Source organism: Streptomyces sp. NPDC001852 (genome assembly GCF_042891825.1).
Lineage (GTDB): Bacteria > Actinomycetota > Actinomycetes > Streptomycetales > Streptomycetaceae > Streptomyces.
The window spans coordinates 1-57671 of the sequence record NZ_JBIATN010000008.1; the positions used below are offsets into that span (position 1 = coordinate 1).

The 57671-nt window shown below is 71.8% G+C and carries 41 protein-coding genes (1 of these 41 running past the window's edge); 16 read left to right on the top strand and 25 right to left on the bottom strand.

The window, feature by feature from the left end; translation table 11 throughout:
* Positions 1–162 precede the first annotated feature (162 nt).
* From ACFYZB_RS15565 to ACFYZB_RS15585, 5 genes are read right to left on the bottom strand one after another with little or no spacing between them, the layout of a single operon-like run.
* On the bottom strand, positions 163–1473 hold the full coding sequence (locus ACFYZB_RS15565; RefSeq protein ID WP_388758612.1) for a DUF58 domain-containing protein: 1311 nt from the start codon (positions 1471–1473) through the stop codon (positions 163–165).
* The gene (locus tag ACFYZB_RS15570) at positions 1473–2462 is read right to left on the bottom strand and encodes an AAA family ATPase (protein ID WP_388758614.1); all 990 of its coding nucleotides are present in this window, start codon (positions 2460–2462) and stop codon (positions 1473–1475) included. The genes ACFYZB_RS15565 and ACFYZB_RS15570 overlap by 1 nt, the downstream gene beginning before the upstream one ends.
* A complete protein-coding gene (locus tag ACFYZB_RS15575) occupies positions 2462–3658 on the bottom strand; it encodes a DUF4350 domain-containing protein (RefSeq protein ID WP_388758616.1) in 1197 nt (398 codons plus the stop codon). The genes ACFYZB_RS15570 and ACFYZB_RS15575 overlap by 1 nt, the downstream gene beginning before the upstream one ends.
* Positions 3655–4308 (bottom strand): hypothetical protein, encoded by a 654-nt coding sequence (locus ACFYZB_RS15580; RefSeq protein WP_388758618.1) that lies wholly within the window; start codon positions 4306–4308, stop codon positions 3655–3657. The genes ACFYZB_RS15575 and ACFYZB_RS15580 overlap by 4 nt, the downstream gene beginning before the upstream one ends.
* Before the next feature lies 1 nt (position 4309).
* Entirely contained in the window at positions 4310–5668 is a 1359-nt protein-coding gene (locus tag ACFYZB_RS15585; protein ID WP_388758620.1) for a glycerophosphoryl diester phosphodiesterase membrane domain-containing protein, read from the bottom strand.
* A gap of 140 nt (positions 5669–5808) precedes the next feature.
* Here ACFYZB_RS15585 and mtnA point away from each other — a divergent pair, with 140 nt between their 5' ends.
* The 7 genes from mtnA (at position 5809) to ACFYZB_RS15620 (ending at position 14756) form a co-directional block, all read left to right on the top strand.
* Positions 5809–6939, top strand: a complete 1131-nt coding sequence (gene mtnA / locus ACFYZB_RS15590) for an S-methyl-5-thioribose-1-phosphate isomerase (protein WP_351206977.1) — start codon at positions 5809–5811, stop codon at positions 6937–6939.
* 184 nt (positions 6940–7123) lie between these two features.
* Positions 7124–7813, top strand: a complete 690-nt coding sequence (gene mtrA / locus ACFYZB_RS15595) for a two-component system response regulator MtrA (RefSeq protein ID WP_351206979.1) — start codon at positions 7124–7126, stop codon at positions 7811–7813.
* Between the two features lies 1 nt (position 7814).
* Positions 7815–9929, top strand: coding sequence for an MtrAB system histidine kinase MtrB (mtrB, locus tag ACFYZB_RS15600; protein ID WP_388758624.1), 2115 nt, complete (start codon positions 7815–7817; stop codon positions 9927–9929).
* Positions 9919–11757 carry an LpqB family beta-propeller domain-containing protein gene (locus tag ACFYZB_RS15605; RefSeq protein WP_388758626.1) on the top strand — a complete coding sequence of 613 codons (1839 nt, stop codon included), beginning with the start codon at positions 9919–9921 and terminating at the stop codon, positions 11755–11757. Before mtrB ends, ACFYZB_RS15605 begins: the two co-directional genes overlap by 11 nt.
* Before the next feature lie 140 nt (positions 11758–11897).
* Entirely contained in the window at positions 11898–12794 is an 897-nt protein-coding gene (locus tag ACFYZB_RS15610) for a ComF family protein (RefSeq protein ID WP_388758628.1), read from the top strand.
* 312 nt (positions 12795–13106) lie between these two features.
* Positions 13107–13799, top strand: a complete 693-nt coding sequence (hpf, locus tag ACFYZB_RS15615) for a ribosome hibernation-promoting factor, HPF/YfiA family (protein WP_388759058.1) — start codon at positions 13107–13109, stop codon at positions 13797–13799.
* A gap of 204 nt (positions 13800–14003) precedes the next feature.
* On the top strand, positions 14004–14756 hold the full coding sequence (locus ACFYZB_RS15620) for a response regulator transcription factor (protein ID WP_351206988.1): 753 nt from the start codon (positions 14004–14006) through the stop codon (positions 14754–14756).
* A gap of 3 nt (positions 14757–14759) precedes the next feature.
* Here the strand turns inward: ACFYZB_RS15620 and ACFYZB_RS15625 are convergent, their stop codons facing one another.
* Positions 14760–15935 carry a winged helix-turn-helix domain-containing protein gene (locus ACFYZB_RS15625; protein WP_388758630.1) on the bottom strand — a complete coding sequence of 392 codons (1176 nt, stop codon included), beginning with the start codon at positions 15933–15935 and terminating at the stop codon, positions 14760–14762.
* A gap of 49 nt (positions 15936–15984) precedes the next feature.
* Positions 15985–16557 carry a GNAT family N-acetyltransferase gene (locus tag ACFYZB_RS15630; protein ID WP_388758632.1) on the bottom strand — a complete coding sequence of 191 codons (573 nt, stop codon included), beginning with the start codon at positions 16555–16557 and terminating at the stop codon, positions 15985–15987.
* Between the two features lie 263 nt (positions 16558–16820).
* Here ACFYZB_RS15630 and secA point away from each other — a divergent pair, with 263 nt between their 5' ends.
* A complete protein-coding gene (gene secA, locus ACFYZB_RS15635) occupies positions 16821–19631 on the top strand; it encodes a preprotein translocase subunit SecA (RefSeq protein WP_388758634.1) in 2811 nt (936 codons plus the stop codon).
* A gap of 100 nt (positions 19632–19731) precedes the next feature.
* Here the strand turns inward: secA and ACFYZB_RS15640 are convergent, their stop codons facing one another.
* Positions 19732–20256: an Rv3235 family protein gene (locus tag ACFYZB_RS15640; protein ID WP_388758636.1), complete on the bottom strand. Its 525-nt coding sequence runs from the start codon at positions 20254–20256 to the stop codon at positions 19732–19734.
* A 330-nt stretch (positions 20257–20586) separates the two neighbouring features.
* On the opposite strand from ACFYZB_RS15640, the gene ACFYZB_RS15645 reads away from it, so the two are divergent.
* Positions 20587–21099: a DUF6912 family protein gene (locus ACFYZB_RS15645; RefSeq protein WP_388758638.1), complete on the top strand. Its 513-nt coding sequence runs from the start codon at positions 20587–20589 to the stop codon at positions 21097–21099.
* 67 nt (positions 21100–21166) lie between these two features.
* Positions 21167–21835, top strand: a complete 669-nt coding sequence (locus tag ACFYZB_RS15650) for an HAD family hydrolase (protein WP_388758640.1) — start codon at positions 21167–21169, stop codon at positions 21833–21835.
* A 158-nt stretch (positions 21836–21993) separates the two neighbouring features.
* On the opposite strand, the gene ACFYZB_RS15655 is transcribed toward ACFYZB_RS15650, so the two are convergent.
* Positions 21994–22560 (bottom strand): DJ-1/PfpI family protein, encoded by a 567-nt coding sequence (locus ACFYZB_RS15655; RefSeq protein ID WP_351207001.1) that lies wholly within the window; start codon positions 22558–22560, stop codon positions 21994–21996.
* A gap of 667 nt (positions 22561–23227) precedes the next feature.
* Here ACFYZB_RS15655 and ACFYZB_RS15660 point away from each other — a divergent pair.
* From ACFYZB_RS15660 to ACFYZB_RS15670, 3 genes are all read left to right on the top strand, one after another.
* Positions 23228–28165 (top strand): NAD-glutamate dehydrogenase, encoded by a 4938-nt coding sequence (locus ACFYZB_RS15660; RefSeq protein WP_388758643.1) that lies wholly within the window; start codon positions 23228–23230, stop codon positions 28163–28165.
* Positions 28166–28302: 137 nt separating this feature from the next.
* Positions 28303–28788: a GtrA family protein gene (locus tag ACFYZB_RS15665; RefSeq protein ID WP_388758645.1), complete on the top strand. Its 486-nt coding sequence runs from the start codon at positions 28303–28305 to the stop codon at positions 28786–28788.
* Positions 28769–30289: a hypothetical protein gene (locus tag ACFYZB_RS15670; RefSeq protein ID WP_388758646.1), complete on the top strand. Its 1521-nt coding sequence runs from the start codon at positions 28769–28771 to the stop codon at positions 30287–30289. Before ACFYZB_RS15665 ends, ACFYZB_RS15670 begins: the two co-directional genes overlap by 20 nt.
* A gap of 146 nt (positions 30290–30435) precedes the next feature.
* On the opposite strand, the gene ACFYZB_RS15675 is transcribed toward ACFYZB_RS15670, so the two are convergent.
* From ACFYZB_RS15675 to ACFYZB_RS15690, 4 genes are all read right to left on the bottom strand, one after another.
* Positions 30436–32115 carry a glycosyltransferase family 2 protein gene (locus ACFYZB_RS15675; RefSeq protein WP_388758648.1) on the bottom strand — a complete coding sequence of 560 codons (1680 nt, stop codon included), beginning with the start codon at positions 32113–32115 and terminating at the stop codon, positions 30436–30438.
* Positions 32112–34319 carry a CDP-glycerol glycerophosphotransferase family protein gene (locus ACFYZB_RS15680; RefSeq protein WP_388758650.1) on the bottom strand — a complete coding sequence of 736 codons (2208 nt, stop codon included), beginning with the start codon at positions 34317–34319 and terminating at the stop codon, positions 32112–32114. Before ACFYZB_RS15680 ends, ACFYZB_RS15675 begins: the two co-directional genes overlap by 4 nt.
* Positions 34320–34468: 149 nt before the next feature.
* Positions 34469–35305, bottom strand: coding sequence for an ABC transporter ATP-binding protein (locus ACFYZB_RS15685; RefSeq protein WP_388759060.1), 837 nt, complete (start codon positions 35303–35305; stop codon positions 34469–34471).
* Between the two features lie 64 nt (positions 35306–35369).
* Positions 35370–36284 (bottom strand): ABC transporter permease, encoded by a 915-nt coding sequence (locus ACFYZB_RS15690; RefSeq protein ID WP_388758652.1) that lies wholly within the window; start codon positions 36282–36284, stop codon positions 35370–35372.
* 199 nt (positions 36285–36483) lie between these two features.
* Here ACFYZB_RS15690 and ACFYZB_RS15695 point away from each other — a divergent pair, with 199 nt between their 5' ends.
* The gene (locus ACFYZB_RS15695; protein ID WP_388758654.1) at positions 36484–37110 is read left to right on the top strand and encodes a TetR/AcrR family transcriptional regulator; all 627 of its coding nucleotides are present in this window, start codon (positions 36484–36486) and stop codon (positions 37108–37110) included.
* 16 nt (positions 37111–37126) lie between these two features.
* Here the strand turns inward: ACFYZB_RS15695 and ACFYZB_RS15700 are convergent, their stop codons facing one another.
* The 4 genes from ACFYZB_RS15700 to ACFYZB_RS15715 form a co-directional block, all read right to left on the bottom strand.
* Complete coding sequence (locus tag ACFYZB_RS15700; protein WP_388759062.1) at positions 37127–38086, bottom strand: ADP-ribosylglycohydrolase family protein; 960 nt, start codon at positions 38084–38086, stop codon at positions 37127–37129.
* A gap of 15 nt (positions 38087–38101) precedes the next feature.
* Complete coding sequence (gene galE / locus ACFYZB_RS15705) at positions 38102–39082, bottom strand: UDP-glucose 4-epimerase GalE (protein WP_351207019.1); 981 nt, start codon at positions 39080–39082, stop codon at positions 38102–38104.
* Positions 39083–39224: 142 nt separating this feature from the next.
* Positions 39225–40901 carry a glycosyltransferase family 2 protein gene (locus tag ACFYZB_RS15710; RefSeq protein WP_388758656.1) on the bottom strand — a complete coding sequence of 559 codons (1677 nt, stop codon included), beginning with the start codon at positions 40899–40901 and terminating at the stop codon, positions 39225–39227.
* 44 nt (positions 40902–40945) lie between these two features.
* Positions 40946–42214, bottom strand: coding sequence for a glycosyltransferase 87 family protein (locus ACFYZB_RS15715; RefSeq protein ID WP_388758658.1), 1269 nt, complete (start codon positions 42212–42214; stop codon positions 40946–40948).
* 116 nt (positions 42215–42330) lie between these two features.
* Between ACFYZB_RS15715 and ACFYZB_RS15720 the strand changes: the two genes are divergently transcribed.
* On the top strand, positions 42331–43947 hold the full coding sequence (locus tag ACFYZB_RS15720; RefSeq protein WP_388758660.1) for a glycosyltransferase family 39 protein: 1617 nt from the start codon (positions 42331–42333) through the stop codon (positions 43945–43947).
* Here the strand turns inward: ACFYZB_RS15720 and ACFYZB_RS15725 are convergent.
* Positions 43944–44435 carry a MarR family winged helix-turn-helix transcriptional regulator gene (locus tag ACFYZB_RS15725; protein WP_388758662.1) on the bottom strand — a complete coding sequence of 164 codons (492 nt, stop codon included), beginning with the start codon at positions 44433–44435 and terminating at the stop codon, positions 43944–43946. The genes ACFYZB_RS15720 and ACFYZB_RS15725 overlap by 4 nt on opposite strands.
* A gap of 74 nt (positions 44436–44509) precedes the next feature.
* Between ACFYZB_RS15725 and ACFYZB_RS15730 the strand changes: the two genes are divergently transcribed.
* Positions 44510–44923, top strand: a complete 414-nt coding sequence (locus ACFYZB_RS15730; RefSeq protein WP_351207029.1) for an organic hydroperoxide resistance protein — start codon at positions 44510–44512, stop codon at positions 44921–44923.
* A 78-nt stretch (positions 44924–45001) separates the two neighbouring features.
* On the opposite strand, the gene ACFYZB_RS15735 is transcribed toward ACFYZB_RS15730, so the two are convergent.
* The 7 genes from ACFYZB_RS15735 to ACFYZB_RS15765 all read right to left on the bottom strand — a co-directional run.
* Positions 45002–47236 (bottom strand): CDP-glycerol glycerophosphotransferase family protein, encoded by a 2235-nt coding sequence (locus ACFYZB_RS15735; RefSeq protein WP_388758664.1) that lies wholly within the window; start codon positions 47234–47236, stop codon positions 45002–45004.
* A gap of 7 nt (positions 47237–47243) precedes the next feature.
* On the bottom strand, positions 47244–49445 hold the full coding sequence (locus tag ACFYZB_RS15740) for a CDP-glycerol glycerophosphotransferase family protein (protein WP_388758666.1): 2202 nt from the start codon (positions 49443–49445) through the stop codon (positions 47244–47246).
* A gap of 170 nt (positions 49446–49615) precedes the next feature.
* The gene (locus ACFYZB_RS15745; protein ID WP_388758668.1) at positions 49616–51859 is read right to left on the bottom strand and encodes a CDP-glycerol glycerophosphotransferase family protein; all 2244 of its coding nucleotides are present in this window, start codon (positions 51857–51859) and stop codon (positions 49616–49618) included.
* A 159-nt stretch (positions 51860–52018) separates the two neighbouring features.
* Positions 52019–52858 carry a carbohydrate ABC transporter permease gene (locus ACFYZB_RS15750; RefSeq protein WP_388758670.1) on the bottom strand — a complete coding sequence of 280 codons (840 nt, stop codon included), beginning with the start codon at positions 52856–52858 and terminating at the stop codon, positions 52019–52021.
* A complete protein-coding gene (locus ACFYZB_RS15755; RefSeq protein WP_388758672.1) occupies positions 52855–54135 on the bottom strand; it encodes a carbohydrate ABC transporter permease in 1281 nt (426 codons plus the stop codon). The genes ACFYZB_RS15750 and ACFYZB_RS15755 overlap by 4 nt, the downstream gene beginning before the upstream one ends.
* Before the next feature lie 73 nt (positions 54136–54208).
* Complete coding sequence (locus tag ACFYZB_RS15760; protein WP_388758674.1) at positions 54209–55594, bottom strand: ABC transporter substrate-binding protein; 1386 nt, start codon at positions 55592–55594, stop codon at positions 54209–54211.
* Between the two features lie 164 nt (positions 55595–55758).
* A protein-coding gene (locus ACFYZB_RS15765) for an FHA domain-containing protein (RefSeq protein ID WP_388758676.1) crosses the window boundary here: on the bottom strand, positions 55759–57671 show its 3' portion. Its footprint extends 2029 nt past the window's final position; the window shows 1913 of its 3942 coding nt (coding positions 2030–3942); its start codon lies beyond the right edge, outside the window; the stop codon is at positions 55759–55761.

Below are 57671 nucleotides of genomic sequence, written 5' to 3' on the forward strand. Positions count from 1 at the left end.
CGGAAGCTAAGCCTCACAGCGCCGATGGTACTGCAGGGGGGACCCTGTGGGAGAGTAGGACGCCGCCGAACAATTCTTGAGAAAGGCCCACGCCGTCCGGCGTGGGCCTTTCTGCATTTCAGAACCCGCAGTACCCCGAAGGGCGGCGGAGCCACTGCAGAGTCAGAGTCGGCCCGCCGCCTTAAGAGCCAGGTACGCATCCGCGAGCGCCGGCGCCAAGTCCTCCGGCGTCGCGTCCACCACCGTCACGCCATGCCGTCGTAGCTGCTCAGCGGTGCGCCGACGCTCACTCTGCGCCTGCGCCGCCGCCGCTGCCTCGTACACGGCGTCAGCGCTGCCCCGGGACTCTGCCATTCGTGCGACGTGCGGATCGGCCACCGAGGCGACAAGGAGGGTGTGTCGTTGAGTGAGCTGCGCAAGCGCGGGGAGCAGACCCTGCTCCACGGGCGCCGCGTCGAGCGTCGTGAGCAGCACGATCAGGGATCGGCGAGGTGCCGTGCGCAGAGCGACCGCGGTCAGACCCCGGGCGTCGGTCTCGACGAGCTCCGGTTCCAGCGGGGCCATCGCGTTCACCAGGCCCGGCAGTACGTCTCCTGCCGAGCGGCCCTGGACGAGGGCCCGTACCCGGCGGTCGTACGCCAGGAGCGCCACGCGGTCGCCGGCTCGGGAGGCCAGCGCCGCGAGGAGGAGTGCGGCGTCCATGGAGGCGTCGAGGCGTGGCGCGTCGCCCACGCGGCCGGCCGAGGTACGGCCGGTGTCCAGGACCAGCAGGATGTGACGGTCGCGTTCGGGGCGCCAGGTGCGGACGGCGACAGCGGACTGGCGGGCCGTGGCTCTCCAGTCGATCGAGCGGGTGTCGTCTCCGGGGACGTACTCGCGCAGGCTGTCGAACTCCGTCCCCTCGCCGCGGGTCAGCACGCTGGTGCGGCCGTCGAGTTCACGCAATCGGGCGAGTTTCGACGGCAGATGCTTTCGGCTGGTGAACGGGGGCAGAACCCGTACGGACCAGGGCAGCTTGTGGGTGCCTTGGCGGGAGAACAGGCCGAGGGGGCCGTAGGAGCGGATCGTCACGCGGTCGGCTTGCCGGTCACCGCGACGGGTGGGGCGCAGCCGGGTCGTCACGCGTCGGCGCTCGCCCGGGGGCACGGTCAGACGGTGGCGGGAGGCCTCGATCTCGGTGCCCGGCTGCCAGCTGCTGGGTGGCCAGGCGTCCCGCAGCTGTGCGCGCAGGGGGCGGCGGGACGGGTTGGTGATCGTGAGCGTGACGTCGGCGGTTTCCCCGAGACGGGTGGAGGTGTCGCCGGACCGGGACAGGACGAGCCGTCGTACGGGGGCGGCGAGCGCGTAGTCGCAGGCGCAGGCGAGGGCCAGGGGGCCGTTGACCGCCAGGATGCCCGTCCAGGAGGGTTCCAGGATGCCGACGGGGATCGAGCCCAGGGCGGCGAGGAGGGCGGCGCGTCCGGTGAGTGCCATCAGCGCGGGACCGGGACGTGGGCGAGGATCGCGTTGATGACGGAGTCGGCCGTCACGCCTTCCATTTCGGCCTCGGGACGCAGCTGGACCCGGTGGCGCAGGGTGGGCAGGGCGAGTGCCTTGACGTCGTCGGGGGTGACGTAGTCGCGGCCCGTCAGCCAGGCCCAGGCGCGTGAGGTGGCCAGGAGGGCGGTGGCGCCGCGCGGGGAGACGCCGAGGGTGAGGGAGGGCGACTCGCGCGTGGCGCGGCAGATGTCCACGACGTACGCGGTGATCTCGGGGGACACGGTCGTCTTGGCGACGGCGGCGCGGGCCGCTTCCAGGTCGGCGGGTCCGGCGACGGGGCGGAGGCCGGCGGCACGCAGGTCTCGTGGGTTGAAGCCCGAGGCGTGGCGGGTCAGGACGTCGATCTCGTCCTGACGGGACGGGAGAGGGATCGTCAGTTTGAGGAGGAACCGGTCAAGTTGGGCCTCGGGCAGGGGGTAGGTGCCCTCGTACTCGACCGGGTTCTGTGTCGCTGCGACGAGGAACGGTTCGGGGAGCGGGCGCGGGGTGCCGTCGACCGTGACCTGGCGTTCCTCCATGGCTTCGAGAAGGGACGACTGAGTCTTGGGCGGGGTGCGGTTGATCTCGTCCGCGAGCAGGAGGTTGGTGAAGACCGGGCCCTCCTGGAAGGAGAACTCGGCGGTGCGCGTGTCGTAGACGAGGGAGCCGGTGACGTCGCTCGGCATCAGGTCGGGGGTGAACTGGACGCGCTTGGTGTCGAGTTCGAGTGTGGATGCCAGGGCGCGGACGAGCAACGTTTTGGCGACTCCGGGGACTCCTTCAAGCAGAACGTGTCCGCGGCAGAGGAGGGCGACGACGAGGCCGGTCACGGCGGGGTCCTGGCCGACCACGGCTTTGGCGATCTCGGCGCGCAGGGCTTCCAGGGAGGCTCGGGCGGTGCCCGCGTCCCCGGGGTTCCCGGCGTTGTCAGTGGTCGGGTCCATCATGAACGGCGTACCTCTCTTTCGAGGGCGTCGAGTCGGTCGGTGAGTGCGATGAGGGCCGCGTCGTCGCCGGGCGGCGGTCCGAAGAGGAGTGAGTGCAGGGCCTGTTGATCGCCGGTGAGGTGGGCGGACAGGGCGGGGAGCAGGGCCTCGGGCGCGTGTGCCTGGGTGACGGGGATGCCGACGAGGGGGGCGAGGCGTGTGCGGGTCGTGGAGCGAAGAGCGGTGGCCGCGCGGTCGCGGGCGTCGGCCCTGCGGTAGAGGCGGGCGCGGCCTTCGGTGGTCTCGGAGGCGCGGATCGCGACGGGGAGTTCTTCGGGCACGAGGGGACCGAAGCGGCGTGCTCGCCAGAAGGCGGCGAGGGCTGCTGCGACGAAGAGCTGCAGGGTGCCCCAGAGCCAGCCCGAGGGGAGCAGGTCGAGGAAGTTCTTTTGGTTGCCGTCGGCGGTGGCCGAGGTGTCGGAGAGTGAGGGGAGGTACCAGGTCAGATGGGGGCGGGAGCCGAGGAGTTGGAGGGCGAGCGAGGCGTTGCCCTGCTTGTCGAGGCGGTCGTTGTAGAGGATGTCGGGCGCGCCGAGTACGACGGTGTCGCCGCCCCCGGATGCCTCCGGGATGCGCAGCAGGGTGGCGAGACGCGCGCTGGGGTAGCAGCGGGCGGCGTCGAGTCGGGTGGTGGTGTAGCGGATGCCGCCGGTGTCGGCGCTGCCCGCGCGCCGGGCCTCGGGCAGGGTGCAGCCGGGGGTGAGCGTGGTGGCGCTGCTGGTGGCGGGGTCTGCGGTGACTCCGGGTGCGAGTCGTTCGACGGAGGGGCTGCCGGCCGCGACCAGGACGGTGCGCCCGCCGGAGGCTGCGAGGGCCCTGCGCAACTGGGTCTGTTGACGGGTCGTCAGCAGGTCGGGCACGGCGACCAGGAGAGTGGTGTCGGCACCCGCGGCGTCCCGTGCGGCCCCGAGCGTGGTGACCACGCGCGTGGAGACGCCCCGGTCGGCGAGGAGTTGGGCGACGGCACGGCTGCCGTAGGGGTCGGCGGAGCGCGGGTCCAGTTCGCCGTGCCGGTCGGTGGACCGTACGGCCGCCATGGCGACGGCCGCCACCAGGATGAGCACGGCGGCGAGCGCGATGCCTCGCGTGCGGGTCCACACCTGGCGGACGGTGGGCGCGGTGGAGGTCGTCGGCAGCGTGGCCTCAGCGGTCACTCGGTGGCCCCCTGGTGGGTGGTGTGGGCCGTGCTGGTGGTGCTGTGGGCGAGGGCGGGCCTGGCGCGTTCCAGGTCGCGGTCGAGTTCGGCGATGCGGTGGTACGCCTGCTCGGTCGCTCTGCGCCCGCCGTATGTCACGTCGTCGAACTCGCGGGCCGCGGCCCGTAGTCGCTCGGTGTGTGCGGGCAGGGTCCGGCCGGCCTCGGCGGCCGCGCGGTGTTCGGCGGCGCTGCGGGGTCGGTCGTCGAACAGGGCGGTGGTGGTGGGGGAGGGCTGCCTGTGCGGGGTGCCGAGGCGCCACCACAGGGCGCCCAGGACGGCGACGACGAACAGGATGACGACGACCAGGCCCGTCGTGCCGCCGGGTGTCGCCGAGGCGGCCGAGTTGAACAGCCGGTCGAGCCAGTCCCAGAACGCGTTCAGTGCGCGCTGGAACAGCCCGGGGTCGTTCTCGTGGTACAGCCGCTTGGACAGTTCTCGGCGAGCCGCCTCCCGCGCGGGATCGCGCGGGGTGGTCACAGGCGGCCCGTCTCCCGAGCCGCCCGCTACGCGGACGGCCGTGTCCGCGGTGCGCAGCAGGCCTCGTACGACGGTGCCGCCGACGCCGTCCGGGGCCGCCGCCGTGAGCACTCCCCCCGTGAGACCCACGTCAGCTCCCTGGGACGGGACCGGGGCCGCCGGTGCTCTGGACGCCGGCAGCGCGGGCCAGTTCGAGGTCGAGGGCCTCGCGGCGGATGCGCTGGTCGATGTAGAGGAGCACGGTGACGCCCGCGCTGATCGGCAGGGTGAGCGTGGTGCCGATCAGTGCGCCGATGCCCCGGATGATCAGGGCGGTCCAGCCGATGGGTCCGCCGGTGGTGCCGAGTACGTCGCCGGTGCTGTCGCCGCTGACGGCGGCCCCGATGAGGGTGAAGGGGATGGAGATGACCGACGCGACGATGACGGTGATCAGCAGGGTGAGCAGCACGATGCCGAAGGTGCGCCACCAGGAGCCGCGGACGAGCTTCGCGGAGCGCTTCAGGGACTTCACGATGCCCTGTCGTTCCAGCATCAGGGCGGGCGCGGCCAGGTAGAAGCGGATCCCCAGCCATACGCCGACGACGGTGGCCGCGAGGAGGCCCAGGACGAGCAGGGCGGCGCCGCCGTCGCTGTTGCCGGCGAGCGCGACGAGGAGGCCGGGCAGTCCACCGACGACTACGACACCGGCGAAGATCAGGCCCAGCAGGATCAGCAGTCCGAAGAGTTTCAGGATCTGCGGGCGGGATTCGCGCCAGGCCTCGCCGGCGGTGATCGACCTGCCGAGGACGGCCCGGCTGGTGATGGTCGTGAGCAGGGCGGTCAGGAGGATGATGGCGACCGTGCGGATCACCGAGACGATGCCGGTGCCGATCATGGTCTCGCGCAGGGCGTGGAGCGCTTCGCCCGGGCTGGCGTTGTTCGGGTCGTTGACGGCCGACCGGACGGCGGTGTCGTTCAGGACGAAGCCCTGCAGCAGAACCATGCTGGTGTTCAGGAGCAGAGAGACCGCCAGCGAGATGCCGAGGACCGTACGCCAGTGGGTGCGCATGGTGGAGACGGCGCCGTCGAGGATCTCGCCGACGCCGAGCGGGCGCAGCGGGATGACACCGGGCTTGGCCGCGGGCGGGGGACCGCCCCAGCCGCCGCCCCAGGCTCCGTAACCGCCGGGGGAGCCGTAACCGCCGGGAGGGCCGCCGTACCCGCCGCCGTGGCCGCCGGGGCCACCCGGCGGCTGGGTCCAGCCCGGGCCGGGCGGCGGGGGTGGCGGCTGGTGGGGGCTGGGGGCACCGGTGGGCGCGGACCACTGGCCGGGTGGCGGCTGCTCCTTGGACCACTTCACGCCTGGGCCCTGGGTGTCGGCACCCGGCTGCGGCGCGGGTGCGGTGTCGCCGGGGCGGTCGGCAGGCTCGGTGGGACCGGACGCGCCGGGTTCCCGCCCCTCGTTCGACGGGGCGGTTCCGGGCGAGGCCCAGCCCGGAGTGTCTGTCATCGAAGCTCCTTCTCGGTGCCCGTCCGCGGTCGCGGCGGCAGGTTGGCAGCCATCGTGCCATGGGGTGGTCATCGAGGGACCGGCCGCGGTGGGCGCTGGATGCCTTCAATTGTCCGCCGGATCCGGGGCAGACTGACCGCATGGCTGATCAGCAGGCGCGAACCGACGAGGACAAGCGGCCGACCGAGATACCCGCGATCCGATGGGAGGAGCCACCCGAAGGCCCTGTGCTGGTCCTTCTCGATCAGACGCGGCTGCCGACCGAGGAGGTCGAGCTGGTGTGCACGGATGCGTCGGCGCTGGTGGACGCGATCCGTTCGCTCTCCGTGCGCGGGGCGCCGCTCCTCGGGATCGCGGGGGCGTACGGCGTCGCGCTCGCCGCCGCGCGTGGCTTCGACGTGGCCGAGGCGGCGCGGGGCCTCGAGGGTGCCCGGCCCACCGCGGTGAATCTGTCCGTCGGCGTGCGCCGGGCGCAGGCCGCGTATCAGGCCGCGCTGGCGAACGGCGGTGATCCCACCGACGCGGCGACGGCGGCACTGGCCGCGGCGCGGGCGCTGCACCGGGAGGACGCCGAGGCCAGTGCACGGATGGCGGCTCACGGACTGGCGCTGCTGGACGAGTTGCTGCCCGGCGGCGGGCACCGGATCCTCACCCACTGCAACAGCGGTTCGCTGGTGTCGGGCGGAGAGGGCACGGCTTTCGCAGTGGCCCTCGCGGCGCATCGTGAGGGGCGGCTGCGGCGGCTGTGGGTGGACGAAACGCGCCCGTTGCTGCAAGGTGCGCGCCTCACGGCGTACGAAGCGGCCCGCACCGGCATGGCGTACACCCTGCTCACCGACAACGCGGCGGGTTCGCTGCTCGCGGCCGGTGAGGTGGACGCGGTGCTGATCGGGGCGGACCGGATCGCGGCCGACGGTTCGGTGGCGAACAAGGTGGGGAGCTATCCGCTCGCCGTACTGGCGCGGTACCACCATGTGCCGTTCATCGTGGTGGCGCCGGTGACGACGGTCGATCCGGACACTCCCGACGGCGGGGCCATCGAGGTCGAGCAGCGACCCGGCTTCGAGGTGACCGAGATCGCCGCGCCCCAGGTGCCGGTGACGGGAGCGGGAGGCGGTGTTCCGGTGGCGCCCCTGGGGACCCAGGCGTACAACCCGGCGTTCGACGTGACGCCGCCCGAGCTGGTGACGGCCATCGTCACCGAGGAGGGGGTGGTCTCACCCGTGACGGCCGAGGGGCTTGCGGAGCTGTGCGCCAGGGCAGCCGGGTGACGCCCGGCCGATCGGCCGGCGCCGGCTCGACCACATCCCGCGAAGAAGCGTGCCGTCCCCTCCGCTTCCCCCGCTCCATGGCGGGGGTCGGCGGACAGGGGCAGACAGTGACGGCCTCGTACGACTATCGTCACCGGCCAGTGACCTCGCTCACCAGCGCCTCTGTCACTGTTACGAGAATGGGATGATGTCGTTTATGAAGGGACGAGTCCTTGTCGTCGACGACGACACCGCACTGGCCGAGATGCTCGGCATCGTGCTGCGTGGTGAAGGTTTTGAGCCGTCTTTCGTAGCCGACGGTGACAAGGCGCTGGCCGCTTTCCGGGAGACCAAGCCCGATCTGGTCCTGCTCGACCTGATGCTGCCCGGTCGGGACGGCATCGAGGTGTGCCGGCAGATCCGGGCCGAGTCCGGGGTGCCGATCGTGATGCTGACGGCCAAGAGCGACACCGTCGACGTGGTCGTGGGCCTGGAGTCAGGCGCCGACGACTACATCGTCAAGCCGTTCAAGCCGAAGGAGCTGGTCGCCCGGATCCGGGCGCGGCTGCGGAGGTCGGAGGAGCCGGCTCCGGAGCAGCTGACCATCGGTGACCTGGTGATCGATGTGGCCGGGCACTCGGTGAAGCGGGACGGGCAGTCGATCGCGCTGACCCCGCTGGAGTTCGACCTGCTGGTCGCGCTCGCCCGCAAGCCGTGGCAGGTGTTCACCCGTGAGGTGCTGCTCGAGCAGGTGTGGGGCTACCGCCACGCCGCCGACACGCGGCTTGTCAATGTGCACGTCCAGCGGCTGCGTTCCAAGGTCGAGAAGGACCCGGAGCGGCCCGAGATCGTGGTGACCGTCCGTGGTGTCGGTTACAAGGCCGGGCCGAGCTGACGTGTCCGGGGACAGCGCCGCTTCGGCTCCCGGTCGGTCCGGGGCCCGTCCGGGGCGGCCTGTCGGCCGGACGGCGGGTGCCCGGTTCAGGAATGTCTTCGAGGGCGGCCTGCTCGAGGGCGGGGTCCAGGGCAGCCCGGTCATCAGGCTGTTCCTGCGCTGGGTGCGCCGACCGCTGCTGCCGGTGATGCGGCTGTGGCGGCGCAACATCCAGTTGCGGGTCGTCGCCACGACGTTGGTGATGTCCCTGGGCGTCGTCCTGCTGCTGGGCTTCGTCGTGATCGGGCAGGTGCGCAACGGCCTGCTGGACGCGAAGGTGAAGGCCTCGCAGAGCCAGGCCACGGGTGGCTTCGCGGTGGCCAAGCAGAAGGCCGACGAGGCGGCCAGCGGCGCCGGTGCCGGTGCGGCCGCCGGGAGCGGCACCGCGGACGGCACCGCGACCGCCGACGGCCGGCAGTCGCAGAACGTCATCCAGTGGATGAGCGACCTGGTGGAGTCGCTGTCCAGCGGCGGCGCGGGTGCCTTCGACGTCGTCACGCTGCCCGTCGGCGACGACAGCGGCGGCGGCCGCAGTCCGCGCGGATCGGGGAACGTCAACCCGACCTCCAGCGTGCCCGCCGACCTGCGCGAGAAGGTCAACGGCGGCACGATGGCCGCCCAGAGCTACACGCGGATCGTGTACTCCAACGGCAAGGAGTCGCAGCCGGCGCTGGTCATCGGCAAGCAGGTCAACGACCCCAACGGGCGGCCGTACGAGCTGTACTACCTCTTCCCGCTCACGCAGGAGGAGAAGTCCCTGAGCCTGGTCAAGGGCACGCTCGCGACCGCTGGGCTGTTCGTCGTCGTCCTGCTCGGCGCGATCGCCTGGCTGGTGGTGCGCCAGGTCGTCACGCCGGTGCGGATGGCGGCCGGGATCGCGGAGCGGCTGTCCGCCGGGCGGCTGCAGGAGCGGATGAAGGTCACCGGCGAGGACGACATCGCGCGCCTGGGCGAGGCTTTCAACAAGATGGCGCAGAACCTCCAGGTGAAGATCCAGCAGCTGGAGGACCTGTCGCGGATGCAGCGCCGGTTCGTGTCGGACGTCTCGCACGAGCTGCGCACCCCGCTGACCACCGTCCGCATGGCCGCGGACGTGATCCATGAGGCGCGCGAGGACTTCGATCCCGTGACCGCGCGCTCGGCCGAGCTGCTCGCCGATCAGCTGGACCGGTTCGAGTCACTGCTCGCGGACCTGCTGGAGATCAGCCGCTTCGACGCGGGTGCGGCGGCGCTGGAGGCCGAGCCGATAGATCTCAGGGAGGTCGTCCGGCGCGTGGTCAGCGGCGCCGAGCCGCTCGCCGAGCGCAAGGGCACGCACATACGCGTGCTCGGCGACCAGCAGCCCGTCGTCGCCGAGGCCGACGCCCGCCGTGTGGAGCGCGTGCTGCGCAACCTCGTCGTCAACGCCGTGGAACACGGCGAGGGCAAGGACGTCATCGTCAAGCTCGCCTCCGCGGGTGGCGCGGTCGCCGTCGCGGTGCGCGACTACGGCGTGGGACTCAAGCCGGGCGAGGCGACGCGGGTCTTCAGCCGCTTCTGGCGGGCGGACCCGGCACGCGCGCGTACCACCGGTGGTACGGGTCTCGGGCTGTCCATCGCCCTGGAGGACGCGCGGTTGCACGGCGGCTGGCTGCAGGCCTGGGGCGAGCCGGGTGGCGGCTCCCAGTTCCGGCTGACGCTGCCCAGGACCGCTGACGAGCCGCTGCGGGGCTCGCCGATACCGCTGGAGCCCAAGGACTCGCGGCGCAACCGCGGCCTCGACGAGGCCGGTCTGCCCGGCGGAGGCGGCGAGAAGCGGGCGACCGTTCCCGTGCAGCCGAGCGGCGCCCAGGCGTCCGCGCTGCCGCCGCGCGCCTCGATCGCATCAAGGGTGGCCCCCGCCGCCCCGGCTGCCGACCCGGCCGCCCTGCCCGGCAACGGCAACGGCGCGCGCGTGGTGCCCCGGCCCACCGGTGGCGCGCCGCGCGCGGACGACAGGCCCACCACGCGTCCGGCACCCGGTGCGGGCGCGACGCGGCCGGACACGGCCGATGCGCAGGACTCGACCGAGCCAGGGGAGGCATTTCGTGGGCGCTGACCGCAGGGGGGGCGCCCGGCCCCGGCCGGGACGCGCGGTGGCGTACGCCGCCCTGGGGGCCGTACTGCTGGCCGGGTGCGCTTCGATGCCGGACAGTGGGGATCTGCGAAACGTGGAGTCCACGCCGCGGCAGGACACCGGGGTCAGGGTGTTCGCCATGCCGCCGGCCGAGGGTGCCGGTCCCGCCGAGATCATGCAGGGCTTCCTGGAGGCGCTGACCAGCGACGACCCGGCGTACGACACGGCTCGCAAGTACCTGACGTCCGACGCGGCGCGCACCTGGCGGCCGGAGCAGTCGACCACGGTCCTCGCCAACGGGCCGAGCATCGAGCCGGACTGCCGGCCGGGCGCCGGCCCGGAGCGGGCCAACAGCGTCACCTGTGTCCTGGCGGGCAGCAGGGTCGCGACCGTGGACGCGCAGCAGGCGTACGAGCCGGTCGGCGACCCCTACCGCAAGAAGCTGCACCTCACCCGGGATCCCAAGAACGGGCAGTGGCGCATCGACTCACTGCCCGACGGTGTGGTCATGGGCAAGTCGGACTTCCAGCGCAACTACACCTCCGTCGACAAGTACTACTTCGCCTCCAACACGACGGTCCGGTCCACGGGGGAGCCGGTGGCGGTCGCCGATCCGGTGTTCGTGCGCAGCAAGGTGGACCCGATGACACAGATGGTCCGCTCGCTGCTGACCGGTCCCACCCGCTGGCTCGGGCCGGTCGTCAGGTCCAGCTTCCCGACCGGAACGGCCCTGCAGAAGGACGTGTCGGGGCTGGCGCCGGACGACCAGAACAGGCTGACCGTGCCGCTGAACCTGAAGGTGTCGCAGATCGCGGCGACCAAGTGCACCGAGATGGCGACGCAAGTGCTGTTCACGCTGCGGAACCTGGCGCCGACGCTGGAGTCCGTCGAACTGCAGGGCGTCGGTGGCCACCGGCTGTGCGACCTGAGCGAGGAACGTGCCGAGGCCACCGCCTGGCGCGGGTCGGCCAAGAGCCCCGAGAACCTGTACTACCTCGACGGCAGGCACCGGCTGGTGCGGATGCCGACAGGGAGCACCACCACCAGCGCCGTACCCGTGCCGGGTCCGCTGGGCGAGGGCGGCAGGACGTTCGAGTCGGTAGCGGTGTCGCGGGACGAGCACAGCGGGGCCGGCGTCGGCGACCAGGGCAGGTCGTTGTACGTGACGTCGCTGGCGTCGGGCGGTTCGCTGGGTCAGGCGCTGGTGACCAGCCAGGGGGCGGCCCTGGGCGAGCGGCTGACGACACCGAGCTGGGACGCCCGCGGCGACCTGTGGGTGGGCGACCGGGATCCGCGCCGTCCGCGGCTGTACGTCCTGGAACAGGGCGCCACCAAACCGCAGGCGGTCGCGGTCCCGGACCTGTCCGGCCGGATCAGGGATGCGCGGGTCGCCGCCGACGGGGTGCGGATCGCTCTGGTGGTGGAGGGGACGGACGGCCGGCAGTCCCTGCTCATCGGCCGGATCCAGCGCGACGACGGCACCGGACAGGGCACGTCGGTGGTCGAACTGCGGTCGGCGGCGCCCGACTTGGAAGAGGTCAGCGCCCTGTCGTGGGCCGGGGACAGCAGGCTGCTCGTCGTCGGCCGGGAGCAGGGCGGCGTGCTGCAGATGCGCTACGTCGAGGTCGACGGCTCCACGCTCGACGGGCCGGCGCCGGGCGCGCTCACCGGCGTGAAGTCGATCGCCGCGTCCGAGGACGAGCGGGTGCCGCTGGTGGCCTGCTCGGAGGACGGGATCGTACGGCTGCCGTCCGGTTCGCAGTGGCAGAAGGTGGACAAGGACGGGACGGCGCCGGTCTATCCGGGCTGAGCGTCGCGCGCTCCCTGCCTGGGCGGCCGCATCGCCCTTCACCCGCGTGAGTGACGGGCGGTGTGCGCTTCTCCGGGTTGTCCACAGGGCGTTTTCCACAGGGGTGGCCGGGCTGCTTCCGGCTTGGCACAGTGGTGGACATGCGGGGGTGGTGGCAGGACCTCACCGACCTGGTGCTGCCGACCGACTGCGCGGGCTGCGGAGCACCTCGTACGGTGCTCTGCCCGCGGTGCCGGGCCGCGCTGTACGGCCGTGCGCCGCGGCGGGTGCGGCCGGTGCCGGAGCCGGCCGGGCTGCCGGTGGTGCATGCGGTGGCTCCCTATGCGGAGGAGGTGCGCATGCTGCTTCTCGCCCACAAGGAGCGCGGTGTGCTGGCCCTCGCGGGGGCCCTGGGCAGGGCTCTGGCGGGAGCCGTGCGGGCGGGGCTCGGCGGGAGCGGCGCCGGTGCCGCTGCCGGTGCCGGCCCCGGCGGGGGTCCCGGTGCCGTTGCCGGGGTTTCCGGGCCCGTGCTGCTCGTCCCTGTGCCCTCCGCCCGGTGGGCCGTGCGGACGCGTGGGCACGACCCGGTGCGGCGGATGGCGCTCGCGGCGGCCGGAGAGCTGCGGCGTACCGGCACGCCGGCCAGGGTGGCGGCCGTGCTGCGCCAGCGGCGGCCGGTGGCTGACCAGGCCGGGCTGGACGCGCGGCGGCGCCTGGCGAACCTCGCGGGCGCGCTGGAGGTGACGGCGGGCGGTGGTCGGCTGCTCGGCACGGGGCACGTCGTGCTCGTCGACGACCTGATCACGACGGGCGCCAGCCTCGCGGAGGCGGCGCGGGCTGTCCGGGAGGTGGCAGAGGAGGGAACTGGAGTGAGAACAGTCGTGTACGGGGACGTAACTCGGGAAAGAAGGGATGAACGACGGATCGGAGCGCGGTGGGAGAGCGGGAAGTGGGTGCATGGTGCACCGGAAAAGACTGCCGTGAACACCCACCGGCGTGCGCTCCGTGCGGCCGTGGTCGCCGCTCCGCCGGATTCTTTCGAAATAAACAGGAACTGACCGCCGACCTGCATCGTTGCAGGTAGTGAGAGGGGTAATTCACTTGAACGGAGGTACGCCGGAGTAGAGGGTGACGACATCCGTCCGGGCGAGATATGTTCGGTTGTGAGGAAAGGCGCAGGCCACACCTCTCATATCGGAATGCCGTGTCACGGGTTTTGGGCAATCACCCGTGCCGGTGGGGTGGAGATCTCGCCCTTGGGGGAGGAGGAGGTGGAAGTCACCGAGTCCGAGGCCCGGTGATCACCGGGCCTGGTGCAAAAGGGAGATGCTCCGCCGATGGAGCGGAGCGATCCGGGAACGGAGTTCTGCGTGGACATCGTCGTCAAAGGCCGCAAGACCGAGGTGCCCGAGCGGTTCCGCAAGCACGTGGCCGAGAAGCTGAAGCTGGAGAAGATCCAGAGGCTCGATGCCAAGGTGATCAGCCTCGACGTCGAGGTGTCCAAGGAGCCCAACCCCCGACAGGCCGACCGCTGTGACCGAGTGGAGATCACCCTCCGCTCCCGCGGTCCGGTGATCCGGGCGGAAGCAGCGGCCAGTGACCCGTACGCGGCACTCGACCTGGCGGCGGAGAAGCTGGACGCCCGGCTGCGCAAGCAGCACGACAAGCGGTTCTCGCGCCGTGGCGCACGTCGGATCTCGGCGGCCGAGGTTCCCGACCACGTCCCGGGCGCAGCGACGCTGAACGGCAACGGCCTCCCCGTCCACGAGGAAGAGACGGACGGAGTGCCGACGAAGAAGATCGGCTCGCTGGAGGTCAAGGGCGAAGGCCCCCTCATCGTCCGCGAGAAGACCCACGTCGCCGCCCCGATGAGCCTGGACCAGGCCCTCTACGAGATGGAACTGGTCGGCCACGACTTCTACTTGTTCGTCGACGCAGAGACGAAGGAACCGAGCGTCGTCTACCGGCGGCACGCTTACGACTACGGTGTGATCCACCTCAGCACGGACCCGATGGTCGCTGAGGCGCAGCCCCCCGCGGCAGGTGGCACGCTCGGCGGCTGACCCGTCCGGCCCATGTCGAGCCGGTGCCCCTGGAAGCGCGTGTGCGCCCCCAGGGGCACCGGTGTGCGACCAGTTCACGCCTCGCCCGTCACCTCGGCGTCACCGGGGCATGAAATCATGGCCGGACCGGCCCAACCGGTGGGCCGCTGCCTTGGGTTGGCGATGGCACAGGACCACAGGCCACAGCCTTCAGGGGGAGGAACGATGGCGGACACCTTCGGACCGATGCGGGACGAGGATGGCGACGACGGTGTCATCGGCATGGGCCCGGGCCCGGACGCGGGCTCCGTGCGCGCGGAGCCGATCAGAGTCCTGGTCGTGGACGACCATGCCCTCTTCCGGCGCGGCCTGGAGATCGTGCTCGCGGCCGAGGAGGACATCCAGGTCGTCGGCGAGGCCGGTGACGGGGCCGAGGCCGTGGACAAGGCCGCCGATCTGCTGCCCGACATCGTGCTGATGGACGTTCGCATGCCCCGGCGCGGCGGGATCGAGGCCTGCACCTCCATCAAGGAGGTCGCCCCCAGCGCCAAGATCATCATGCTGACGATCAGCGACGAGGAGGCCGACCTCTACGAGGCGATCAAGGCGGGCGCGACCGGATACCTTCTCAAAGAGATCTCCACGGACGAGGTGGCGACCGCCATTCGCGCGGTGGCCGACGGACAGTCGCAGATCAGCCCGTCCATGGCGTCCAAGCTCCTCACCGAGTTCAAGTCGATGATCCAGCGCACCGACGAGCGCCGGCTGGTGCCCGCGCCGCGGCTGACCGACCGGGAGCTGGAGGTCCTCAAGCTCGTCGCCACCGGGATGAACAACCGGGACATCGCCAAGGAACTGTTCATCTCCGAGAACACCGTGAAGAACCACGTCCGCAACATCCTGGAGAAGCTCCAGCTGCACTCCCGCATGGAAGCCGTGGTCTACGCGATGCGGGAGAAGATCCTCGAGATCCGCTGACGGCTATCCGAGCAGGCCGGCGAGCCCCCTCGTCAGGGGCTCGCGCAGCTCAGGGGCGTCCACCCGCTCCACTCGGATGTCCGTGCAGTCCACCCAGGTCGCCGCCTCGACCAGGGCCTGGGCAACCGCCGGGACCGCCTTCTGGCCGTCCAGGGTGACCTGCCTGGCCACCAGCGTGCGGCCCTCGCGCGCGGGGTCCACCCGCCCGACCAGTCGGCCGCCGGCGAGCACCGGCATCGCGAAGTAGCCGTGGACCCGCTTCGGCCTGGGCACATACGCCTCCAGGCGGTGGGTGAAGCCGAAGATCCGTTCCGTGCGCGCCCGCTCCCAGATCAGCGAGTCGAACGGTGACAGCAGCGTGGTGCGGTGCCGGCCGCGCGGCGGCGTCGCCAGGGCCGCCGGATCGGCCCAGGCCGGCTTCCCCCAGCCCTCCACCTCGACCGGCACCAGGCCCGAGTCGGCGATCACCGCGTCGACCTGCTCACCCTTGAGCCGGTGGTAGTCGGCGATGTCCGCGCGCGTGCCGACGCCGAGGGACTCCCCGGCCAGCCGGACCAGGCGGCGCAGGCACTCGGTGTCGTCCAGCTCGTCGTGCAGCAGCGCGTCCGGGACGGCGCGCTCGGCGAGGTCGTACACCCGCTTCCAGCCGCGCCGCTCGACGCACACGACCTCGCCGTACATCAGCGCGCGCTCCACCGCGACCTTGGTGCCCGACCAGTCCCACCAGTCGCTGGTCTTCTTCGCGCCGCCCAGCTCCGTGGAGGTCAGCGGGCCCTCCGCGTGCAACTGCTTGATGACCTGGTCGTAGACGCCCTCGGGCAGCTCGTGGTTCCAGTGCGGGCGGTCGCGGTAGGCGCGGCGGCGGAAGGCGAAGTGCGGCCACTCCTCGATGGGCAGGATGCATGCCGCGTGCGACCAGTACTCGAAGGCGTGGGCGCCCTTCCAGTAGGCGGCCTCGACCGTCTTGCGGCCGATCGCGCCGAGCCGGGCGTACGGCACCAGTTCATGGGAGCGGGCGAGGACCGAGATCGTGTCGAGCTGGACCGCGCCGAGGTGGCGCAGCACGCCACGGGCTCCGGCCCGCCGGTCGGGCGCGCCGAGGAAGCCCTGGGCCCGCAGGGCCATACGGCGGGCGTCGTCCGCGGTGAGGGTGGTGGTCGGGCGCGGAAGGGTCGTCATGCTCCGGACGATAGGGGGTGCCACTGACAGCGCGGGGCGACCTGCGGTTTCAGTGCAGGCGTGCGGGCAGGTACGGCGCCGTGGACGGCAGGCCCAGGTCCGAGGGGAGCAGGGAGCCGACCCAGCAGTCGCGGCGCACGCCCTTGTTGTTGAGCGCGGAACGCAGGGTGCCCTCGATGGTGAAACCGGCCCTCTCGGCCACGGCGCGGGAAGCACGGTTGCCGACCTCGGCGCGCCATTCGACCCGGTCGACGCCGACCTCGGTGAAGATCCAGCGGCAGGCGGTGAGCGTGGCCTCGGTGACGTAACCGTGGCCGCGGTGCTCCTTGGCCGACCAGAAGCCGACCTCCGCCACGCCGAGCGAACGCATGGTGAGACTGAGCATGCCGGCGAGTTCCCCGCCGGTGAGGAACACACCGAAGGTGAACATCGAACCCTGTGCCCAGCCGTCGGGGACCAGCTCCTCGGTGAAGCCGCTCGCGTGCTCGGGCAGGTACGGCGAGGGCACCGTGGTCCAGCGCTGGATGTCGGGGTCCTGCGCGGCGTCGTACACCGCCTGGGTGTCGTGCGGGCCGACCGTGCGCAGAACCAGGCGGCCGGTGGTGAGTGTGACGGGTTCCATCGGCTGATTGTGCTCGGCGTTCCGCGGCCGGGCCATCGATTTTCGCTATATGTGAGCGCGTGATCACAGTTCGCGCAATTCCTCGCGCGGATGCGGCACTATCCGTGTGCCCCGTCCGTTGTCCGGGATGAGACAGCGACGAAGCAGCCGTCGGGCCGCCAGGCCTCCCGGCCCAGCCGGGTCCTCGCATACGATGGCCGTTGCTCAGTACGTCAAATGGAAACCGACCGTCCCAGGCCCGACCGGCAAGGAGACAAACCCCCGTGTCCGTCCTCTCGAAGATCATGCGTGCAGGCGAAGGCAAGATCCTGCGCAAGCTGCACCGCATCGCGGACCAGGTCAACTCCATCGAAGAGGACTTCGTGAACCTCTCCGACGCCGAGCTGCGGGCCCTCACCGATGAGTACAAGCAGCGGTACGCAGACGGTGAGAGCCTGGACGACCTGCTCCCCGAGGCGTTCGCCACCGTTCGCGAGGCCGCCAAGCGCGTCCTCGGCCAGCGGCACTACGACGTGCAGCTGATGGGTGGCGCGGCCCTCCACCTCGGCTATGTGGCCGAGATGAAGACCGGTGAGGGCAAGACCCTCGTCGGTACCCTGCCCGCGTATCTGAACGCCCTGTCCGGCGAGGGCGTCCACATCGTCACGGTCAACGACTATCTGGCCGAGCGCGACTCCGAGATGATGGGCCGCGTCCACAAGTTCCTGGGCCTGAACGTCGGCTGCATCCTCGCCAGCATGACCCCGGCCCAGCGCCGCGAGCAGTACGCCTGCGACATCACGTACGGCACGAACAACGAGTTCGGCTTCGACTACCTGCGCGACAACATGGCGTGGTCCCAGGACGAGCTCGTCCAGCGCGGACACAACTTCGCCATCGTCGACGAGGTCGACTCCATCCTCGTCGACGAGGCCCGTACGCCGCTGATCATCTCGGGCCCGGCCGACCAGGCCACGAAGTGGTACGGCGACTTCGCCAAGCTGGTCACGCGCCTGAAGCGCGGCGAGGCGGGCAACCCGCTCAAGGGCGTCGAGGAGACCGGCGACTACGACGTCGACGAGAAGAAGCGCACGGTCGCCATCCACGAGGCCGGCGTCACCAAGGTCGAGGACTGGCTGGGCATCGACAACCTCTACGAGTCGGTGAACACCCCGCTCGTGGGCTACCTGAACAACGCCATCAAGGCCAAGGAGCTCTTCAAGCGCGACAAGGACTACGTCGTCCTCGACGGCGAGGTCATGATCGTCGACGAGCACACCGGCCGTATCCTCGCCGGCCGCCGCTACAACGAAGGCATGCACCAGGCGATCGAGGCGAAGGAAGGGGTGGACATCAAGGACGAGAACCAGACGCTCGCCACGATCACCCTGCAGAACTTCTTCCGCCTCTACAACAAGCTCTCCGGCATGACCGGTACGGCGATGACCGAGGCCGCCGAGTTCCACCAGATCTACAAGCTCGGCGTGGTCCCGATCCCGACCAACAGGCCGATGATCCGCAAGGACCAGTCGGACCTGATCTACCGCACCGAGGTCGCCAAGTTCGAGGCGGTCGTCGACGACATCGCCGAGAAGCACGAGAAGGGCCAGCCGATCCTCGTCGGCACGACCTCCGTCGAGAAGTCGGAGTACCTCTCGCAGCAGCTCAGCAAGCGCGGCATCCAGCACGAGGTGCTGAACGCCAAGCACCACGAGCGCGAGGCGTCGATCGTCGCGCAGGCCGGCCGCAAGGGCGCGGTGACGGTGGCCACCAACATGGCCGGTCGTGGTACGGACATCAAGCTCGGCGGCAACCCCGACGACCTTGCCGAGGCCGAGCTGCGCCAGCGCGGTCTCGACCCCGAGGAGCACATCGAGGAGTGGGCCGCGGCCCTGCCCGCCGCCCTGGAGAAGGCCGAGCAGGCCGTCAAGGCCGAGTTCGAAGAGGTCAAGGAACTGGGCGGCCTCTACGTCCTCGGCACCGAGCGGCACGAGTCGCGGCGCATCGACAACCAGCTGCGCGGTCGTTCCGGCCGACAGGGCGACCCGGGCGAGTCGCGCTTCTACCTCTCCCTCGGCGACGACCTGATGCGCCTGTTCAAGGCCCAGATGGTCGAGCGCGTGATGTCCATGGCCAACGTGCCGGACGACGTGCCGATCGAGAACAAGATGGTCACGCGCGCAATCGCGTCCGCGCAGTCGCAGGTCGAGCAGCAGAACTTCGAGACTCGTAAGAACGTTCTGAAGTACGACGAGGTCCTCAACCGGCAGCGCGAGGTCATCTACGGCGAGCGCCGGCGCGTGCTGGAGGGCGAGGATCTGCACGAGCAGATCCAGCACTTCATGGACGACACGATCGACGCCTACATCCAGGCGGAGACCGCCGAGGGCTTCCCCGAGGACTGGGACCTGGACCGGCTGTGGGGCGCCTTCAAGCAGCTCTACCCGGTGAAGGTCACCATCGAGGAGCTGGAGGACGCCGCCGGTGACCGGGCCGGTCTGACCGCGGAGTTCATCTCCGAATCCATCAAGGAGGACATCCACGAGCAGTACGAGGCCCGGGAGGCGCAGCTCGGCTCCGAGATCATGCGTGAGCTGGAGCGCCGGGTCGTGCTGTCCGTCCTCGACCGCAAGTGGCGTGAGCACCTCTACGAGATGGACTACCTCCAGGAGGGCATCGGCCTGCGCGCGATGGCGCAGAAGGACCCGCTGGTCGAGTACCAGCGTGAGGGCTTCGACATGTTCACCGCGATGATGGACGGCATCAAGGAGGAGTCCGTCGGCTACCTGTTCAACCTGGAGGTCCAGGTCGAGCAGCAGGTCGAGGAGGTCCCGGTCGAGGCCGCGGAGCCGGTCGGCGAGGGTGTGCCGGAGACGGTTCCGGCGCAGGCCGGGGCGCGTCCGGAGATCCGCGCGAAGGGGCTGGACGTTCCGCAGCGGCGGGATCTGCACTTCTCGGCGCCGACCGTGGACGGTGAGGGCGGCATCGTGGAGCGCGACCTCGAGGAGGACGAGCCGGTGCGGTCCGAGGCGGACGGACTGACGCGGGCCGAGCGCCGGCGGCAGGCCAAGGGCGGGCGGCGCCGCAAGAAGTAACGCGGGGCGCCTGCGGCGCATCGACCGTTGACTGGGGCCGGGCTTCCTTTCGGGGGCCCGGCCCCTGTGCGTTCGGCCTGGTGGTCCGTCTGGCCGGTGGCTAGGGGCGGGGGCCCGTTTCCACCGCTGTGCAGCGCCAGCGGAGGTCCTGGCCGCGTTCCAGGCGGAAGGCCAGCGCGCGGAGTCGGTCGCTGGCGCTGATGCGGGCGAAGACCTCGAGGGTGCCCTCGCTGGGGACGTAGTAGCCGATGTCATGCACCACGGGGCGGGCTCCGCGGGTGCGCAGGGGGCTGCGTTCGGCGAGGCGGCTCAGCTCGTCGTAGGCGCGGCCGGCGGTGTGCCGGAGCATCCAGTGGACGGGCCGCTGGCCGCTCAGGACGGCCAGCAGACGGTCGGCGAAAACGTCGGTGGGGCGTACGGAGGGCAGGGCGGTCTCCGGCGGCGTGAACGCCGTGCCGGCGTTTCGCGTCGTGGTCGGTGGCATGTCACGCCTGCCCCTGATCGACGGCTTCCGGGGCGGCGCGCCGCCCGGGCGGCGGGTGTCGTGGCGGGTCGGCGGGCGGTGGTGCGGGTGGGCGGTGCGGCTTGTCGCCTTGGGCGCGGTGCGGCTCATGACCTTGTTCATGGGGTCCCCGTTCGGCGGGCCCGGTGGATACCGGGCGGTAACTCGCTGGTGGGGATCTTGTACGGGGGCGGGGAGCGGGGTGGCAAGGGAGGCGTGCGGCCCCCAGCGAGCGCGGAGAGGTTCACCTATCCGAGTGAGGCGGACGTCGCGGATCCCCGGTGTCCGGCGGGTCGCCCGGGTGAATGCGTGATCCGGAGTCGACGGCTCCCGGGGTGTGGGCACAGACCCGAAAGGGGACGGGCGCACGTATCCTGAAGGCTCTCCGGGAGACGCGGCAGCCGGCCTTCCCGGGGCCTCAGCGGAGCCTTTGAGCAGGAAAGAGCGGCCAGCATGCGCGTCTACGTCCCCCTGACCCTCCCCGGTCTCGCCGAGGCGCACAAGACGGGTGAGCTGGGGAGCGGCCCCTTCGTGGCGTATGCCGTCACGCCCGCGCTGCGCGAGTGGTATCTCTCCGAGGACATCGAGGAGCTGGAGTACGCGGCGCTCGGCCGGGCCGCGCTGGCCTCGCTGCGGCTGCTGGCCGCGGATCCGGGTGCGGTACGGCGCCGGGTCGTGGTCGCCGTGGACGTGGCCGACGGCGCCGCGAGCGTCGACCCGGACCGTGGGCTGGATCCGTCCGCCCTGGGCGAGGTGACCGTGACGGCGACCGTGCCACTCGCCAAGGCGGCCGCGGTGCATGTCGACGCCGATGACGCGGAGCGGGACGTGGCCGCGGCGGCGGACGCGCTGGAGGCGGCCGACGGAGGGGACGACGACGCGCAGTTCGTCGTGGACGGCGCGGACGATCATGAGCTGCTGTGGTACGCCACGCAGGAGATCCCCAACCTCGTCGGACTCGCCTGACCCGACCTGACCTGCGCGGATTTGCCGGCCGGCCGCGTTGTCAGTGGGGGCGGGTACGGTTTCTGGCATGGGGATGAAGGGCAACGCGCACATCGTCTGGGACTGGAACGGCACCTTGTTCCACGACAATGACGCGATCATCGGGGCGACGAACGCGGCCTTCGCCGAGCTGGGGCTGGAACCGATCACGCTGGAGCAGTACCGGTCGCTGTACTGCGTGCCGGTGCCGAAGTTCTACGAGCGGCTGCTCGGCCGGCTGCCGACCCACGCCGAGTGGGAGCTGATGGACGCGGTCTTCCACCGGTACTACGCCGAGCACCGGGCGCGGTGCGGTCTGACCGAGGGCGCGGAGGCACTGCTCGCGGGGTGGCGGTCGACGGGGCACAGCCAGTCACTGCTGAGCATGTATGTGCACGACGAACTGGTGCCGCTCGTGCGGGGGTTCGGGATTGAGGTGCACTTTCTGCGGGTCGACGGGCGTACGGGGCCGTCCGGGGGGAGCAAGGCCGAGCACATGGTGCGGCATCTGCGGGCGCTGAACGGCGTCGTGGAGCCTGCGCGGACCGTGGTGATCGGGGACGCGGCGGACGACGCGGTCGCCGCACGGGGTGCGGGGGCACGGGCGGTGCTGTACACCGGGGGGTCGCACAGCCGGGCCAGCCTCGAAGAGGCGGGGGTGCCGGTGGTGGACACCTTGGCCGAGGCGGTCGAGGAGGCCCAGCGAATAGCGGCGTAACCGCTGCGGTGCCTCGAAGCCGACGTCGGCTGCCGCTCCCCGGGGGTGCGGGGCTGTGTCGACATGCGGCTCCGCCGCGCGGGCGTGATCGGCCACACGCACCCGCAGCCGGCACCAGACCGCACCCCCTCTGCGGCGAGACTCCGCCCCGCCGCGCCTCAGCTCACCGGTGCCTTCGACCGCAGCACCCGGAGGAACTCGCGCATCCAGGTCGGGTGGTCGGGCCAGGCCCGGGAGGAGACCAGTGTGCCGTCGACCACCGCTTCGGTGTCCTGGAAGCTCGCTCCGGCCGCCTGCATGTCCGGCTCCAGCGCGGGGTACGCCGTGACCCGGCGGCCGCGCAGGCTGTCGATCGCCGCGGTGAGCAGCGGGCCGTGGCAGATCTGGGCGACCGGCCGGTCGGAGTCGAAGAATGCCTTGAGGATCTTGCGGAGCTCGGGGTCGTTGCGCAGGTATTCGGGGGCCCGGCCGCCGGGGATGACGAGGGCCACGTACTCGCCGGGGTCCACGTCGGCGAAGGCCAGGTCGGCGGGCCAGGTGTAGCCGGGCTTCTCGGTGTAGGTGTCGTAGCCGGGTTCGAAGTCGTGGACGACGAAGCGGAGGGTCTTGCGGGAGGGGGCCGCGATATGGACCTCGTAGCCTTCCTCGCGCAGGCGCTGGTACGGGTAGAGGACTTCCAGGGACTCCGCCGCGTCGCCGGTGACGATCAGGATCTTCGCGGGCATGTCGGCTCCTCCGGGTACTCCGGTGCTCTGTTACTAGCTGTGCTCCTGGGCGGGACTCACTGTCCCTGGCAACGTGCCAACACCGGGCGTGCTTGCCAAGAGGGCCGTCGCCGTTCCGGCCCACGTCCGAGCGCCGGGACCCCGCCCGGTGGCAGGGTGTCCTGCTCTCAGAGTGCGGTCAGGCTCCGCTCGGCGCGACTGGGCGCCCCCACCGGATACGCCACCACCCCCCAGCCCACCCCTGTGCAGAACGTCAAACTTCACCCCTCGGTTTTGTACACATACGGCTCATGACGGGCCCCGGGTGAGGAGCGATAGCCTTGTGGCGTGATCAGCGCGATATCTCGCGGGGGCGATCCTGCTCCTGCCCTGCGCCCGGGTTGCACGGAACACCTCCGTGACCGGGCGGCGGTCGCTGGTCTTCGCGGGCGGGACGGGGCCACAGGAGCCACCGGGACGCCGAGGACACCCCTGGACACGGCGGCGCCGAGAGCGGCGTCACACCCGACGGGCGTGTCGAGAATGGCCGAATTCCCCCCGCTCTTCTCCCCTCCCGGCATAGCGTCGATGCGGACCGGACACCCCGGGCCGTGGCGTCGAGCCGGTGGGAAAGAGACCGTACTTCCTTCTACGTCACGCAACGGCGCGCGACAGGAGTCAGAGGACAATGCAGACCAAGCTGGACGAAGCCAAGGCCGAGCTGCTCGAGAGGGCTGCCCGGGTAGCTGAGAACAGCCCGGTCGGGGGGCACCTACCGACCGGGACCGAGGGCGAGGGCTCTCCGGGCACCCCGGACAGCGAGTCCGTGCTCGCGTTCCTCCAGCGCTACTACCTGCACACCGCCCCGGAAGACCTCACCGACCGCGACCCGGTCGACGTCTTCGGCGCCGCGGTCTCGCACTACCGTCTCGCCGAGAACCGCCCCCAGGGCACGGCGAACGTGCGGGTCCACACCCCGACCGTGGAGGAGAACGGGTGGACCTGCAGCCACTCGGTCGTGGAGGTCGTCACCGACGACATGCCCTTCCTCGTCGACTCGGTCACCAATGAGCTGACCCGGCGCGGGCGCGGCATCCATGTCGTCGTCCACCCGCAGTTCGTGGTCCGGCGCGACCTGACCGGCAAGCTGATCGAGGTCCTGCCGACCCCGCCGGGCGGCGACCTGCCGCACGACGCGCACTTCGAGTCCTGGATCCACGTCGAGATCGACCGCGAGACCGACCGCGCCGACCTCAAGCAGATCACCGCCGATCTGCTGCGCGTGCTGTCCGACGTCCGCGAGGCTGTCGAGGACTGGGAGAAGATGCGCAGCACGGCGGCCCGGATCGCCGACGGCCTGCCGGAGGAGGCCGCCCCGAGCGACCTGGCCACGGGCGAGGTCGAGGAGGCCCGCGAACTGCTGCGCTGGCTGTCCGACGACCACTTCACCTTCCTCGGCTACCGCGAGTACCAGCTGCGCGAGGACGACACGCTCGCCGCCGTGCCCGGCACCGGCCTCGGCATCCTGCGCTCCGACCCGCACCACGCCGAGGACGAGCAGCACCCGGTCAGCCCCTCCTTCGAGCGGCTGCCGGCCGACGCCCGCGCCAAGGCCCGCGAGCACAAGCTGCTCGTGCTGACCAAGGCCAACAGCCGCGCCACCGTGCACCGGCCGTCGTACCTGGACTACATCGGCGTCAAGAAGTTCGACGCGGACGGCAATGTCGTCGGTGAGCGGCGCTTCCTCGGGCTGTTCTCCTCCGCCGCCTACACCGAGTCCGTGCGCCGGGTCCCCGTCATCCGCCGCAAGGTGGACGAGGTGCTGCACCGCGCCGGGTTCTCGCCCAACAGCCACGACGGCCGTGACCTGCTGCAGATCCTGGAGACCTACCCGCGCGACGAGCTGTTCCAGACGCCCGTCGCCGAGCTGCAGTCCATCGTGACCAGCGTGCTGTATCTGCAGGAGCGGCGGCGCCTCAGGCTCTACCTGCGTCAGGACGAGTACGGCCGCTACTACTCGGCCCTCGTCTACCTCCCGCGCGACCGTTACACCACCGGCGTCCGGCTGCGGATCATCGACATCCTCAAGGAGGAGCTCGGCGGCGTCAGCGTCGACTTCACCGCCTGGAACACCGAGTCGATCCTCTCCCGGCTGCACTTCGTGGTCCGCGTCCCGCCGGGCACGGTGCTGCCCGAGCTGTCGGACGCCGACAAGGACCGTATCGAGGCCCGCCTGGTCGAGGCCGCCCGGTCCTGGGCCGACGCGTTCGCCGAGGCGCTGACCGCCGAGTGCGGCGAGGAGCGCGCGGCCGAGGTGCTGAGCCGCTACAACCACGCCTTCCCCGAGGGCTACAAGGCCGACCACACCCCGCGCGCCGCGGTCGCCGACCTGGTCCACCTGGAGCAGCTCAGCGAGGACAAGACGTTCAGCCTGAGCCTGTACGAGCCGGTGGGCGCCGGGCCGGAGGAGCGCCGGTTCAAGATCTACCAGAAGGGCGGCACGGTCTCCCTCTCGCACGTGCTGCCGGTGCTCAGCCGCCTCGGCGTCGAGGTCACCGACGAGCGGCCGTACGAGCTGCGCTGCGCCGACCGCACCACCGCCTGGATCTACGACTTCGGTCTGCGCATGCCGAAGGCCACGAGTGCCGGCGGGGATCTCGGGGACGACGCCCGCGAGCGCTTCCAGGAGGCCTTCGCCGCCACCTGGACCGGCAAGGCGGAGAACGACGGCTTCAACGCCCTGGTGCTGAGCGCCGGGCTGACCTGGCGGCAGGCGATGGTCCTGCGCGCCTACGCCAAGTACCTGCGGCAGGCCGGTTCGACCTTCTCGCAGGACTACATGGAGGACACCCTCCGCAACAACGTTCACACCACCCGGCTGCTGGTCTCGCTGTTCGAGGCGCGGATGTCGCCGGACCGGCAGAAGGCCGGGCTGGAGATCACCGACGCCCTGCTGGAGGAGCTGGACGCGGCCCTGGACCAGGTGGCGAGCCTGGACGAGGACCGGATCCTCAGGTCGTTCCTCACCGTCATCAAGGCGACCCTGCGCACGAACTTCTTCCAGGAGGCGCTCGGCGGCAAGCCGCACGACTACGTCTCCATGAAGTTCGACCCGCAGGCCATCCCGGACCTGCCGGCGCCCCGCCCGGCGTACGAGATCTGGGTGTACTCGCCGCGCGTCGAGGGCGTGCACCTGCGCTTCGGCAAGGTCGCGCGCGGTGGCCTGCGCTGGTCCGACCGGCGTGAGGACTTCCGCACCGAGATCCTCGGCCTGGTCAAGGCGCAGATGGTGAAGAACACCGTCATCGTGCCGGTCGGCGCCAAGGGCGGCTTCGTCGCCAAGCAGCTGCCGGACCCGGCGCAGGACCGCGACGCCTGGCTGGCCGAGGGCATCGCCAGCTACAAGACGTTCATCTCGGCGCTGCTCGACATCACCGACAACATGGTCGCCGGCGAGGTCGTGCCGCCGCAGGACGTCGTCCGGCACGACGGCGACGACACCTACCTGGTCGTCGCCGCCGACAAGGGCACCGCGACCTTCTCGGACATCGCCAACGGAGTCGCCGAGAAGTACAACTTCTGGCTCGGCGACGCCTTCGCCTCCGGCGGCTCGGCCGGCTACGACCACAAGGGCATGGGCATCACCGCGCGCGGCGCCTGGGAGTCCGTGAAGCGGCACTTCCGTGAGCTGGGCGTGGACACGCAGTCCGAGGACTTCACGGTCGTCGGCATCGGTGACATGTCCGGTGACGTGTTCGGCAACGGCATGCTGCTCTCCGAGCACATCCGCCTGGTCGCCGCCTTCGACCACCGGCACATCTTCATCGACCCGACCCCGGACGCGGCGACCGGCTACGCCGAGCGCCGTCGGCTGTTCGAGCTGCCCCGCTCCAGCTGGGCCGACTACAACACCGAGCTGCTGTCGGCGGGCGGCGGGATCTTCCCGCGCAGCGCCAAGTCGATCCCGGTCAACGCCCACATCCGCGAGGCCCTCGGCATCGAGGGCAAGGTCACCAAGATGACCCCGGCCGACCTGATGAAGGCGATCCTGCAGTCGCCGGTGGACCTGCTGTGGAACGGCGGCATCGGCACGTACGTGAAGGCGTCGGCGGAGTCCAACGCGGACGTCGGCGACAAGGCCAACGACGCCATCCGTGTCGACGGCAGGGACCTCAGGGTCAAGGTCGTCGGCGAGGGCGGCAACCTGGGCCTGACCCAGCTCGGCCGGATCGAGTTCGCCATGCACGGCGGCAAGATCAACACCGACGCGATCGACAACAGCGCCGGCGTGGACACCTCCGACCACGAGGTGAACATCAAGATCCTGCTGAACGGCCTGGTGGCGGACGGCGACATGACCGTCAAGCAGCGCAACAAGCTGCTCGCCGAGATGACCGACGAGGTCGGCGCGCTGGTCCTGCGCAACAACTACGCGCAGAACACCGCCCTGGCCAACGCCCTGTTCCAGGCCAAGGACATGCTCCACGCCCAGCAGCGGTTCCTGCGCCACCTGGTGCGCGAGGGTCACCTGGACCGGGCGCTGGAGTTCCTGCCCGCCGACCGCCAGATCCGCGAGCGCCTCGGCCAGGGCCAGGGCCTGACCGGCCCGGAGACGGCCGTCGTCCTGGCGTACACCAAGATCACGGTCGCCGAGGAACTGCTGGCGACCTCGCTGCCGGACGACCCGTACCTGCGCAGCCTGCTGCACGCCTACTTCCCGACGGCGCTGCGCGAGCGGTTCGCCGACGCCGTCGACAACCACCCGCTGCGCCGTGAGATCACCACGACCGTGCTGGTCAACGACACGGTCAACACGGGCGGCACGACGTACCTGCACCGTCTGCGCGAGGAGACCGGCGCCTCCCTGGAGGAGATCGTCCGGGCCCAGACCGCGGCCCGCGCGATCTTCTGCTCGGCGCCGGTGTGGGACGCGGTGGAGGCGCTGGACAACAAGGTCGACGCGGCCGTCCAGACCCGGATCCGGCTGCACTCACGGCGACTGGTCGAGCGCGGCACGCGCTGGCTGCTCAACAACCGGCCGCAGCCGCTGCAGCTCGCCGAGACGGTCGAGTTCTTCGCCGAGCGGGTCGAGCGGGTCTGGCAGGAACTGCCGAAGCTGCTCAGGGGCGCGGACCTGGAGTGGTACCAGCACGTGTACGACGAGCTGTCCGCGGCCGGTGTCCCGGACGAACTCGCCACGCGGGTGGCCGGGTTCTCCTCCGCCTTCCCGGCGCTGGACATCGTGTCGGTGGCCGACCGCATGGGCAAGGAGCCGCTGGACGTCGCCGAGGTCTACTACGACCTCGCCGACCGGCTCAACATCACCCAGCTGATGGACCGCATCATCGAGCTGCCCCGTAACGACCGCTGGCAGTCCATGGCCCGCGCATCCATCCGCGAGGACCTGTACGCGGCGCACTCGGCGCTCACCGCGGACGTCCTCGCGGTCGGCAACGGCACCTCCACGCCCGAGCAGCGCTTCAAGGCCTGGGAGCAGAAGAACGCGCCCATCCTGAGCCGGGCGCGCACCACCCTGGAGGAGATCCGCGGTTCGGAGACCTTCGACCTCGCCAACCTGTCGGTAGCGATGCGGACGATGCGGACGCTGCTGCGCACGCATTCGTAGCCGTACGGCAGCGAGGGCGCCCCGGGCCGACGTCGAACCGGTCCGGGGCGTTCCGTTTCTTGCCGACCCTTAGCCAAAAAAGATCAGCGAATTTACCGTTTCCTGCTAATCAGAGCCCTTCGGATAGGGTCGGCGCTGTGACTGTTCAACTCACCGAGACCCGGCCGGCGCCGGCGCCCGCGCCCGCGGCGGCTCCGGCCCGGCGGCCCGCCACGCGTGTCGTGCTGGAGGTCGTGAAATTCGGGATCGTCGGCGGCAGCGGTGTCCTCGTCAATTTCCTGATCTTCAACCTGCTGCTGCACGGCCTGGGTTGGCAGGCGATGACCGCGACCGTCCTGGCCAGCTGTATCGCCATGGCGACCAATTACCTGGGCTTCCGCTTCTTCGCCTATCGGGACCGGTCCTCGCGCACCCGCCGCCAGATCATCCTGTTCTTCGTCTTCAGCGGCCTCGGCGTCGTGATGGAGATCGGGCTGTTCTGGGTCGGCTACCACGGTCTCGGCCTGCACAGCGTGCTGGCATCGAACGTGGCGAAGGCCCTGTCGATCGTGCTCGCCTCCGCCTTCCGTTTCCTCGTCTACCGCACTTGGGTGTTCCAGCAGGATGCGCACCGTACCGTCTGACACCGAGCCGGTGAGCCGCACACAGTCCCCGCCGCGCGCCGCGCGGGCCGGCCGGGCGCTGCCGCAGGCCGCCGCCGCGCTCGTCGTGGTGCTGCTGCTCCTGGTGATCGTCCGCCTGCCCTGGTTGGGCGACCTCGGCATGCACGCGGCCACCATCGAGCGCCTGCGCCACAACCTCTTCCATCCCGGCAACCCGCTGGTCGACGCGGACACGCCGAGCCCCTACTACTCGCCGTGGATGCTGGTCCTGGGCCTGGCCGCCAAGCTGACCGGCCTGTCGGTGTTCGTGGTGCTGCGGCTGGCCGCGCTCGTCGGGCTGACCCTGCTGGTCACCGGGGTCTGGCGCTACGTCCGCACCCTCACCCCGCACCGCGCCGCCCCCGCCCTGGCCCTCCTCAGCCTGCTCTTCCTCTGGGGCCCGCTGCTGTTCAACTGGTCCGGCTTCCTGGGCCTGAACTCCCTCGCGCTGACGGTGTCGTACCCCAGCGCCCTCGCGCTCGGCCTCACCTTCCACTTCTGGGCCTGGCTCACCCGGGCGACGCGGGAGCAGGCCGAGCAGGCCGCATGGGGAAGGTGGCTGTGGCTCGGTGTCCTCTGGGCGCTGATCCTGCTGTGCCACCAGTTCACCGGCGTGGTGGCCTCGCTGGGCGCCCTGGCGATGGTGATCGCGGCACGACCGTCCCGCCCGGTACTGCTGCGCCTGGCCGGCGCGCTCGCCCTGGGCCTGCTCCTGCTGTGGCTGTGGCCGTACTACGACTTCTTCTCCCTCTTCTCCGCCGGCGCGGACCTGGAGGCCATCCACAAGCCGCTGTACGAGGACCTGGCCGCACGGTTCGGCCTGGTGCTGCTGGGGGTGGCGGCGCTGGTGCTCCGCTTCCGCCGGGACCGCTGGGACCCGCTGGTCCTGTTCTTCGCCCTCGGTGTGCTGGTGTTCGCCGCGGGCGGGCTGTCCGGCCACTACTCCTGGGGCCGTGCCCTGCCCGCCGCGCTGATCCCGGCGCAGCTCGCGGCCGCGCTGGAGGTCGTCTCCGCCGGGCGACGGGGCGTACGGGTGGGCTGGGCCTGCGTGCTGGGCGCTGCCCTGGCCGTCGGCGCGTGGACGCAGGTGGGGACGCTCGGGTATGTGACGGGGCGTGCCGCTCTGCCTTCCGTGGTGGCCGCGAAGTACCGGACGCCGTGGGTGGGGTACCACTGGATCACGCCGTGGGTGAAGTACGGGGACGTGGTGATGGCTCGTACGACTCCGGCGCGGCAGATTCCCGCGTACGGGGCGTACACCGTGGCGCCGGGGTATCCCGATGTGTTCCTGAAGGACGCCGCGCGGCGGGACGACGCGGTCACTCGCTACTTCGCCGCGGGGACGTCTGCTGCTGACCGGGCAGGGATTCTGCGGGAGTACGGCGTGAAGTGGGTCGTGGGGCCGAAGAGGCTGGCGGGACCGGGTCTGCGGAAGGTGAAGGCGGGCCCGGCCTCACAGGTCCTGTACCGAGTGGTGCCCTGAGCTGAGGCTGGGCGGGGCGGGCGCGCCGGCCAGGCGGGCTCCGCCGCGTCGGCGCGATCAACCAGAACGGGCCCGCGGCCGCCCATGCGCCGTCGGTACAACGGCGCATGGGCCACCACGGGCCCGCGCTTCGGACGCGGCCGGGGTTACCTCAGCACGCTGGACAGCAGCTTCGCCGCCTTGCGGACCTTGGGGCGGGCCACCCTCTGGACGACCGGGCGGATGACACGGGCCGTGACTCCCACCGGGCGCCAGCGCAGCTGCAGCCGGCCGGGGTTGTTGCCCTCCGGCTCGATGGTGAGCTCGTGCGGGGTCACGCCCGAGCGGTATTCGATGTGGGCCGTGAGGGCGGGGAAGGCCGGCGGGGCCAGCAGCACGCCGGAGTTGGACAGGCCCTGCTGCTGGAGACGGACCACCGGGTGGCGCACGCCCGCGAAGCCCTGGAGGGGGAGCGGCGCCTCGGTGAGGTCCAGCTGGACCGTGCCTTCGAAGAGGCCCGGGCGGACCGGGTCCAGACGGAAGGGGACCGTCATCCGGCGGCTGCCCGGCGACACGATGAGGGCGGCCCGCTGCGGGCCGACCGGGAGGCGCAGGCCCGGGTCGTACGTGCGGATGGCGAGGGTCAGACAGGCCCCACGGCCGGGCGTCAGCTCGACGATCTCGTGGCGGAACTGCGCGCTCGGGAACGGGCGCGTGTCCAACTCCAGGTCGGACACCTCCAGTTCGCGGCGGGCGCGGTCGGACGAGGGCACGCTGTCGCCCCAGTACGGGACGCCGGACGTGTCGGCCGTGACCTGCCGCGGCGCCACTCCGTGCCCGAGACCGCGGGCCGCGAGCTGGACGTCCTCCAGGCGGCGCTCCCGCAGCAGCTCCAGCACCACGCGCTCCGGGCGGGGCAGGCGGGCGTACGCACCCGGGGACAGCGTCTCCAGGTACGGGTTCATGATGTCGGCGAAGGCGTTCAGCCACTCGCCGTCCCGGTAGGGCAGGTCGCCCCCGTACATCCGGAAGTCGTGCTTGAGGAACTTGTAGTCCTTGTCCTCCCGCAGCCCCGCGTGCCCGCTCTCCACCAGGAAGTCGTCGATCAGGCGCTGCACGTGGACGCGGTCGCGGACGTTGGTGACCTTGTGCCGCTGGTTCGAGATCGAGGCCGCCGCCGCCGCCGCGTAGGGGTCGATGTACCAGATGTACACCGGGTCCGGGATGATCGTGAACGCCTTCGCCAGGCAGTACGACTGCGCCGAGAACAGCTGGTCCTCGTAGTGGATGCCCTCCGGGAAGCGGAGGTCGTGGCGGTCCAGGAAGGAACGGGCGTACATCTTGCTGGTGGAGAGGTGCTCGAAGAGCAGGCGGGGGTCCGCCTCGATGCCCTCCACCGTGCGGCGCTCGGCGACGAGATGCGGCATCCACGTCGAGCGGCGGCCGGTGTCCACGCGGTGTCGGCGCACCGCGCCCATGGTGAAGTCCACCTCGCGCTCGCGGTGCGCGGCGAGCAGCAACTCGACCGCGCGGGGCGTGAGTTCGTCGTCGCTGTCGAGGAACATCAGATACGGCGCCCGGGCGATCTCGATGGCCCGGTTGCGCGGGGCGCTGCAGCCGCCGCTGTTCTCCGGCAGGCGGAGGTAGCGGATGCGGTCGTCCTGCGCCTCCAGCCGGCGAGCCACCGTCGGTGTGTCGTCCGTGGAGTGGTCGTCGCTGATGATGATCTCGATGTTCGCGTGCGTCTGCGCGCGCAGGGACGCCACCGCCCGGGGCAGGCGTTCGGCGTCGTTGTAGACGATCACGGTGACCGTGACGTCAGGGGTCGTGGTCGGCGTGGTCGTCATGCCGAGGCCTCCTCGGGGGTCGGGGCGGGGGTGCGTTCCTCCAGCGGGATCACCGGTGGCAGCGCCTCCTCCGGTTCGCCCAGGAACACCCGTCGTACGACCCGCTCGGCGGCGCGGCCGTCGTCGTACTCGCAGAACCGGCGCCGGAAGGCGGCCCGCGCCTTCGCCGCGCTCTCGTCGCGCCAGGCGCCGGAGACGAAGATCTCCGTCAGCTCCTCCTGGGTGCGGGCGACCTGGCCGGGATGGTCGGTCATCAGGTCGAAGTAGACGCCGCGGGTGGTCCGGTAGGTCTCCCAGTCGTCGGCGTAGACGACGATCGGCCGGTCCAGGTTGGCGTAGTCGAACATGATCGACGAGTAGTCCGTGACCAGCGCGTCGGCGGCCAGGCAGAGCTCCTCGACGGGGTCGTAGGAGGAGACGTCGATGATCCGGCCGGAGCGGCGCAGACCGGTCAGCGGGGAGGCGGCGCCGCCGTAGAAGTAGTGGGCGCGGACCAGGAGCACGGTGTCCTCGCCGAGCCGGTCGGCGAGGGCCGCGAGGTCCAGGCGCGGGGTGAAGCCGGCCTCGTAGTCGCGGTGGGTGGGCGCGTACAGGATCGCCGTCTTGCCGGGCGGGATGCCGAGGCGCTCGCGGGCGGCGCGGACGTCGGCGGCCGTGGCCGAGTAGAAGACGTCGTTGCGCGGGTAGCCGTAGTCCAGCGAGGTGTAGCGGGCCGGGTAGGCGCGCTCCCACATGCGGGTGGAGTGGCTGTTGGCGCTGACGCTGTAGTCCCACTTGTCGATGCGGGCCAGCAGGGCGTCGAAGTCCAGGCCCTTGGCCGCGGCCGGGTGCTCCATCTGGTCCAGGCCCATGCGCTTGAGCGGGGTGCCGTGGTGGGTCTGGAGGTGGATCGCCTCGGGGCGCTTGACCACCGCGTTGGGGAAGTTGACGTTGTTGACGAGGTACTTGGCGGCGGCCAGGGTCTCCCAGTAGCGGCGGGTGCCGGGGATCACATGGTCGGTGCCGGGCGGCAGCAGGGCCTCGTTGCTCTTGGACACCACCCACACCGGGTGGATGTGCGGGGCGAGTTCGCGCAGTTTCGCGGCGATCGCGGCCGGGTTGCAGGCCACACCGCGCTCCCAGTAGGCGGCGAACACGGCGAGGTTCGGGTCGACCGGGCGGGTCAGGGCGCGCTGGTACTGCTGGTCGCGGAGCTTGGCGCCGACCTGCTTCTTGCGGGTGCGCACGGCCTTCTTGGCGGCGCGGCGGGTGCGGTTGGCGGCCTGGAACGCGCGGTACTTGGTGTACGCGCCCTCCTCCAGCAGGGCGTGGCGTACGCCCTCCACGCCCGCCGGGCGCTCGTGGTTCTCGGGGCGCCAGCGGACCGCGGCGAGGGAGGCGCGACGGAAGAACTCGCGGGCCACCGCGTCGGGCAGGTTCTCGCCGGCGAAGGTGCGCACGAGGTCGCGCATCATCAGGTCGTACAGCACCGCGCGGGCGGCGCGGCGGTCCTTGGCGAGGGCGAGCAGCGACTCGTAGCGCTCGATCAGCTCGAACCGGTCCTCCGGTGCGAGCGGCGGCAGGCTCTCGGGACGCAGTTCGCGGCTCTCGTACGCCGCCTGGTTGAGGCAGGCGACGCGGCCGGCGTGCAGCAGGGTGGCGTGGGCGGCCTGCGGTTCGTCGTCGGTGGTGAGCCGCTCCGCGTGTGCCCGCCAGAACTCGGCGCGCAGGGCGCGGTTGCCGAGCAGCGGGGTGAGGCGCAGCAGGTCCGCGGCCTCGTCCAGGGGCAGGCTCTCACGGCCGACGGCGGCGAGGAGCCGGCCGTCGCGGGAGGGGGTGGCGGCGGTCTGCCAGGTGGTGGTGACGTGGTCGAAGAGGAGGACGTCGGCGCTTTCGGCGCCCGTGGCGTCCAGTTCGGCGGTCCGTTCGGCGATCAGCCGGGGGGCGCCCGCCGGCAGGCTGTCCTTGGCGTGGACGAAGTGCAGCCAGCGGCCGGTCGCGCGGGCGGCGCCGGCGGCCCGGGCCGCCGCGTCACCGGTGTCCTCCGGCAGCGGTACGACCACCGTCTCGGGGGCGTGGCCCTCGGCGGCCTCACGGGCCCAGTCGCCGACCGCCGCGACGATCACCTCGGCGTCGGTCAGCGGGTGGGCCTCCAGAGAGTCCAGCAACTCTGTCAGATGCCCCTGTGCGTTCGGTCCGTAGACGATGACGCTGAGTTGGGGCATCGCAGTGGACTCCTTCGGTTCGTTGGCTGGGGCCGCTCTTCATAACATACTGTCACTAAGCGGATGAAAGGGATAATCGCGCTAGAGGTAAGAGGACGACAGTATGGAAGAGGCGGTTCCGTAGCCTGGGGTTTCACTTCCGGCAACTTTTACGCTGCCTTCTTACCAGCGGCCTTCTTGTCGCTCTTGTCTCCGGTGAAGGCCTCGTACTCCTTCATGACGTCCTCGGTCGGTCCGTCCATACGGAGTTCGCCGCGCTCCAGCCAGATGGTCCGCTCGCAGGTGTCGCGGATCGACTTGTTGTTGTGGCTGACGAGGAAGACGGTACCCGCCTTCTCGCGCAGTTCACGGATCCGCTCCTCCGAGCGCATCTGGAAGCGGCGGTCGCCGGTGGCCAGGGCCTCGTCGATCAGCAGGACGTCGTGGTCCTTGGCTGCGGCGATGGAGAAGCGCAGCCGGGCGGCCATACCGGAGGAGTACGTGCGCATCGGAAGGGTGATGAAGTCGCCCTTCTCGTTGATGCCGGAGAAGTCGACGATGTCCTGGTAGCGCTCCCTGACCTCCTCGCGGGACATGCCCATGGCGAGGCCGCCGAGCCAGACGTTGCGCTCGCCGGTGAGGTCGTTCATCAGCGCCGCGTTGACGCCGAGCAGGGAGGGCTGGCCGTTGGTGTAGATGTGGCCGTGCTCCACCGGGAGCACGCCGGCGATCGCCTTGAGCAAGGTCGACTTGCCGGAGCCGTTGGTGCCGATCAGGCCGACCGCCTCGCCTTTGTAGGCCACGAACGAGACCTTCTTCACGGCGTGCACCTCGCGCACGCCCGCCGCCTTCTCGGCCTGCTTCCGGCGCAGGATGCGGTTGAGGGCGGCGGTGGCGGAGCCGCGGCCGGATCCGGTGCCGTGGACGCGGTAGACGATGTCGACGTCGTCGACGACGATGGTGGGCACCCGCTCGCCCTGTGCGAGGCGCTCGTACCTCTCGCGCATCGCGCGCGCCTCGGGGGTCTCGGTCTCGGCGTCCTCGAGGGATTCGGGGTTCTGGGGAGTGTGCTCAGCCACGGCCGTACTTCTCCTCTGCCTTCCAGAAGTAGATGAAGCCGCCGATGCCGACGACCACGGCCCAGCCGATGGCGGTCGGCCACACGTGCGGGGGCAGCTGCTTGGCGTGGAAACTCTTGATCAGGGCGAAGCGCATGAGGTCGATGTAGACGGCGGCCGGGTTGGTCTCGAGCAGCGTCGTGACGATGTGCGGCAGGTGGTCCTTCTTGGTGAGCGAGTGGATGCTCCACATCACGCCGGACACGTACATCCAGGTGCGCAGCACGAACGGCATCAGCTGGGCGATGTCCGGGGTCTTGGCGCCCATCCGGGCCATGATCATCGCCATGCCCGCGTTGAACAGGAACTGCAGGATCAGCGCGGGGATCACCAGCAGCCAGGAGACGGAGAGCGGCACGCCCAGGCTGAGCAGGATGACGACGAGTGCGGCCATCGAGAACAGCAGCTGCTGCAGCTGCTGGATGCAGAAGGAGATCGGCAGGGCGGCGCGCGGGAAGTGCAGGGCGCGGACCAGGCCGAGGTTGCCGGAGATCGCCCGGGTGCCGACCTGGATCGAGCTCTGCGTGAACGTCCAGACGAACACGCCGGTGACCAGGAACGGGATGTAGTCCGGGACGCCCTTCTTGGTGCCGAGCAGCACACCGAAGATGAAGTAGTAGACCGCCGCGTTCAGCAGCGGGGTCATGACCTGCCAGATCTGACCGAGCTTCGCCTCGCTGTACTGGGCGGTGAGCTTGGCGGTGGCGAAGGCGGTGATGAAGTGGCGCCGGGCCCACAGCTGACGGACGTACTCGGGCAGGGTGGGGCGGGCGCCGCTGACCGTCAGGCCGTGCCGGGCGGCCAGCGCCGCGAGATCGTCGTCGGCCGGGGCCCGGGTGGGGGGCGGTGTGTCGAGGACCTGGCTCACATCCGCTGCTTTCGCTCGGGGGGAGGGGATGCCGCGGCCCGGCCGGCTGCCGGGCGCACGGTCACATGGTCCGACGTTTCCTTACGCTTCTCTTCACGTTCTCTTACGTCGGGACGAGACCGTATCGTCGCAACGGGAGCGTAGAACCAATCGACGTCGGAACGCAACCGTTTCGTCGTCACGCCCTATGCTGTGCATCATGACGACGAACGCCGACGAGCCCTCGACGCGTCCGCGCCGCCGGACCCCTGCCGGGGCCGCCGTGCTCCGGGAGGATGTGACCGAAGCCATCCGGGCGGCTGTCTTCGAGGAACTCGCGGCCGTCGGATACGCGCGCATGTCCATCGAGGGCATCGCGCGACGCGCGGGCGTCGGCAAGACCGCGGTGTACCGGCGCTGGCGTTCCAAGCTGCACCTGGTGCTGGACGTCGTCTCGGCAATGGCGGTCCTCGGCCTCCCGGTACCGGACACGGGCTCTCTGGAGGGCGACCTGCGCCTGCTGTACGAGGTGACGTCCCGCGCCCTGCGCCACCCGGTCGCCTCGCAGATCATCCCCGACCTCCAGGCGGAGGCGGCCCGCAATCCCGACATCGCCGACGCCTTCCAGAAGGCTCTGCGGGACGGGCAGGAGGGCGTGGCCAGCAAGATCGTGGCGGCGGCGGAGGCACGGGGAGAGGTGCGCGCGGAAGTCGATCCCGACCTCGCGCTCGACCTGATCTCCGGCCCGCTGTACTGGCGCGCGGTGGTCATCCGCTCCCCGAAGCTGCCGAAGGACTACCTGGACATGCTGGCCCGGGCCACGGCGGGGGCGCTCAAGGCGTTGTGAGGGCCGCCCGTGGGGTCTAAGGCCGGCCGGAGGGGCGCCGGGCCGGTACGACGAGTCGTCCTGCCAGTTCGGTCAGGTCCCGTGCACGCAGTACGCGGCCGTCGAACCCCGGCAGCGGCACGTGCAGGCGCTCGGTCCAGCGTGCCGGTATCGAGCCGACCCCGTACACCGCCCCCGCCAGTGCCCCCGTGACCGCCGCCACGGTGTCCGTGTCGCCGCCGAGGTCGATGGCCGCGCGTACCGCCTCCTCGTAGGAGCCCGTGGCGCGCAGGGCCCAGACGGCCGAGCCCAGGCACGGCCAGACCGCTCCGTTGAACTCGGTCGCCCGGTCGGGGTGCCAGCCGGGGGAGAGGACCACCTCGTAGCGGGGGCGGTGGGCGGGGTCGAGGGCGCTCAGGGTCGCCGGTACGGCGGTGAGGGGGTCCTCGCCGGTCAGGGCCACGCGGATCAGCTCGTGCAGCGCGGCCGTGCCCTCCCACGCCGCGGCGTCGCCGTGGGTGAGCGCGGAGAGGCGGCGGGCGGCCTCCATGGTGGGCTCCCGTCCGCAGCGGGCGAAGCGCACCGCCGAAGGAGCCGCTCGCATCAACGCGCCGTTCCCCGCCGCCCGTCGGCTGACCCGGAAGTGCCGGGCCGCGGCCGTGTCCCAGGGGGCGCCGCTGGTCAGGACCGCCTCCGTCTGGAGGCCGATGTCCTTGGGGTCGGCTGTCGCCCAGCGCTGGAAGCGACGGAAGACGTCCGGCAGGTCCAGGCCGCCGTGGTCCAGCAGGGACTCGGCGGTCAGGACCGCCATCTGCGTGTCGTCCGTCGCCTCGCCCGGCTCCCAGCCGCCGCCCCCGCACATCTCGCCGCCGTGTCCGGGGCGGGGGAACCGGGCCGAGAAGGCGCCCTCGGGGCCGAACTCGAAGGGCGCCCCGAGCGCGTCACCCACGGCGGAGCCGAGTACGGCGCCGACCGCGCGGTCGAGGACGCCGGGCATGGTCACCGCCCGAGCCTACGAGCGTGCCGCCTCCGGGTGGTGGCGTACCCAGCCCTCCCAGGCCGAGGTGATCATGTCCTGGACGTCGTACTTGGCCTGCCAGCCCAGTTCCGTGGCGATACGGGTGGCCGAGGCGACGACGCGTGCGGGGTCGCCGGGGCGGCGCGGGGTGACGGTCGGCGCGCGGTCGTAGCCGGTGACCGCGTTGATGCGGTCGATCATCTCGCGGACCGACACGCCCTCGCCGCGGCCGATGTTGAGGGTCAGGTCGGTGCCGGGGGAGGAGGCCAGGGCGCGGGCGACGGTGACGTGGGCCTCGGCCAGGTCGACCACGTGGATGTAGTCGCGCACGCAGGTGCCGTCCGGCGTCGGGTAGTCGTCGCCGAAGATGCGCGGCGCCGCGCCCTCGGTGAGCTTCTCGAAGACCATGGGGATGAGATTGAACACGCCGGTGTCGGCGTATTCGGGGGCGGCCGCGCCCGCCACGTTGAAGTAGCGCAGGGACGCCGTGGACATGCCGGTCGCCCGGCCCGTCGCGCGGACCAGCCACTCGCCGGCCAGCTTGGTCTCGCCGTAGGGGGACATCGGCCGGCAGGGGGTCTCCTCCGTCACCAGGTCGACGTCCGGCATGCCGTAGACGGCGGCCGAGGAGGAGAAGACGAAGGACGGGACCTCTGCCCGCGCCACCGCCTCCAGGAGGACCCGCAGGCCCTCGACGTTCTCCCGGTAGTAGTGCAGCGGGCGCTCCACCGACTCGCCCACCTGCTTCTTCGCCGCCAGATGCACGACCCCGCTGATCTCGTGCTCGGCGAGCGTGCGGGCCACAAGCTCCCCGTCCAGGACCGAGCCCCGGACCAGGGGAACCTCCGCCGGTACGCGCTCGGCGACGCCCGTGCTCAGGTCGTCGTAGACGACCGTGCGCTCGCCCGCCTCGGTCATCGCCCGTACGACGTGTGCCCCGATGTATCCGGCACCGCCGGTGATCAGCCAGGTCATTGCGGCCGTCTCCTCGTCAGTTGGCCCGTTCAGCCGCTCGGCGGAGCAGCGGGCGTGGTTCGGTGAAGCAGTGGGCGTCCCGCTGTATCGGCGGGCGCCCCGGTGAGGCGGCGGGGTGTGTCGCGGTGCCTCGGCGTGTGTCTCAGTGAAGCAGGCGGCGGAGCCGCCCGCGCGCCACCTGCAGCACCCCGCGCACGCCGCTCGCCAGGCGCACGGCCAGTGCGCCGGAGTGCGTGGCGTACGGCTGCACCAGGAGCACGCCGTGCCGGACGCTCGGAACGGCGCGCCGGCGCAGTCGGCCGGCGCCCGCCAGGGCGTGCGCCGTCACGTCCCGCTGTGTGCCGTCGGCGAAGCGCACGGTCAGCCGCAGGTCCCAGGTGCCGGCGCCGAGCGCGGCCAGGTCCACGGGCAGCTCGGCCGACCAGGTGCCGGCGTCGGTCTCCGCGCGGGTCCCTGCGCCGGCCCCCGCGTCGGAGGGCGTGAGCGGGACCGTCGTGCGCCCCCGCATCCGGTCCTCGTCCTCCCGGGACTGCCACTCCACGTCCACCTCGCGCGGGCCCGCCTCGGCCACCCTGCCGTACAGCTCGTGCAGCCGCAGACGGAGCAGCGAGGCACGCGCGCGTGACTGCAGTTCCGCGTCGACCGCGAGTGGGAGGAGATCCGTGGGACGGTCCAGGAGCGGTGTGAGGGTGACCTGGGGGAGGTCGGCGGACCAGACCGGGACGCCGTCGGGGGTGCGGGCGTAGGGCGGCAGCAGGCGCGCCGGGCGGGAGGCCAGCTCGCGCAGCCGGGGCAGGTCGAGGGGCTCGGGCGACTCCAGGACGACCCGCGCGAGCAGCCGGCCCGGAGCGCCCGGGTTCAGCTCCCAGTCGGCGGCGTCGTAGCGCGCGAGGTACTCCCGGGTGTGCTCCCACCACGCGCGCCGGTACTGCGCGTCGCGCAACCCCAGCTCGCGCGCGTACATGCGCACCTCGTGGTCGAGGAACTTGGCCCGCGCCGCCCGCGCCAGCTCCTTCTGCCCGGCGCCCAGCAGGATCTCGTACGCCAGCGCGCACGCCTGGACGCGCGCCTTCCAGTTGTCGATGTGCTCCCGGTCCAGCGAGAGGGACAGCTGTTCGGCGGCCCGGCGCACATGCCACACGTACACGCGGTCCGGTACGAGCGCCATGCGCGGGCCGGCGGCCAGCACGCGCGCGGTGAAGACGATGTCCTCGTAGAGGAAGCGGCCCTCGGGGAAGCGGATGTCGTGCTCGCGCAGGAAGTCGGTGCGGTACAGCTTGTTGACGCACAGCGTGTCGTGGACCAGGCGCGCGTGCTCGGAGGGGCCCGTGAGGACGGCGTGCGCGGTGTAGAGGGGCGCCTGCCAGGACTGTTCGCGCCCCGAGGGCAGCTCCCGGCGCACGCACAGCCCGCTCGCGACCTCAGCGTGCGCCCCCGTGGCCGCGGCCAGCAGGGCGTCCACCGCACCGGGCGGCAGCACGTCGTCGCTGTCCAGGAACATCACGTACGGTGTGGTCACCGTGTCGATCCCGGCGTTGCGCGGGCTGCCGCAGCCGCCGCTGTTCGTGTCCCGGCGCACCACCCGCAGCCGGGGCTCGTCGGCGGCCAGCCGCTCGAGCAGTTCGCCGCTGCCGTCGCTGGAGCAGTCGTCCACGGCGACGACCTCGGCGACCGCCGGCCCCTGGGCGAGCGCCGAACGCACGGCGTCACCCACATGGGCGCGGTCGTTGTAGCCGATGACGACGACACCGACCTGCGCCGGGCGCGGCGACTCGGCGGTACCTGCGGTATCGGGTGTGTCGGTCGAGTCTGATCGCATCGGGTCCACGGGCCGGGAGCGTAGGAATGTTCGGTAATACGCCGTTAAGAGAGGCTTAGCGCTCGGTCCGGAAGACGTTCGAAATCGGGTCCGGGTTCCGTAGTTTGCATAGTATCTTCATAGGGCTGTGATGAACGCCACAGCCGGACGAAGGACAGCGCCGCCGCGGCCGCCAGGATCCCATTGCGGGCCAGCATCAGCAGGCAGCCGGTCCAGGTGCCGTCGATCACATCGCCGTAGTGCATCGGGAACGCCAGGGTGCTCAGCACGGCCGCCGCCACGACCAGCGCCGCCACCGGCCGCTGGCCGGTGTGCCGCGAGGTCAGGCACACCGCGGCGAGACCGAGCAGCCAGATCATGTACTGCGGGCTGATCACCCGGCTGGTGACCGTGAACAGCAGCACCGCGCACAGGGCCGCGTCGAACGGCGTGGCCTCGCTCCACCGCCGCGCCCGCACCCGCCACAGCACCAGCAGCGCGAAGGCGGCCACCGTCAGCGCGAGGGAGGCGGTGGCGACGGCGTGCACCTGCGGGCCGACCAGCTCGGTGGCGCCGTACCGGTAGCGCGCACGGCCCGGCCAGCCAGCGTGCCGCGCCAGGTTCAGCGCCGTACCGCCGAACGACTCGATCTGCACGCCCCGCCCGCCCTGCTCCCGCAGAAAGGACAGGGGATGGTCGAACAGCACGGCGAGGACCCCGAACGCGGCGGCCCCGGCGGCCGCCGCCCACCCCCACGCCCCACGGCTCGCCCGGCCCCGGGGCGTGCCGAGGAGCACCAGCGCCGGCCACACCTTCACCAGCGCGCCCAGCGCCCCGTACACCCCGCCCGCGCGCGGGGAGCGGCCCGCCGCCAGCAGGGAGAGCACGGCGAGGGCGGTGGCCTGGACGTCGTACCGGGCGAGCGGGAGGTGCAGCAGCAGCGGCAGGCCACCCGTCCACAGGGCGGCGCCGAGCAGACTGCGTCCGGGAAGCCTGCCCGCGCGGGTCAGCGCCGCCGTGACCAGCGCGTCCACGGCCAGCGTGAGCACCACGAACGCCTGGAAGTACGTCAGCCACGGCAGCAGGCGCGGTGCCAGCAGCACCACGCCGGCGCCCGGCGGGTACTGCCAGAGCGTGTCGTGCGTCGGGAACGAGCCGTGCGCGAGGACGCCGTACCAGTCGCCGTACAGCCGCCACACCTCGCGGGGCACCGTGCCCCCGCCCAGCAGCGGGGCGTTGTCATGGGTGAGCAACCACAGCATCAGGGCGCGGGTGGCCAGCCAGAGGGCGGTGACGCCGAGGACCGGACCGGAGTTGGCACGGAGACGGTTCATCGCATGGGAGCCTAAGCGGCGCAGATGGTGCATCCATGCCGATACGCCGTCATGACTGTAAAAAGGTTGGCTAATCGCAAGAGATCGGGCGGACCGTGGTGAACGTCGGGCTTCCTGTGGAACGGCAGTCGCGCGGGGAGGAAGCGAGTCAGGTCGCCGTGCCGGCCGGCACGGCGACGCGCGTGCCCCGCGGCCACCGGGCCCGGATCCGCCGCCGGACCGCCGTGGGGGTGCCCGCGCTGGTGATGCTCGCGCTCGGGCTCTGGGGGCTCGACCGCGGCGGCATGTGGCGCGACGAGGCCGTCAGCTTCCAGGTCGGGCGGCGCACGGTGCCGCAGATCTGGCTGCTGCTGCACGACGTGGATGCCGTGCACGGCATGTACTACTTCCTCGTGCACGCCGTTCTCGCCGTCCACCCCGGCGAGGTCGTCCTGCGGCTGCCGTCGGTGTGCGCGGCGGCGGTGACGGCCGCGCTGGTGGCGGCGCTCGGTGCCCGGCTGGTCCGGCCGCGCGTCGGGCTGTGGGCCGGGCTGCTGTACGCCGTCGCGCCGATGGCCGGCCACTATGCGCAGGAGGGCCGCTCGTACGCCCTGGTGGCCGCCGGGGCCACCGGGGCCACCCTGCTGTTCGTGCGGGCCGTTCAGGGGGCCTCGGGTTCCTGGGTGGCGTACGGCGCCGTCCTCGGCCTCACCTGCTGGCTGCACGAGTTCGCGGTGCTGCTGCTGTGCGCCCACGCGGGGTCGCTGGCGCTGGCCCGGGTCGGGGGCCGGGTGTGGCGGGGGTGGGGGTGTGCGGCGGGCGCGGTCGTGGTCTCGCTGGTGCCGATGGTCCTGGTGTCACGGGGGCAGGCGGCCCAGGTGGCGTGGCTGCGGAGGCCTACGGCGATTACGGCGGAAGAGCTGTCGCGGGGGTTTCTCGGGCCTTCGGGCGGGGTGTACGCGGTGTGTCTGGGCCTTGCGTCGGTCGGGTTGGCGGGGCTCTTCGGACGGCGGGGGGAAATCACCCTTGTGGGGGTGGCGTTGCCGTTGACCGTGGCGCCGCCTGCGGTGTTGATGCTCGCTTCTCAGGCCTCGCCGCTGTTTGTGGACCGGTATGTGCTGTACGCGCTGAGCGGGGCGCCGTTGCTCGTCGCGGCGGGGGCCGAGCGGGTGGCGGGGGTCGTCGGGCGGCTGCGGCCGGGTGGTCGCACACGGCACCCCTTGTGGCACAGCCCCTTCGTCACCCTCACCGGTGTCTTCGCCGTCGCGCTCGCCTTTCTCCACCAGCTCCCCCTCCTCTGCGCCGATCGCGACCCGGGTGCCCGGCCCGATGATCTCGGTGCTGTTTCCCGGGTGGCGGCACGGGAGTTGGCGCCCGGTGACGCCGTGCTGTTCCTGCCGTCGCAGGTGCGGAACGTGGCCCTGGCCTATCCGGGCGCGTTCCGGGGTGCGCGGGACGTGGCGTTGGCGGAGGGGCCCGCCGGGTCGGGGACGCTGTACGGGCGGGAGGCCGGGGCCCGGAAGGTGCGGCGGCGGATGGCGCGGCTGGACCGGGTGTGGGTCGTGGCGGACCCGGACCTGCTCGTCGGGCGCCGGCTCCCCCGCAGCCGCACCGAGCGGGCCGAACTCGCCGTGATGCGGCGGGACTTCACCGGTGAGCGGGAGATCCTGCGGGGCGGTATGGCCGTACGGCTGTACGTCCGCAAGCCCATGGAGCCCTCGGCGCCCGGGAGGAAACCCGTCCGCGTCGGCTAGTCCGCCGGGAGCCCCGCTGTCGTGGCCGCCGTGTCCAGCGCGGTCGTGAGCCGGTCGAGGCGTTCGCGCAGCTCGGTGATCTCCGCCAGGTCGAAACCGGTCGCCCGGGCGATGCGGCGCGGTACCTCCAGCGCCCGCTCCCGCAGCGCCGCGCCCTCCCCGGTGAGCCGGACCCACACCGAACGCTCGTCCTGCGCGCTGCGCTCCCGGCGCACCAGGCCGGCCCCCTCCAGCCGCTTGACCAGCGGGGACAGCGTGCCCGAGTCGAGTCGCAGGTGTTCGCCGAGCGCCTTCACGGGCAGGTCGCCCTGCTCCCAGAGGACCAGCATCACCAGGTACTGCGGATACGTGAGCCCGAGGTCCTTGAGGATCACCCGGTAGACGCCGTTGAAGGCGCGGGAAGCCGCGTGCAGGGAGAAGCAGATCTGGCGGTCCAGGCGCAGCCACTCGGTGTCGGTCATGTCTCCAGGGTAGCTCTGGTGAGCCATTTAGTTGTGCACAACTAAATTGTGTGCTCTACTTGTGGTCACAGCGAACCCCGCACCCGAGAGGGATGGTCTTCATGGACGCGCTCTACACCGCAGTCGCCACCGCCACCCACGGCCGTGACGGTCGTGCCGTCTCCTCCGACGGCAGGATCGACCTCAAGCTGGCCCCGCCGGTGGAGCTGGGCGGCAACGGCGAGGGCACCAACCCCGAGCAGCTCTTCGCCGCCGGTTACGCCGCCTGCTTCGGCAGCGCCCTCGGTCTCGTCGGCCGGCAGGCCAAGGTCGACGTCAGCGACGCCGCCGTGACCGCCGAGGTCGGCATCGGCAAGCAGGGCGAGGGCTTCGGCCTGAAGGTGACGTTGCGCGTCGAGCTGCCCGACACCGTGGACCAGGAGACCGGCCGCAAGCTGGTCGAGACCGCCCACCAGGTCTGCCCCTACTCCAACGCCACCCGCGGCAACATCGACGTCGACCTCGTCATCGAGTGAACATCGAGTAACCACGGCGCATCCCGAGGGTGCCGGCGGCCACGTGCCCGGCACCCTCGGGCCCGCCCTATGCCTGCCCTATGCGGACGTCAGCACGTCCTGCCCCGTGGCCTGGCCCGGCAGCCGGATCCGGGGGCCGGGCACGGCCTCGCCCAGCAGCAGCGTCCGTACCACGCGCTCGGCGGCCCGGCCGTCGTCGAACTCGCAGAACCGCTCCCGGAACTCCGCCCGCAGCCGCGCCGACTCCTCGTCCCGCCAGGATCCCGACGCGAACAGCCGGGCCAGCTCGCGGTAGGAACGCGCGACATGGCCCGGCGGCTCGGCGGTGATGTCGAAGTAGGCGCCCCGGCTCGCGGTGTACGCGGGCCAGTCGTCGGCGTGCAGCACGATCGGCCGGTCCAGGTTGGCGTAGTCGAACATCACCGCCGAGTAGTCGGTGACCAGCACGTCCGCCGCGAGCAGGACGTCCTCCACGCGCGGCTCGTCGGTCGCGTCGACCAGGATCCCGCGCCGGTCCAGCTCGGCCAGACCCATGCCGCGCGCCGGGCCGGTCGCCAGGGACGGGTGCAGCCGGACCACCAGGGTGAGTCCCTCGCCCAGGCCCCCACCCCCCAGGCCCTCGCGCAGGTCCGCCGCGAACCGGGCCAGGTCGATCCGGTCCACGTGCCCGCCGCGGCGGTAGTCCCGGCGGGTCGGCGCGTACAGCACGACCGTGTCCGTCTCCGGGATGCCGTACCGCTGCCGGAAGTCGCTGTCGCCGCCGTTCACCAGCACGTCGTTGCGCGGGCTGCCGGTGCGCAGCGAGGTGAAGTGGCAGGGGTAGGCCCGCTCCCAGACCAGCTCGGAGTGGCGGTTGGCGACCAGGCTGTAGTCCCAGCGGTCGGCCCGGCGCAGCATCTGCGGCACGTCGAAGCCGAGCCGGGCGCCCGGCTTGTCCAGCAGGTCGGCGCCCATGTACTTCAGCGGGGTCCCCTGGTGGGTCTGGATGTGCACGCTGCCGGGCCGTTTGGCGAGCGAGCCGGGCCAGTTGACGTCGTTGACGAAGAACTTGGCCCGTGCGGCGATCTCCAGACAGCGCCGGGAGCCCAGGACCACGTGCTCCACACCGGTCGGCAGGTGCTCGGCGGTCTCCTCGTCCTTCACCACCCACACCCCGCGCAGCTGCGGGGCGATCTGCCGGGCCTTGGCGTACACGGCGGCCGGGTCGCCGAGCATGCCCCGGTGCGAGGACGCCGAGTAGACGACCAGGTGCGGGTCCAGCGGGCGGCGCGCGTGCACGGCCGCCCAGCCGGAGCGGGCCCGGTCGGCGACAGCGCCGCGCACGAGAGCGGCCCGCCGTGCCGCCTCCTGCCCGGCCCGTGCCGCCTCCCGCCTGATCCGGTACCCCGTCCAGGAGCCCTCCAGCAGGCCGACCTCGCCGTCGGTCAGGGCGTCCTGTGCCGGCCTGTGGCGCCGGAACATCTCCCGGGTGCGCCGGAAGAACTCGGCCTTGTCGGCGGGCGGCAGCCGGTCCGGCTTGGCCAGGATGTCCAGGCAGTGCTCACCCATCTTGCGGTGCAGGTACGGCCGCCAGGACGCGAGCTCCGGGCGCTGCCCCACGAACGCGAAGACCCGCTCGTACTGGTCGTGGATGTCGAAGTGCTTGCGGCTGGTCGTGGACAGGATGTTGCCCTGCCGGCGCTGCCGGTAGTTCAGGCAGATCCGGTCCAGCGCGGCGATCCGCCGGGCGCTGAGCATGACCGGGAAGGTCCAGGGCGTGTCCTCGTAGTAGCCGGGCGGGAACTCGAAGCCCTCCTGCGCCACGAACTCCCGCCGGTAGACCTTGTTCCACACCACCATCAGCAGGTCGAGGATCTGCGGGTACTCGGCCGCGGTGAAGGTGCCGGGCCCGGCCTCGGCGAGCACCTCGGCCAGGGCGTTGCGCCGGGTGCCGCCCCACCAGTAGGTGCGCGCGTAGTCGAAGACCAGCACGTCCGGGTCCGCGGCCTCCGTCAGCCGGTCGGCGATCGCCCGCAGCGCGCCCGGAGCGAGGGTGTCGTCGCTGTCCAGGAAGAACAGGTAGTCGCCGGTGGCGTGCGGCAGCCCGGCGTTGCGGGCCCGGCCGAGGCCCACGTTCTCCGGCAGGTGCAGCACCTTCACCCGCGGGTCGCGCACGGCGTACTCGTCCAGGATCGCGCCGCAGCCGTCCGGGGAGCGGTCGTCCACGGCGATCACCTCGAAGTCGCCGAAGCACTGCAGCAGCACCGAGTCCAGGCACTCGCGCAGAAAGCCCTGCACCTTGAAGCAGGGCACGATCAGACTCAAGCGGGGCACGGGCGGGTCAGCTCCTCACGAGGGGCGCGGCGGCGGGGGCGGGGACGCGCTGCGCGAGCGGGATCACGGGCGGGACCGCCTCCGGCGGCTCGCCGAGCAGCACCCGCCGTACGACGCGCTCGGCGGCCCGGCCGTCGTCGAACTCGCAGAACCGCTCCCGGAACGCGGCCCTGAGCGCCGCGGCCTCCTCGCCCGCGTACGAGCCGTCCCGGAAGACGGCGGCCAGCTCCTCCGGGGTGCGCGTGACCGGTCCGGGCGGCTCGGCCGTCAGGTCGAAGTAGACGCCCCGCGTCTCCCGGTAAACGTCCCAGTCGTCGGCGTACACGACGATCGGCCGGTCCAGGTTGGCGTAGTCGAACATGATCGACGAGTAGTCGGTGACCAGCGCGTCCGCCGCCAGGCACACGTCCTCCGCGGAGCGGTGCGCGGTGACGTCGATGATCCTCCCGTCGCCGTGGCCGGACCCCCGGTCGTAGAAGTAGTGGGCGCGCAGGAGCACGACCACGTCCTCGCCGGCGGCCGCGCAGAACGCCGCCAGGTCCAGGCCGGGCTCGAAGCCGGTGTGGTGGTCGCGGTGGGTGGGGGCGTAGAGGACGGCCGTGCTGCCCTCGGGGACGCCCAGCTCCCGCCGGACGCGGGCCACGTCCTCGGCGGTCGCCGTGTAGTAGACGTCGTTGCGCGGATAGCCGTACTCCAGCGCCTCCCAGGAGCCGGGGAAGGCGCGCTCCCACATCTGGGTGGAGTGGCGGTTGGAGGAGAGGTTGAAGTCCCAGCGGTCGACCCGGCCCAGCAGTTTCGTGTAGCTGCCGGACTGCGCGGCCACCACCGGGTACGTCGACTGGTCCACGCCCATCGTCTTCAGCGGGGTGCCGTGCTGGGTCTGCAGGTGCACACTGCCGGGCCGCTTGACGATCCCCTCGGCGAAGTTGGCGTTGTTGACCAGGTACTTCGCGCGGGCCAGCACCTCCCAGCAGCGGCGGGACCCGATCACCGCGTACTCCACGTCCTTCGGCATCGCATGCGCCTGGTCGGCCTCGACGAGGAACACCGAGCGGATGTGCGGGGCGAGTTCACGGGCCTTGGCGTGGATCGCGGCCGGGTTGCAGGCGTAGCCCCGGCCCCAGTAGGCGCAGTAGACGGCCAGGTTCTCGTCCAGCGGGCGGTGCAGGTCGCGGGCGTAGCGCAGCCGGGTGCGCACCGCGCGCGGGCGCGGCAGGCCCTCGGCGGTGTTCACGGCCAGCTGGTTGGCGCCGCGCAGCGCCCGGAACGCGCTGTACGCCCCGGCCGCCAGCAGCCGGTGCTGCACGCCCAGGCTGCCGCCGGGCACCCGGAAACCGGCCGGCCGGTGGCGCCGGTAGAGGCGGGCGGCGCGGCGGAAGAACGCCCGGTGCCCGGACGGCAGCCGCTCGGGCCGGGACGCGGTCTTCAGGACCCGGGTGAACAGCTGCTCGAAGAGCGCGCGCGTCCGCTCGGCGGGCAGCTCCCGCTCGGCGGCCCGGGTCAGTACGAGCTCCACCTGGTCGAGCAGATCGTGCTGGTGCGGCCCCGGCACATTGAGCCGGCTGCCCTGCCGGCGCAGCCGGTGCCGTACGACGACCCGGCGCAGCACCGCGATCCGCCCGGCCGCGAGCGTGGTCAGGCCGCCCCAGCCGAGGTCGGTGAAGTGGCTGTCGGGAAAGGCGAGCTGGTGTTCGGTGAGGAAGCCGCGGCGGTAGACCGCGCTCCACGCCGGGAGCTGTACGCCGGTCAGCTCCGGTAGGTCGGCGGGGGCGAAGGCGCCCTTCGGGGCCCCGGCGAACAGCGGGGCGGCCGGGTTGGTCGGCTCGCCCTCCCACCAGGGGGCGCGCTCGTGCTCGACGTAGAGCACGTCCACCCCGGCGGTCTCGGTCAGCCGGGCGTCCAGCGCCGCGAGCGCGCCCGGCAGCAGCAGGTCGTCGCCGTCGAGGAACAGCACATACGCGCCGGTCGCCGCACCGATCCCCGCGTTCCGCGCCCCGCTCAGGCCGGCGGACGGCGGCGAGTGGACCGGGTTCACCCGGGCGTCCCGCTCCGCGTATCCGGCGGCCACTGCGGCGGCCGGGGAGCCGGGGGCGTCGCAGACCGGGATCAGCTGCAGGTCTCCGGACGACTGGCCGAGAACCGAGTCCAGTGCCTCGGACAGCCGGGCGGCGACCCCGTGGGACGGGACGATGATGCTGAAACGGGGCATTCTGCTCTCTCTGTTGACTTGCGGACGCGTGTGGTGCGGAGGCGAGTCCTGCGGACGACAGGGCCTGCCACGCGACCGGGCCGCCCCGCCGGACGCCAGGTGGACGGCCGGCTCGGGGTGGGCCGCGTCGAGCCGAGGGGCACGGGAACTCCCGGGAGGACCAACGCCGTTCAGCGCGGCTCGGTGACGGGACGGGAACCTGAAGGTCGCGGCACGGTGGCGGTGGTCAACGGGGACCACGTGCAGGCCGACGGCGCCGGCCTGCGCTCCTCCAGCGGCACCACCGGCGGCAGGCCCGTCGCGCCCCGCACCACATGCCGTACGACCCGCTCGGCGGCGTGTCCGTCGTCGTACGGGCAGAACCGCTGCCGGAACGCCGCCCGCAGCTGGGCCGAGCGCGAGCCGCGCCAGTGCCCGGTCGCGAAGATGTCGATCAGCTCGTCCTCGCTGCGCGCGACCGCACCCGGCGGAGAGGCGTGCAGGTCGAAGTAGGTGCCGCGGGCCGCCCAGTACGCCTCCCAGTCGCCCGTGTGCACCACGATCGGCCGGTCCAGGTTGGCGTAGTCGAACATGAGCGAGGAGTAGTCGGTGAGGAGGACGTCCGAGGCCAGACACAGCGACTGCACGCTGGGATGGCTGCCGACGTCGATGATCCGGCCGCCCGTGCCGAGGGGGCCGCCGTGCACCGGGTGGGGGCGGGCCAGGATCACGAAGCGGGGGCCGAGGCGGCGCGCGATCCGCTCCAGGTCCAGCAGCGGGTGCTGGGTGCGCTGGTGGTCGCGGAAGGTCGGCGCGTACAGGATCGCGACCGCGCCCTCCGGGATGCCCAGCAACCCGCGCAGCCGGGCCACGTCCGCCGAGGTGGCCCGCTGGAAGACGTCGTTGCGCGGTGCCCCGTACTCCAGCGTGCGGTACCGGCCCGGGAAGACCCGCTCCCAGGTCAGGGTCGAGTGCCGGTTGCCGGACAGGACGACGTCCCACTGGTCGACGCCGCGCAGCAGCCGGTCGAAGTCGGTGTCGCGGGCCGCCGCCGGGCGTTCCTGGAGGTCCAGGCCCATGTGCTTGAGCGGCGTGCCCTGCCGGGTCTGGACCAGGACCTGCCCGGGCCGCTTGCGCAGGTCCGGGTCCAGGACGTCGTCGGTGACCAGGTACTTGGCGCGGGCCAGCGCCGTCCAGTAGGCGACGGTGCCGGGCCGCAGCCGGCGCGGGCCGGGCGGGACCGTGTGCTGGTGCTCGGGACGGGCGATCCAGGCGGTGCGGATGTGCGGGGCGTGGGTGCGGAACGCCTCCTCCAGGGCGCCCGGGTCGCCGCCGTGGCCCCGGGCCGCCCCGGAGGTGAACACCGCCCGGTCGGCGCGGACGGGCAGCCGCAGCTGGATCCGGTAGTGCAGCCGCAGCACACCGGTCCGCACGGCGCGGGCCAGCTTCACCGCCGCCTTGAAGGTGCGCCGGCGCGCGGCGGAGACCACCTGGAACGCGCGGAAGGTGCGGTGCAGACCGAAGCGGACCAGGACGTTGCGGCGGCGCATCCGGGTGCCGGGGGTGCGGTAGCGGCGGTAGTGGGCGCGGGCCCGGCGCAGGAACTCGCCGTGGCTGCCGCGCGGCAGCCGGTCCCGCCTGGTGAACACCGTGGCGTAGTGGTCGATCATCCGGCGGAACAACTCCGGCCGCCACCGCGCGAGTTCGGGATGGTCCTCGACGTACGCGAACACCCGGTCGTACTGATCGAACAGATCGAAGTGCCCGGTGCTGGTGGTGCCGAGGATGTTGCCCTGCCGGCGCTGCCGGTAGTGCACGCACACCCGGTCCAGGGTGGCGATCGACTCCGCCGTCATCAGCGCGGGGAACGTCCAGGGGGTGTCCTCGTAGTATCCCGGCGGGAAGGCGAAGCCGCGCTCCTCGACGAACTCCCGCCGGTACGCCTTGTTCCAGGCCACCATCAGCACCCCGAGCAGCCCCGGCCGGTCCTGGAGGCGGAACGGTGCCGGGCCCTGCTCGGTGAGCGGGGCGGAGACCTGGTTGCGCACCGCCCGGCCGTCCCAGTAGGTGCGCGCGTAGTCGTACACCAGGACGTCCGGCTCCCCGGACTCCTTGATCCGGTCGGCGATCGCCCTGAGCGCGTCCGGGGTGAGCGTGTCGTCGCTGTCGAGGAAGACCAGGTAGTCACCGCTCGCCTCGGCCATCCCCGCGTTCCGGGCCCGCCCGAGCCCCCGGTTCTCGGCCAGGTGCACGGGCCGTACGCGCGCGTCCCGGGCCGCGTACTCGTCGATGATCGCCCCGCAGGCATCCGGCGAGCAGTCGTCCACGGCGATCAGTTCCAGATCGGGGTACGACTGCGAGAGCACCGAGTCCAGGCACTCGGAGAGGTACGCCTGAACCTTGTACGCGGGGACAATGACACTGAACCTGGGCAAGGGACATCCAAGGGTCGTCGCTCGGCGCGGGGTTTCTGACCGGAAACGGCCGATGGAGTGAATTGGTTACGGTTCGTACGGCATGTGGGGGACTGCCGGGGGACGGCGGGTGAACGCCGAGGGGCGGGTCCCGTACGGCCCACCCCTCGACGTGCGTCGCTACTTGACCGCGCCCGCCATCACTCCGGACACGAACTGCCGCTGGAACGCGAAGAACACGGCCAGCGGGATCACCATGGAGATGAACGCGCCGGGTGCCAGCACGTCGATGTTGTTGCCGAACTGCCGTACCTGCGTCTGCAGCGCGACCGTGATCGGCTGGGTGCCCGACTTGGTGAACACCAGCGCGACCAGCATGTCGTTCCACACCCACAGGAACTGGAAGATGCCGAGGCTCGCGATCGCGGGGCCGCCGAGCGGCATCACCACCCGTGTGAACAGCCGCAGTTCACCGGCGCCGTCGAGGCGGGCCGCCTCCAGCAGCTCGCGCGGGATCTCCGCGAAGAAGTTCCGCAGCAGGAACACCGCGAACGGCAGGCCGAAGCCGGTGTGGAAGAGGATGACGCCGAGGATGGTCCCGAACAGGCCTATCTTCCCGAACAGTTCGGCGATCGGGATCAGCGCCACCTGCACCGGCACCACCAGCAGGCTCACCACACCGAGGAACCACCAGTCCCGGCCCGGGAACTCCATCCAGGCGAACGCGTAACCCGCGAGGGAGCCGACCACGACGACCAGGACCGTCGCCGGGACCGTGATCAGCACGGTGTTCCAGAGGGAGTGGGTGATGTCGCCGTTCTCCAGCAGCTTCCGGTAGCTGTCGAAGGTCAGCTGCGACGGCTTGGCGAACACCTTCCACCAGCCGCTGGCACTCATGTCCTCCGGCGAGCGCAGGGAGGAGGCGAGCAGTCCGATCGTCGGCACCAGCCAGAACAGGCCCACGACGATCAGGAAGACGCGGACCAGACCACCGTTGATCTTCTCCAGCAGCCAGGTCATCGCCGCACCTCCCGCCGCAGCCGACGAACATTGAAGAGCATCACGGGAATCACCAGCACCAGCAGCAGCACCGCGATCGCGCTCGCGACGCCCGGCTGGTCCTCCGCGAAGCCCTTGCGGTACAGCTCCAGGGCGAGCACGTTCGCCTCGGCCTGGGAGGAGCCGGGCGCGATGATGTAGACGAGGTCGAACACCTTCAGCACGTTGATCATCAGCGTGACGGTGACGACCGCGAGGACCGGCGCCAGCAGCGGCACGGTGACCTTGCGGAACACCTGCCACTCGTTGGCGCCGTCCACCCGTGCGGCCTCCAGCAGTTCCCGGGGCACGCCCGCGAGCCCGGCCGCGATCAGCACCATCGCGAAGCCCGCCCACATCCACACGTACGCCCCGATGATCGCCGGGGTGACCAGCGTCGGGCCGAGCCACTCCACGCCGTTGTACGGCTCCCTGAAGTTGCCCGCCGGCAGCCGCAGCCGGGCTCCGTCGGCGGCGGCGGGCAGCGTGAAGGTGCCGTCGCCGGCGGCCCGGGTGGACGCGACCACCCTGCCGTCCTTCACCGCCTCGATCCGCATCCCGGCGTAGCCCAGCTCGGACGGGTCGGGCGCGCCGAGCCGTCCCACGCCCTTGCCGCGCGTGAAGTCCTGCCAGGTGGTGCCGGTGATCCTCCCCGGCTCCGGCCGCGCGGCCACGGCCCTCTTCGCGCTGTCCGGCATCTGGTCCGGGGCCACGCCGACGAGGGGGAGGGTGACCGTGCCGCCGGTGTGGACGGTGGCCTTGGTGATGAAGCCGCCGCCCTGGGGCACGAGCGGCGACTCGCGGCCCGGGTGGGCCTTCGGGAACGCCGACGACTGCGCGAAGGTGTCGTGCACGCCCACCCACACCGCGTTCGCGACCCCCTTGTGCGGATCCTGGTCGTACACCAGCCGGAAGATGATCCCGGCCGCCAGCATCGAGATCGCCATCGGCATGAAGACGACCAGCTTGAACGCCGTGCCCCAGCGCACCCGCTCGGTCAGCACCGCGAACACCAGACCGAGCGCGGTGGAGACCGTCGGCGCGAACACCACCCAGATGACGTTGTTCTTCAGGGCGGTGCGGATGCCGTCGTCGGTGAAGAGCGTCCTGTAGTTGTCGACGCCGGAGAAACCGTCGCCGGAGGAGTTGTAGAAGCTGCGGATGAGCGAGTACCCGATCGGGTAGACCACGAGCGCGCCGAGCAGTACCAGGGCGGGCAGCAGGAACAGGGCTGCCACGGTCCTGCGGGTGCCGGTCACGCTCCTACGACTGCGGGGAGCGGCGGGACCCGGTGAGGCCCCCGCCGCCGTTGCCGCCGACGCCATCGCCGGATCAGCTCCCGCTTCCGTACGCGGCCGCCGCGTCCTTCTCCAGCTTCGCCTGGGTGCCCGCCACGTCCGTCGGGTTCTTCAGGAAGTCCTGCAGGTCCTTCCACTCACCCTTGCCGGGGGTGCCGCCGAAGGCCTGCGGTGCCTGGTCGGACATGTCGAAGCGGAAGTCGTCGCCGGACGCGATCAGCGCCTTGGCGATCTTCTGCTGCACCGCGTTCGGGTACGCCGAGACCGGCACGTTCCTGTTCGGCGAGAGGAAGCCGCCGAGCTTCGCCTGGATCGTCGCCGCGTCCGGGGAGGCGAGGAAGGTGACCAGGGCCTGGGCCGCCTTGGAGTCCTTCAGGATCACCGCCGCGTCACCGCCGGAGACCACCGGCGCGGTCGAGCCGACCGCCGGGAACGGGAACACCTTCGCGTCCGTGCCCACCTTCGCCTTGGTCTCACCGATGTTGACCTGCACGAAGTCACCCTCGTAGACCATCGCGGCCTTCGGCTGGTCGCCGCCGGTGAAGGTCTGGGTGACCGAGGACGGGAACTCCGTCTGCAGCGCGCCGTCCTGGCCGCCCGCGAGGTAGTCCTTCTTGCCCCAGATCTGCGCGAGGGTCGTCAGCGCCTGCTTGACCGACGGATCCGTCCACTTGATCTTGTGCTGGGCGAGCTGGTCGTACTTCTGCGGACCCGCCTGGGACAGATAGACGTTCTCGAACCAGTCCGTCAGCGTCCAGCCGTCCGCACCGCCCACCGAGAACGGCGTGACCCCGGAGTCGTACACGTTCTGTGCCGTCTTCAGCAGCTCTTGCCAGGTCTTCGGCTCCTTGGTGCCCGCACCCTCGAAAACCTTGGCGTTGTACCAGATCAGCGACTTGTTGGCGGCCTTGTAGTAGACGCCGTACTGCTTGCCGCCCACCGTGCCGATGTGCTGCCAGCCCTGGGAGTAGTTCTTCTGCAGCTCCTTCAGGGCGTCCGGCCCGAGCGGCTTGGCCCAGCCCCGCTGCACGGCCTGCTTGATGGCGCCGGGCTGCGGCAGCATGACCACGTCCGGCGGCTGGCCACCCGCGATCTTCGAACCGACGAAGTTGATGATCGGGTCCTGGGCGGGCACGAAGGTCACCTTCGCGCCGGTGCGCTTCTCGAACTCGGCCAGGACCTGTTTGAAGTTCTTCTGCTCCTGACCGGTCCAGACGGCGGCGATCTCCAGGTTCGCGCCGTTCAGTTTCGGCAGGCTGACGGTGGAGCCGGTGGTGGCCCCGCCGGTGGGCTCGCCGCTGCTCTTGTCCCCGTTGTCCTTGCTGCTGGAGCAGGCACTGAGGGCGAGGGCGGCCGTGAGCAGTGCGGCGAATGTGGTGACGGTCCTGTGTGTCCGGATGGTGCTGCTCTTGCTGCGCATCACTTCCCCGTTCGTCGTTCTTCGTTGAACGTCAGAACTCTGTCCGTGCGCTCCGGTGTACGCCGCGCCGCACAAGCGCGGCAAGAGCGCCTGCGCCGTCCGGCGGCTCATCGTGACCGGCTCGTGATCAGGGAGGTATGCGCATGCGGTGCCGCCGGCTCCGGTCAGAGCAGCGAGGGCACCTGAGCCGCGGACACCTCCCGCGCCGCCCGCTGCACGGCGCTCGCCAGCAGGGCCAGGTCGGTGGGGCCGTTGCCCAGCTCCCGCACGGGCCGACGGGCCGGGGGGTCGCCCATGCGCTGCCAGTCCAGCGGGACCACCGTGGGCCGCTGGGTCGCGGTACGCGGGATACGGCCCGTCACCCGGCCGCCCTGGAAACCGACGACCCGCCCGTCCGGGTACGCCAGTCGGCCACGCCCCGGCGCCGGCTCGTCCGGTCCCTGCTGAGGAGCGTCCAGCACGACCCGCAGCGCCGCCCGCCGCGCGGGCTCGGTCTCCGCCGTACGACCGCCGGTCCCGGCCGCCGCCACCAGATGCACCCCGAGCCGCTCGCCCTCCCGGGCCACCGCCTCCAACGCCCGCATCACCGAACCGGCGGCCGGCCGGCCCGGCGAGCCGAGCGGGGGCGAGACCAGCGCGTCCAGGTCGTCCACGACGACCACGAGCCGCGGCAACGGCGGCGCGGCCTCGGCCCGCTGCCGCGCGGCCGCCCCCGGCCGCAGCCGCAGGGTGGAGCTGGGCGGCGCCTCTATGTCACCGGTTCCGGGCGTGCGCTGGGCGACGATCCGCCCGGACACCTCCCGCCCCGCATGCCACTGCGCGAAGTCCGTCCGGCCCAGCAGCTCCGCCCGCCGCTTCAGCTCGGCGGCCAGCGACTGGGCGAACTCCCGCATGCGTACGGGGTCGTTGGCGATCAGATGCGTGGTGACATGGGGTATGTCGGTGCACACCCGCAGCCCCTCGGCGCGTGCCGCGCCCGTCCCGACGCCGTCCCGCCCGTCGATCAGGACGACACCCAGCCGGTCCGGCCGCTCGGCGGCGGCCAGCGAGGCCACCACGGCCCGCAGCAACTCCGTACGACCGCTGCCGGCCGGCCCCTCGATGAGCAGATGAGGTCCGTCGGCCACCAGGTCGGCGGTGAGCGGCCCGCGTGGCCCGGCGCCGAGCACCGGCCGCGCCCGTCCGCCCAGCGCCTGGGTGTCGTCGGCCGCGTCGGCCCAGCGGGCCATCAGCGAGGCAGGGGTGGCCCGGGCCAGTCCCAGCTCGTCCAGCAGCCGCGCCGACTGCGGCAACGGCGCCGCGACGCGCGTGTCCCGCTCGCCGACCGGGCCGTCCGGCCGCAGCGGCGCCAGCGCCCGGGCGAAGCGCTCCGCCCAGGCGGCGGACACGGCGTCCACGGCGGCGAGCGTTCCCGGTCCGACGGGCCCGTCCGGCGCCACCCGCAGCAGCCGCAGCGCCGTCGCGACATCCCCGCTGAGCAGCGCCACGGCACCGCAGTGCCGGAACGTGGGCGTCACCGCGCAGGCGGCCTCGTACGTCCGCTCCACGGGGGAGGCGGGCGAGGCGGGCTCGGTCTCGGCGAGGGAGACCACATGGACCCCGGCCCGCGGCCCGGCCACGGCCAGCCGTGCGAGTGCGTCCCGCAGCGCGCTGCCCCCGGGGTCTCCGTCCACGACGACGACGGTGTAGGGACCCGGGAAACCGCCGCTCCCGCCGACCTCGGTGTCCTCCTTGGCCCAGGAAGGGCGACAGGTGGGGGCCGAGAGGGCGGCCGAGGGGTGGGCGCCGCTCTGGGCACGGGCGGCGGGGGCGGGAGCGTGCCCGTGCGCGGGACCGCCGCTCGGGCCGGGGGCGAGTCCTTGGGCCGGGGCTTCGGGAGCGCCGGGAGCGCCGAGGGGGGTGGCGGAGTGTGCGGTGACGCCGGTGCGGCTGAAAGTCGATGCTTGGCTGGCTGTGCTGGATGCGGCGGTGGGGCTGTGGTGGCCCGGGAGGGGGCCGTGGGCCGGTGCGCCGGGAGTGGCGGTGGTGCGGTGGTGGCCGGTGGCCTGGCCGTGAGGGGCACCGGAGCCGCGGACGG

Coding starts and splice junctions, on each gene's coding strand:
- mtnA (WP_351206977.1), top strand. CDS start 5,809: ATGGCTGATCAGCAGGCGCGAACCGACGAGGACAAGCGGCCGACCGAG.
- ACFYZB_RS15640 (WP_388758636.1), bottom strand. CDS start 20,256: ATGAACAAGGTCATGAGCCGCACCGCGCCCAAGGCGACAAGCCGCACC.
- ACFYZB_RS15695 (WP_388758654.1), top strand. CDS start 36,484: ATGACGACGAACGCCGACGAGCCCTCGACGCGTCCGCGCCGCCGGACC.
- ACFYZB_RS15645 (WP_388758638.1), top strand. CDS start 20,587: ATGCGCGTCTACGTCCCCCTGACCCTCCCCGGTCTCGCCGAGGCGCAC.
- ACFYZB_RS15650 (WP_388758640.1), top strand. CDS start 21,167: ATGGGGATGAAGGGCAACGCGCACATCGTCTGGGACTGGAACGGCACC.
- ACFYZB_RS15725 (WP_388758662.1), bottom strand. CDS start 44,435: ATGGCTCACCAGAGCTACCCTGGAGACATGACCGACACCGAGTGGCTG.
- ACFYZB_RS15630 (WP_388758632.1), bottom strand. CDS start 16,557: ATGGAACCCGTCACACTCACCACCGGCCGCCTGGTTCTGCGCACGGTC.
- ACFYZB_RS15675 (WP_388758648.1), bottom strand. CDS start 32,115: ATGACGACCACGCCGACCACGACCCCTGACGTCACGGTCACCGTGATC.
- ACFYZB_RS15625 (WP_388758630.1), bottom strand. CDS start 15,935: ATGACGACCCTTCCGCGCCCGACCACCACCCTCACCGCGGACGACGCC.
- ACFYZB_RS15565 (WP_388758612.1), bottom strand. CDS start 1,473: ATGGCACTCACCGGACGCGCCGCCCTCCTCGCCGCCCTGGGCTCGATC.
- ACFYZB_RS15730 (WP_351207029.1), top strand. CDS start 44,510: ATGGACGCGCTCTACACCGCAGTCGCCACCGCCACCCACGGCCGTGAC.
- ACFYZB_RS15670 (WP_388758646.1), top strand. CDS start 28,769: ATGCGCACCGTACCGTCTGACACCGAGCCGGTGAGCCGCACACAGTCC.
- ACFYZB_RS15750 (WP_388758670.1), bottom strand. CDS start 52,858: ATGACCTGGCTGCTGGAGAAGATCAACGGTGGTCTGGTCCGCGTCTTC.
- ACFYZB_RS15655 (WP_351207001.1), bottom strand. CDS start 22,560: ATGCCCGCGAAGATCCTGATCGTCACCGGCGACGCGGCGGAGTCCCTG.
- mtrA (WP_351206979.1), top strand. CDS start 7,124: ATGATGTCGTTTATGAAGGGACGAGTCCTTGTCGTCGACGACGACACC.
- galE (WP_351207019.1), bottom strand. CDS start 39,082: ATGACCTGGCTGATCACCGGCGGTGCCGGATACATCGGGGCACACGTC.
- ACFYZB_RS15715 (WP_388758658.1), bottom strand. CDS start 42,214: ATGAACCGTCTCCGTGCCAACTCCGGTCCGGTCCTCGGCGTCACCGCC.
- ACFYZB_RS15610 (WP_388758628.1), top strand. CDS start 11,898: ATGCGGGGGTGGTGGCAGGACCTCACCGACCTGGTGCTGCCGACCGAC.
- ACFYZB_RS15660 (WP_388758643.1), top strand. CDS start 23,228: ATGCAGACCAAGCTGGACGAAGCCAAGGCCGAGCTGCTCGAGAGGGCT.
- ACFYZB_RS15710 (WP_388758656.1), bottom strand. CDS start 40,901: ATGCGATCAGACTCGACCGACACACCCGATACCGCAGGTACCGCCGAG.
- ACFYZB_RS15585 (WP_388758620.1), bottom strand. CDS start 5,668: ATGACAGACACTCCGGGCTGGGCCTCGCCCGGAACCGCCCCGTCGAAC.
- ACFYZB_RS15685 (WP_388759060.1), bottom strand. CDS start 35,305: ATGCGCGAGAGGTACGAGCGCCTCGCACAGGGCGAGCGGGTGCCCACC.
- ACFYZB_RS15740 (WP_388758666.1), bottom strand. CDS start 49,445: ATGCCCCGTTTCAGCATCATCGTCCCGTCCCACGGGGTCGCCGCCCGG.
- ACFYZB_RS15570 (WP_388758614.1), bottom strand. CDS start 2,462: ATGGACCCGACCACTGACAACGCCGGGAACCCCGGGGACGCGGGCACC.
- ACFYZB_RS15620 (WP_351206988.1), top strand. CDS start 14,004: ATGGCGGACACCTTCGGACCGATGCGGGACGAGGATGGCGACGACGGT.
- ACFYZB_RS15700 (WP_388759062.1), bottom strand. CDS start 38,086: ATGCCCGGCGTCCTCGACCGCGCGGTCGGCGCCGTACTCGGCTCCGCC.
- ACFYZB_RS15760 (WP_388758674.1), bottom strand. CDS start 55,594: ATGCGCAGCAAGAGCAGCACCATCCGGACACACAGGACCGTCACCACA.
- ACFYZB_RS15680 (WP_388758650.1), bottom strand. CDS start 34,319: ATGCCCCAACTCAGCGTCATCGTCTACGGACCGAACGCACAGGGGCAT.